Genomic DNA, 57,671 nt, shown 5'->3' with positions numbered 1-57,671 from the left:
AATAAAACTCACGTTTGTAGCTTGTTCCATCTATTAGAAAAATTTCGGCACTGACCCCATTGGCAGGAACTTTAATAGAACGGTCCGGGCCCTTATGGTTATTATTTAGTTCAAATATTTTTAAAGCTGCGTCATTATTGGCTACGAGTATGTACATACCACCATCAACAGTTGTTAATTTTGATAATGCACTGGCATCCCAATCATTCAAAAAACCACTTTTCTCTATCGGTATGGACGAGAATTGGCCATTACCACCTCCTTTAAGAACTATACCCTTTATAGCATCATACCTCCCAATAGAAACTTCCGTTGTATATGAATTACCTGTTAATAGTGCATCCAAGTTCCCATCACCATCAAAATCTTCCACAAGAACACCTTCAATTGGACCCATCTGACAGATTTTAGGTAGCGCACCAATTGAAAATTCCCCGTTTCCTAAATTTTCCAAAAATGAACTTTCAAAAAGTTGGCTACGTAATATGTAACTACCTTCTATCTCTTCAGGCAGAAAGGCCTTTTGGAAGGTAACATCCGAATAGGATTCATACGATTGAAAGCGGGCTCTCATGGCACTGATTTGACCAATTATCTCATCTCGAGTGTGTACTATATATTCATCTCCTTCCGTATAATAGCTCATTACGGGATCGATTTTCCCATTTTTATCAAAATCCTTGGCATAAATAGAAACAGGTGTGTCTTTTGAGACATTATAACGATTATTTAGACCGAGATTACCCACGAGATAATCGATATCGCCATCATTGTCAAAATCAGCACCTGCCAAGCTGTTCCACCATCCACTTGTATTCAATAAGCCGGCCGTTTCTGGGGCCTTATAGACTAATTTCCCTTGATAGTTATGAAAAAGGGTGATGGGCATAAACTCACCAACTACCATAAGATCTTTCCAGCCATCATTGTCATAATCCGTCCATAAGGCCGATGTAACCATTGTAAGTTTATCCCAATTATCTATGGAAGCACTAATATCCTTAAATCCTATTTTTCCTGTTATCGGGTCCAAGACATTTTCGAGAAGATAACTTTTTACGGGCGTTGGATAGGCACCTGGGTTAACCCTTCCTCCTATAAATAGATCTAGATCGCCATCCTGATCATAATCCGAAGCTGTAACCACCGAACCACTGGAGTTTACCTCGGGGAAATCCATTAAACGCGTAAAATTGCCCGTGCCATCATTAACGTATAATCGATCTTGGTAAAGTGTACTGTCAATCTCCAATGAAACACCTCCACTTACCACGTACAAATCCAAGTCTTGATCCCCATCCGCATCAAAGAAAAGAGCACCCATATCCTCAAAATTAGGCTCAGGGAAAAAAGCACCTTCGCTAAATTGCCCCATTGGACTTTGTAAGAATAACCTACCTGAAAATCCTGCCGCACCTCCAATATAGAAATCATCCATGCCGTCATTGTTGACATCGCCTACAGCGATTCCAGGGCCATTTCGAGAGTGCATATGGGGTAATATAGATTGTATCTTAAAATCTACCATGGGGTCTTCCTGATGGATATAGGATATCTTCAAGGAATCGGTAACATTCGTGAACAAGGGTTCATTAATACGACCAACCATTGAAGACCCCATACTCTTTGCCAATGACTGGTTTAAAGTCAACAACTGATTGGCCTTTATATTGGTAAGTATCTGTACCCTTTCGTCTGGCCAGGTAATTTTGAGAGAATCAATGGAGGTGAATTTTCCAAGACCAAAATGTACAGTGCGGTCAACGGCAGATTCGTATCCTCTACTAAGATATTGTTCATAGTATTGGGTGATGCTATCGGTGGTAATTTGAATAGTGGCGCCCAAACCATCCAGATTGCCTTTCTGACCCTTAAGCTGTATACGCAAATAATTTCCACTGCCGGTTTCATTATTCGTATTCTCAAATAAAAAGGCCGGCTGATTGACATTGTTCACAATTAAATCCAGATCTCCGTCATTATCCAAATCGGCATAAGCGGCTCCATTAGAGCAGCTGGGCGTATCAATGCCCCAAGCTTGCGTTACATTTTCAAAAGTAACATCACCCCTATTTCTATAGGCATAATTATTTAATTTGGCGGCTGGCAAATTGCGTATGGATTCAAGTTTTTTTCGAAGCTTGGTATTGTAATCACCCAATGGATTGTCATAGATATTTTGATAATTGATATAATCCAAGTTTCCAAGATCCCTTAGAAACCCATTAGTTACATAAAGGTCCTTGAATCCATCGTTGTCATAATCCGCAAAAAGTGGGCTCCAACTCCAATCTGTACTACTGACCCCCGACATGAAACCGATTTCACTGAACTCACCCAGTCCCCTATTGAGTTGCAAGGTATTGCGACTATACTGTGGATCATACCCGGCATTCAGCATCAATTGGAACCTATCATATCCAGTGGATGATATAATCAATTTTTGCCTTTTATTGTCTTCAGGCCTCATATCCAACACCATGATATCGGTCTTCCCATCATTGTTAATATCGGCCATATCATTGCCCATACCCGCATAGGAGGTGTGGTTAATGTATTCGCTGAGTTTATTTTTAAAAGTCCCGTCTTTCTGATTAATATATAGAATATCACTACCAATAAAGTCATTGGATATGTAAATGTCCGGCCAACTATCATTATTGATATCCGAAATCGCAATTCCAAGGCCATAACCTTCCGTAAGGATTCCGGCATCTATGGTCACATCTTTGAAGGTGCCATTTCCCTCGTTACGGTACAGCCGATCATTACTGATTGACTCCCCGTTCAACTTTCTTGGCTGACTTACGTTAACGCTATGTTCGTAGGCCGCAGGATTGACCAATAGATACATATCCAGATCTTGGTCCTTATCGTAATCAAAGAATGCAGCGTGCATGGATTGTCTGGTATCCGCAAGTCCATATTCCGCTGCCTTTTCCTCAAAAGTTAAATCCCCTTTATTGATATACAACAAATTTGCCCGTTCCGATTTTTTAGCCCCTCCCGATACACATACGTAGATATCCAACCATCCATCTTGATTGATGTCAACCATGGTAACCCCGGTACCCCAACTGGAATTCAAAATTCCTGCGGTATCGCTGATATCCTCAAACTTTAGCCCCCCTTTGTTCAAAAAGAGCCGCCCGGATACCATATTGCCGCTAAAATAAATATCAGGTAGTCCATCATTGTTAATATCGCCTACCGTTACCCCGGCTCCAGTATATATGTTCATGAATTGAAACACATTGACGCTGTCATTCTCAACGATCGTATTTTCAAATTCCAAACCGGTATCTTTTGGGGATAAAAGTCTAAACAGTGTAGGTTCTCTGGGAGCACAGGAAAAAACAATGGAAAAAATTCCTATTAGTAGAACAAGCGATGCATAACTCCTTTTCATTGAACTGGTCCTATTTCTTGTTCGTTACCCTGATTATCAATTATAATTACCGAAGTTGCGGTCCTTGGGATTGAAAAAGCCCTGCTGGGCTGCGACAAATATCCAGTGGAACGCTGGAATTCGAATCTTTGAACCGAACCATCCGGATATTTTATTTTGGCGGCAACCTCATTGTTTTTGGGGTGATAGATGTTAGTTGACAGGCCCTCAAATTCCAAAACAGTAACAGGACCGTTATTGATCCCTGCGACTATAAGCTCCTTGTCGCCGTTTCGGAGATTTATCAATGACTTGGCATCTCCTTTTACTAAAAAACCACTTTCTTTAGATTCAATTGGCATAAAATTTCCCGTACCATCCCCCGATAAAAACCATCCAATGGAAGCATCATATTGTCCAGAAAATACCTCGCCACTATAAAAATTACCAACAGCGAGTACATCCAAATGCCCATCATTGTTGTAGTCTCCCACTAGGGTACCATACATGGGAGCAGTTTGCGCCATTTTGGGTAATGGGAATAACCTAAATGAACCATTCCCCAAATTCTCTAGATAACTATTAGCAAATGTTTCACTCTTTACAATATAAGCGCCCTCCAGTTCCTCTTCCAGAAAAGATTCCCTGAAAGTTGCTTCGGCATAATTAGAGTAGGTCCTAAACCTCGCTCTCATTGCACTAATTTGCTTGATTAGGTCGTTCCTTGTGTGGGAAACATATTGTTCTCCCTTAATATAATGGCTCATGATTGGGTCTATCTGTCCATTTTTATCAAAATCCTTGGCATAAATACGAAGCGGTTCCTTTGGATTTACCACGTAGCGATTATTCAGTCCGAAGTTTCCAAGAATATAGTCCATATCGCCATCCGCATCAAAATCCCCAGAACTTATACTGTTCCACCAACCATGACTATTTTTAAGACTCGCAACGTCATGTATTTCGTTTAAAACCCCTTTTGTATTCTCAAAGATACGTATGGGCATAAATTCCCCCACAACAATCAGATCAGGCCAATTGTCGTTATTAAAATCGGTCCAAAGTGCGGCCGTTACCATTCCCAAATTTGCCAGTTGGGTGTTACGTACATCTTCCACAAATGCTATTTTCCCATTTTTGCTATTGTTTTTGAGAAGCATACTTCTTGGAACAAGGGGATATTCCCCTGGAATGATTCTCCCCCCCACAAAAAGATCCATCAACCCGTCCCGATCATAATCTATAGAGGATACCACAGCCCCACTTGTTGTAAATTTGGGTAATAAATCCTTTCTTATAAAAGTACCTTTTCCGTCATTTTCATAGAAACGATCTTGATAAAGTTCATTGTCCTTGGCAAAACTGGTGCCTCCACTGACCACATATAAATCCTGATCTCCATCGTTATCTGCATCAAAGAACAAGGCACCCATATCCTCGAATTCGGGGTCCTGAAAATCCATTTTGGCAAATTTCCTATCTTCCTGTTGTATCATTAAGGCACCAGATTGTCCTGCAGCACCGCCCACATATAAATCTTCCAATCCGTCTCCATTAATATCCGCTACGGCAAGTCCTGGACCGTTTCTGGAATGCATGTGGGGTAATAAAGCCTGAACCTTATAGTCCACGAAATTATCTTCTTGATGATTAAATTGAATCAGTGTAGTGTCTTTAGAATGGAACACAAGAGAAGCCTTGCGATTCGTTCCCAACTTACTTGGATTCCATTCTGATGCGTTATTGTAATCCAGCACATAATCTTGGTTGGTAACAATACCCTCTATTAATTGTTTCCTGCCATCGGGCCAGGTAACAAGTACGGTATCTATCTGGCTAACATCACCTAGCCCGAAATGAATTCCGGACTCCACAGAGGAAAGATAGCCCCTGTAGGGCGTATTATACCCAATTTGCTTTTTTTCATCGTACCTAATTTCAACTTGGGCTCCAAGGCCATCCTTATTTTTAGAGGTTCCACTGAAATTAAACTTAATATACTTTCTTGCTGGGTTTTGGTCACTCTGATTTTCATATAATCCTGCGGGATCATCAATATTGTTAATTACCAAATCTAAATCCCCGTCATTATCCAAGTCAGCATATGCCGAACCATTGGAATACGTGAGTTGGTTAAAACCAGCCTTTTCCGTTCTATTTTCAAATCCTAATTCACCGGTATTTCTATAAAAATAGTTTTTGAGCTTTACCTCCGGAAGCTTATTCAATTCCTCTATTCTTGCTTTTCTATTAGCTTCTTCCGTACCCATGGTAAGTATGGTGTTACCATAGTCCATAAAGTCTAAATTGGTAACATCTTGCCTATAACCATTGGTAATATAAAGGTCCCTGAAGCCATCCTGATCAAAATCCGCAATTAGTGGACTCCAGCTCCATTCTGTAGCAGATATACCCAACATTTGCCCTACTTCACTGAATGTTCCGTTTCCATTATTCAACTGTAATGTATTTCTAATATATTGGGGTTCGTATCCATAGGATAGTCCCATATAAAACTGATCAAACTTATTCCCCACCATGGTAAGTTTGAAGCGATTATTCTCCTCTGGCAACATATCGAGTACAACGACGTCCATGAGACCATCATTATTGATATCCGCTATATCATTGCCCATACCGTTAAAGGTTAAATGTTCAAAATATTGGCTTATTTCATTTTCAAAGGTTCCATCTTTTTGGTTGATATAAAGAATATCAGGAGTAAGAAAATCATTGGAGATATAAATATCGGGCCATCCATCCGAATTAAAATCGAATATTTCCACACCAAGACCAAATCCTTCAATTAATATATTGGACTCTTTGGACACATCCGTGAAAGTATTATTTCCGTTATTCCTGAAAAGCTTGTCCATTGAAGGGGCCTTACCCGTTTTTTCCAATGGCCGTGCCGTGTTCCTGTTAAAATCCACCAATGCATTATTTAACAAGTACATATCCAAATCACCATCCAAATCATAGTCAAAAAAAGCTGCTTGTACGGAATATGCATCATCGTTCAAACCCCACTCTTCAGCAGATTCCGTAAAAGTCAAACCATGGTCCTTAACCCCATTATTTATAAACAGTAAATTTGCCTTCTCTTCTTCCGTGGCTCCACGCGGTCCTCCCCTGCTAACGTAGATATCTGGGTAGGAGTCTTGGTTTATATCTACTATAGCTACTCCATTTGACCAATTTTTTGTTCCCGTATTTGAGGAAACCGTAATATCCTCAAATTTCCAATTGCCCAAATTTCTATATAAGGTATTACTGGACATGTTGGCGGTAAAGTAAATATCCTGTAAGCCATCCAAATCAAAATCAGCAATCGCAACTCCCGCACCATTATACATGTACTCAAAATCCAGAACTGTCAACTCATCCGATAAAACCAGTTGATTTGAGAAATGAACACCTGTTTCTTGAGGTGTCCTCACCTTGAATAAAGTTGTGGTTTTATCACATCCTAAACATATGAGTAACAATAACAGGGATAAGCTATTTTTTTTTATGCTTCTATACAAATTTCTTGGGAGGCTGATCATAGATACAATTGGTTGTTCCTATACAAAACAATCCAATCTAAATAGTCTAGATTGGATTGCCAAATTAAAATAACTAACACAACTTATATTTAGAACATAAAATAGAATTCTATTCAAGGATTAGTACCCTGGATTTTGTTGCAATAAACCGTTTGAACGCTCTATTTCAGTCAATGGGAAAGGAAACACGTTTAAACGATCATTCCAATCCGCTCCAAATATGTCAGATCCAATTCCCCATCTTGTAATATCAAACCATCTATGGGGTTCCATAGCCAATTCTACTCGCTTTTCCTGTATCATGGCCGTTAATGGATCGGATGTTCTATCTACCGGACCTAAACCTGCCCTATCCCTAATATCGTCTATCTGATCGAATGCGACACCAACATCGCCTCCTCCTCTAATCAATGCTTCCGCATAAAGTAGCTTAAGCTCAGCAAACCTGAACCAACGCTCGTTATTAAATTCAGACTGACCATTGGGAGAACGGTTTCCAGGAACCGTGTTGTGCGCTCCTTGATATTTACTAGAAGTCAATCCTGTTGAGGACCATGTTGGGTCATAGGGTAACTCAATTTGGCCACCACCATCATAACTATAGTACATATCACCATCTTGATATAAAACAAAAGGCAGACGCAAATCACCTGGTTCGTAAGAATTTAATAGGTCTTGTGTTGGAGCAAACCATCCATTTTTACCACCTGGCACACCATTACCACCAGCATCCCAATAATAAGATCTTGCTATACCCTGGGATGCCTTAAAATCTTCTGAGTGGGTATCATCAAACACCCAGATATTATCATCGGAGAATGGACCGCCAAACTGGATTTCAAAGATGGACTCCGCATTATTTTCCGTATCAAAATTGAAATTGTCCTCATAATTGGGCATCAACATGTAAGGCCCATTATTAACCACGTTGCCCAGTGCGGTAATTGCTGCAGGCCAATCTTCTTTCCAAACATTTACCTTACCAATATAAGAAGTGGCCGCCCAAGAGGTTGCCCTACCTGTATTACCACTGTCCCAGACATCTGGTAAACCGGCCTCCGCTGCTGCGAAATCGGCTAAAATGGCCGTAAATAATTCATCTCTTGAGGCATTTGGCAAAGCCTGATCATTTATACCGGGTATAATTTCCATAGCCAGTGGTGGAGTGCCAAACAATTTCATTGCTTGGAAATGGAACCAAGCCCGTAGAAATCTTGCTTCAGCTGCCAATACGGTCTTATCTTCATCCGTAAGGTCATTTTCAGCATCCAAACGTTCCAATACTAGATTCGCTCGGTAAATACCCTCATAAATTTGCGTGTATACCGCAGCATATGGACGATCTGAAGCTCTAATTAGAAGCTGGTCCACATCCCTCGTTATTTGGTCCGCTGTGGCTTCATTAGCAGAAATATCATCCGTAATTGCCACACTTATTTTCCAAAACTCACCTCTTTCCGATAATGTTTCTGTACTCGTTCCCCAAAAATCCTGTATGGAAGAATAAGAAGCAAAGATAGCTCCATCAAAGTCGGCCCTAGATTTGTAAAAGGTATCAGTAGTCAACCTATCCAAGGGCTGCAAATCTAATTGGTCGCTACATGAGAACAGAATTCCCAAAGAGCAAACGGCCACTATAAATTGATTTATTTTTTTCATAATAGTTATATTATAATAATTTTTTAATTAAAGTTAACGGTCCAACCCAATTGAATAATCCTAGGTAGCGGTGACTGTCCACCATCTTGACCGGTAGCCAAGGTAAAATCACCCTTTTGAAAACTTTGGGCACGGCCAACTTCAGGGTCATACCCTGAGTAGTTGGTGAAAGTAGCCAAATTTTGAGCTCCAATATAAAAGCGCATATTGGTAATGAAGTTGTCTGTCCAACTTTTTAATTTATCCTGAGAAAGCGTGTAACCTAAGGATATATTTTGAATACGCAGGTAACCTGCATCTTCTACCCATCTATCCGAAAAACGGTTATTACCATTTGGATCATTAACGGCCAACCTTGGATTAGAACTTGAATTGGTGCTTCCTTCACTTGTCCATCTATCCAGTATCTGGGTGCTAAAGTTCCCTGTGCTCGTCATTCCTTCCAAACCTACTCTCGCAGAATTGTAAATCTGCCTGTCACCAACTCCCCTTAAGTTCATGGAGAAGTCAAATCCTTTATATTCTGCATTGAAGACCATACCATAAAAGAAACCTGGAAAAGGACTTCCCAAAAATGTTCTGTCATTTGCATCGACCACACCATCATTGTTGACATCAACAAAACGAATATCACCTGGAGAAGGCGTTCCGTTAACATCTGGAACAGCGGCCGCTACTTCGGCAGCATTCTGATAGAGTCCATCGGTTTTGTAACCATAGAAATGCCCTAGACTTTGACCTACGACCGTTCTGTGGGTAGATGCGCCTCCAATACCGCTAATTATATTGGGTATTGGTCCAAGATCCGTCACCTCATTTTTAACGGTAGTAAGGTTTCCTCCAAAGCTATAATTGAAATCCCCAATGGAATTTGCGTAATTGAACGAAAGTTCTATACCGGAGTTTTTAATCTGTCCGATATTGGCATCCGCAGGTAGAAAAAATCCGGAAACAAAAGGCAGGGGAAACCCTAACAAAACATCGTCCGTAGTTTTGTTGTAGTAATCGAAGGTTGCCGTCAATTTTCTATCAAAGAAACTGGCATCCACACCTATATCAAATTGTGTACTCGTCTCCCACTTTAAATCCGCATTTGCAAAGGTTGTTGGTGCAGGGGCAACCACGGTTCCCTGATCATCACCTATAACATAACGGACATTATTGTCAATTGCAGCCAAGTATGCAAAATTCAGACCTGTAAACTGGTTTCCTGATTGCCCCCAACCACCTCTCAACTTAATCTCGTTTATTGCGGTATTTTTTGGGAAAAAATCCTCGTCTGTTATTCTCCAGCCCAATGAAACGGATGGGAATACCTGATCCCTATTGCCAGGAGCAAATCTTGAAGTTGCATCCCTACGAACGTTGGCGGTTGCCAAGTATTTCCCCTTGTAGTTGTAGGTCAAACGACCCAACCAACCCTGCAAGGTCCAAAGATCACCCTCATTGGCACCGGCAACCGTAGTACCCGTTGCTGCAAAATTTTCATTGAAAAGATTCCTACCTTGAAGCCGCTGTTTATCATATCTGAATTTGGTCTGCTCAAATCCGAATATTGCCCCAATATTATGATCGCCATCACCAAAAGTCTTATCATATTGTAAGGTTGCCGCACTGGTCAATGTTAGCTCTATAGGTCTTTCGGACACCAATAGCGATGAGCCGGATGCTCCATTCAACAGGTCAATTCCGCTTGTAAAATAATCACCTACACCAACATTATAGTCTATACCCAGTGATGTCCTGGCCTTCAATCCTTCAATAATATTTAGTTCACCATAGAAGTTGGCAAGGACTTTTCTTGTTTGTATTGTAGTTTTCGTAAACCTATCATCGGTATTGAAAAGATAGTTTGTTGCAGAACCTTGGCCTACAGTTTCTTGATTTATAAGATTATAACCTAAGGGACCGTCACCAAATGGTTGATAATAGGGCGCATTTGTTGCGGAACGAAAGCCAGCAAAGATACCTGGTTCACTCTGAACTTGTCTATCCACTTGACTTATCAAAATAGATTCACCAAATTTTAATCGCTCACCCACCTGAATATCTGAATTTGCCTTGAAGGAATATCGTACAAAGCCCTGCGCCCGCTCAACTCCTTCTTGGTCCATATAACCACCAGATATGAAATAAGTCGCTTTTTCATTTCCTCCACTTATGGACACGTTATGATTTTGGACGAAACCGGTCCTGAAAATCAAATCTTGCCAATCCACAAAAGGCTGGCCACTGAATTGCGAAAGATCTCTTCCTAATTGACCTTGAATATCAATATATTGGTCTACATCCAAAACGTCTATGGTCTCTCGGATACTAGCAAACGAGGCGTAACCGTCATAGGTCACTCTAGCATCGCCCCTTTTTCCTCTTTTTGTTGTAACGATAATAACCCCATTTGCGGCACGAGCACCATAGATGGCCGTAGATGCAGCGTCCTTCAATACGTCAATTGATTCTATATCATTGGGGTTCAAACCAGCAAGCGGATTGGAATCAGTTGTAGAAGAGGTATTGACCGTAATATTTGTGGTCTGCACGATGGGCACACCATCTATTACCCATAAGGGGTCATTAACACCAGGAGTACCCACCCCCCGAATATTAATACTGATTGGCGCACCCGGATCACCACTTCGGTTTGTAATGTTCACACCAGAAATAGTTCCTGCAAGTGCCTGATCGGGACTAGTAATTGGCTTGGTAACAATGTCAGCAGCACCAATGGAACCCACTGAACCGGTCAAATCTGCTTTTCGCTGCGTACCATAACCCACTACAACAACCTCGGACAAGGCTTCAGCATCCTCCACCATGGTGACATCAATACTGCTTCGTCCGTTGATGTTTATTTCTTGTCTCTGATATCCCAGATAGGTAAACACTAAAGTACTTCCACCTTGGGGCACATCAATGGAATAATTACCATCAAAGTCTGTTTGCGCACCGGTCGTGGTCCCTTTCACCAATACAGTAGCCCCCGGAAGTGGTCCTTGGCTATCGGAAACGTTACCCGTGATTGTTGTCTGCGCGTATGCCGATGCAGAACCTAAGACCATAAAAGCTAAAAACACCATAAAAAACAGAATATTTTTATGGCATCTACATTGTGGTTTTTTCATAATATGAAGCTGTTTTAGTTAATTGAATTAGTTGAGAGATTGAAAGATTAAATTGCTTTTTGTTACTAAAAGCTAAACTACCGTTAAACTTATGTAAAAATTTACAGAAATAAAAATAATGAAAAATTATAAGTTTCGTTATATTTCTATAATATTATTTTTCCTTTTTTTAAGATTATAATTAATAATTATGGCATTTAATATATCTTAACCCCTTTGACCACCCTGGAAATGGCTCCTGTCTCAGAAGGAGAATCTGGACGAAGCTTAAAATTCAATGAAGTATAAAAGGCCAACAATTGCCCTAGAACGATATACAATACGGCTAAATATTCATCTTCTATGACCCCAGATTTAACATCACCAAGAACAATAAGCTCATCAACTGAAGGGATATCGTACTCAAGCATGGAGATTCCTATTTGTTTTAGCGGCCTTTTTCCTACGCCCATCCCCTGGACCAAGTCCAATTCGTATTGAAGGACTTTTTCATTATTCGAGAAAAAATAAACCAAAAGGGTTTCCTCGTTGACCACGGCTTTGGGGCCGTGTCTAAAACCAAGATAGGAATCATTTTTACAGATGACATGCCCATCCGTCAATTCTTGAAGTTTTAACTGGGATTCCATTGCCGTACCATAAAGTGGCCCAGATCCAAGAAAAACTACTCGTTTAAACCCTAACCCTGATATTTTCTTGATTTGACCCAACTTTTCACTCAAAAGCTTTGTAGCTGAATCTTTGATGGTAGCGACTGTCTTCTTTAGATATTTTAGCTTATCGAAACGCCCCATTAACAGAATAGTCAAAAGCATACCCGAATAACTACCAGTCATCGCAAGACTTCGGTCATTGGATTCCGGGGGAAGCAGAAAAACCAAATAATCATTATCCGATTCATATTTGGCCAACTTCCCATCCTCACTGCAAGTGATGATTAAATGGCTACAATCTCTTATATGATTGTCTGCCAGTTTAACAGCTGCCAAGCTTTCAGGACTATTACCAGATCTTGCGAATGAAATTAACAATGTTGGAACACCAGATTCAAAATAGTCCTGAGGATGGGAAACCAAATGCGTAGTAGCTATCGACAAGGTGGTAATTCCTGTATTTCTTTGAAGGAACCCCTCTACAGACAATCCTATATAGGCACTTGTTCCGGCACCCGTCAATATTATCTTTTCTACTTTATTGAGAGTGGAATCCAAGAAAGAAGTAATTATGTCCCTCTCTTTTTCAAGTTTGTCTAAAATCTTCCCCCAAAGTTCAGGCTGTCCAGAAATCTCCTTTGCGGTATCATAACCCCCAATAGCTTTCAATTGCGAAGTTCCGATATCAAGGTATTTCATATTGTCATCATGTATAACGTTTATATCTTTCATTTCCTTTCTTTGCAAATATATAAAACCTATTTAAAGTTTCTTTAACTATTTTTATTTATTTGAAATCATTTTTTTTTGATGGTTGCTAACATATGTGCCTATATTTGCTTTTTAAAGAAAAATCCTATTCAATGAAGGAAGTAAAATCGAAAAGATCTACGGTTGAGCGACGAAAAAAAATATTGAATCTACTCGATGAAAATGGACAGGTTTTCGTGCACGAGTTAAGTGAAGAATTTGGTGTTAGTGAAGTCACCATTCGTAATGATTTGGAACTATTCGAAACAAAGGGCTTGTTGATACGATCAAGGGGAGGTGCTATGATTAATGAGAATTCTGTTGGAATGGATTTTCAATTATCTGAAAAGGACAAGATGCACTATACCGAAAAGGTTCGGATTGGTAAAAAGGCGGCAGAGCTAGTAAACTCCGGGGAAACAATTATTCTTGATTCGGGAACAACAACGATGGAAATCGCTAAAAACCTTGGTTCTAACAAATCGTTAAATGTAATCTCCAACGCTTTGAACATAGCCAATGAGTTGCTAAAGTACCCAAATATAAATATAATTGTACCTGGAGGGACCTTGCGAAAAAACTCACATTCCCTAGTTGGCCCATTAGCCGAAAAAAGCATGCGAAATTTTTATGTGGACAAGGTCTTTTTGGGGGTCGACGGATTTGACATAAAGGAAGGTGCGTTTACGCCAAACATTGAAGAAGCTTCCTTAAACCAAGTGATGATCGAAATTACAAAAGAGGTTATTCTTGTATCCGATTCCAGTAAGTTTCGACGCAGAAGTCTTGCCTTCATTTGCCCTACCCGTAAAATAGATATTGTCATCACCGACGATAAGATTAGCAAGGAAGACCTAGTTTGGCTTAAGGACCAGAATATTCAAGTTATCGTTGCCTAAAACTAATTTAAGTAATTGGCCAAGCTTCAATTCTTTGCGCCTTAGACGAACTTGAAGTCGACATCATGGAATAATGACTCACGATTTTCTTCACCGCCAACCAACCATACGGTTACATTCCTTTAACCAAAAACCCTTTCCTGAAAATTTGCACTTTAGCCAAGCTTCATAAAAATATTCAATAAGAATTTTTAGGGTTAAATCGTATGGCAATCCCGATAACACTCTTTGAAAAGCAAAGACCTTTGTCCATTTAGGCGAACATGCATTTTACATGGGGCTTACCAAATATATTTACGTACTTCTCACCATGTATGTTCTGTCTTTTTTTTTAATAATCTACTTATATTATAATATCATTTTACCCCACCCATTATTAAGGACCTTGGATATTTAACAACCCTTTTAGTTATCAATAAATATCAATTCAGTAAATCAGACCATTTTAAACCTATTACAATATAAAAACAACTTTAAAAAAGATTTTTTTTGATAATAAAAAGGTAGAATAAGTAAATAATAATTTTATATTTACAAATGAAAAGATTATCATGGGTTTCCATTTATGGGAGTCAATACCTATTTGATATATTTTTTTAAAAAAAGTAAATAGAATTCTTAGGCAATTATAGACCGAACTTTATTGCAGCTTGGGTCAGAAAGAGCGAGCTTCATGATGGGTCAAACAAGGATTACCTAAATCCTCAAAGGACAAAAAATAAATAGATCAAGAACCATGGCGTCTTTCGATGTATTAGTAATTGGCGAGTTAAATGTTGATATAATTTTAAATGATATTCAAGGGTTCCCCGAAATTGGGAAGGAAATCAGGGCTGATCAGCTCAATTTAACCTTAGGCAGCAGTTCGGCCATTTTTGCAAGTAACCTCAGCTCTCTAGGTGTATCCGTTGGCATGGTGGGTTTACTGGGCAATGATAGCTTCGCCGACACTATAAAAAAATCCCTGCTTGACAAAAAAGTGAATATAGATTTTGTCATGTCATCAGACAGATACAGCACCGGACTGACCATTGTAATGAACTATGGAATGGATCGCGCAAATGTTACCTTTCCAGGGGCCATGGAGCGCTTAATGGTCGAGGATATTACAGATCAGATGTTATTGAGCTGTAAGCACATGCACCTAAGTTCAATTTTCCTACAAAAAGGTATAAAGAAACAAGCGGTCCAACTTTTCGAAAGGGCGAAAAAATTAGGTATCACAACATCCATGGACCCGCAATGGGATCCTTCAGAAAATTGGAAGCTGGATTTGAGTAGCTTGCTACCTCACCTAGATGTTTGGATGCCCAACGAAGTGGAATTTAAAAACATAACAAGCGTTCCGGAACTGGCCGAAGGGCTGGAAAAAATTAAGGAGTATGCAAATTATGTTGTTATCAAGGACGGGATACATGGTGCCCATCTTTGGAATCAAGGAAACCTTACATCCAAACCCGCATTCCTTAATAGCGAGGTTGCCGATTGTATCGGTGCGGGTGATAGCTTCGATGCCGGTTTCATAAGTGAATTTATAAAAGGGTCCGAGTTAAATCGGTGCCTGGAGGTAGGAAACGTTATGGGCGCAATCAATACGCTTGAACCTGGCGGCACCACATCCTTTAAAAATAGGGAGTACATTGAAAAAATAGCAATAGAAAAATTCGGGTTTACCCTTTGAATTATGGAGTTAAAAGAAAGACTAAGACACAATAAAAAAAACGGGAGCGCACTGCTTGCAACAAATTTTTACAATTTTGAAACCCTTGCAGCTGTTCTAACGGCAGCCCGTGAGATGAAATCCGGATTAATCCTCCAGCTTTCCGAAAGTTCGATCCACTATATGGGACTGGAGGTAGCCACATCTCTTGCCAGGGCAGCCATTTCCCAGTTTGGTGTAGAAGCATGGCTTCATTTGGACCACGGTCAAAATATAGATTTGGTAAAGCGGTGCATTGATGCCGGCTTTGACTCCGTTATGATAGACGCAAGTGAAAAGTCATTTACCGAAAATATAAAAGTGACGAGACAGATTGTGGACTATGCTTCGGGGTACGAGACCAATGTGGAAGCTGAACTGGGCTACATCTCAAAACTGGGCCAAGAGCAAAAAATGATATATACCAGTCCGGACGAAGCCAAGGCCTTCGTTGAAGCTACCGGTATAAATGCCCTGGCCGTTGCCGTTGGTTCCGCCCACGGATTCTATAAGGAGACACCTAATCTACAATTAGACCTGATTTCAGAAATCAATGCGGTCACGGATGCCGCCCTTGTCCTGCATGGCAGCTCGGGAATTCCTGACGATCAACTACAGCGAGCCATTAAAATGGGTATAACCAAAATAAATTTGGCCACTGAGATAAAGAATGTTTTTATGAAATCCTTACAAGAGACACTAAAGCATACCGATAATATTGATTTAAGGGAAGTGTTCCCCTCCGCAACCACGGCAGCTGTAACCCTTGTCAGTGCAAAATTGAAAACCATAAACTTTAAAGAATCATGAAAAGAATAATTCTGCTCCTGTGTCTGAGTTTTGGATTTTTTTCCTCTAGTGCCCAAGGAGATATCCTGCTCAAGGATTACCGGCCAAAAACCATTCACAATGTTCAAAAAACGGAAATTACCAAGGCCAAATTTACCGCAATAGATGTCCATTCACATCCCTATGCTGCCAATGATGAAGAGATAGGGCAATGGGTCAAAACCATGGATGCACGTGGTATTGAAAAAACAATCATCCTTACCTACCAAACTGGAAAGAAGTTTGATAGCATCTATAAGGCGTATTCAAAATATGGGGATAGATTTGAAATTTGGTGCGGCTTTGATTATAGCGGATATGGAGAGAAAGGATATGTTCAAAAGGCAATCAAAGAACTTGAACGTTGTTTTAAAGTGGGTGCCAAGGGAGTTGGGGAACTCGGGGACAAAGGATTGGGCATGGCGAATTCAGGTCCTACACCTGCACCGGGGATGCACTTTAACGACGAAAGGATGCAACCCTTGCTTAAGCGTTGTGGGGAATTGGGGATGCCAGTAAATATTCATGTCGCAGAACCTATCTGGATGTACGAACCTATAGACGTTCATAACGATGGTCTTATGAATGCGGCCACCTGGAAAATCGATACAGCGAATCCTAACGTTTTATCTCATGCAGAATTACTGAAGACATTGGAAGAGGCCGTGGCCAACAACCCCGGCACCACATTTATAGCGTGTCATTATGCAAATTGTGGCTATGATTTAAGTTTACTAGGCCAGATGTTTGATCAGTATCCAAACCTATACGCTGATATATCCGCCCGCTATGCAGAAGTAGCTCCAGTACCTAGGGCGACCAGTGCGTTCTTTAAAAAATATCAGGACCGATTACTATATGGAACGGATATGGGGATGGACGATTCAATGTACCAGACTACTTTTAGAATTTTAGAAACCGCAGATGAGCATTTTTATGAGCATGAACTTTTTAGCTACCATTGGCCATTAAATGGTTTAAATCTTGACGAGGATACATTACGAAAGGTGTATAGTGAAAATGCAAGAAAAATATTAAAATAGATGAGATATTTCAGTATAAGGATTATAATAATTTTGGCTTTTGTACTTCTTGCCAGCTGCCGTAAGGAATCTGGCAATAGCGTCATACTCCAAATTGAAAACGGAGCATTGATGTATGAGGTTGACACCTACTTAAAAACCAAAATATCCAGTAACCTGCCACAAACAAAGACTCTTGTTTCGTCTTTTCAACCTTCGGAAAACATAGAGATTAACGGCAAGACCATTGAACAGTTCAAACATCAAGAGACAAATGAAACTACCATTGGTGGTGACTTACCCGGAAGACAATGGGTAGTACAAGGAATTTATAAAAACGAAGAAATAGACATTCAAAAAACGGTACGCCTAACTACCTATGACTCATTCCCAGATTTGGTTTCCACCCAAGTTACCTATATAAATATGTCATCAAATAATATTATTATAGATAATTGGTCAAATAATAACTATATTATTGAATCTCAAAATGACGAACCAGCATTTTGGGCCTTTCAAGGAAGCTCCTCATCTTCAAGAAGTGACTGGGTAAAACCACTGGAGGCCGGTTATTATCAAAAAAACTATATGGGCATGAACGATTCCGATTATGGAGGTGGTATTCCCGTGACTTCAGTTTGGCGTAAAGATGTAAATGTTACCGTGGGCCATTTGGCCCTGGTACCCAAGTTGGTAAGTCTGCCTACCGAAGTATTTTCAAATCCTTTGGGTGCGAAGATTGGCGTTCAAGAAGATTTTGATGATCATACAATATGGAAGCCTAAAGACACGATTCAAACCCTTGAAACCTTTGTTTCCCTCAGCACTGGTGATTATTTTGTGAGTCTTGCAAGATATTCAGAACTGATGCAGGCCAAGGGTATTACCATAGCGGAGCCGGAAGAAGCCTCATTTGAACCCATATGGTGTGCATGGGGCTATGAAAGGGATTTTACCTTGAACGAGGTGATAGGTACACTACCAAAAGTAAAGGAACTTGGAATTAAGTGGGCCGTGTTGGATGATGGCTTTCAGATTGCGGAGGGGGATTGGAACGCCAATCCCAAAAAGTTTCCACAAGGAAACCTAGAAATTAAAAGACTGGTCGACAAAATACATGACAGCGGGCTAAAGGCAAAAATATGGTGGACACCCCTAGCAGCAGATCCAGGGAGCAAGGTATTAAGAGAACATCCAGATAGTAAAATCATTCAGGAAGATGGGGCTCCGCAGTACATAACGTGGTGGAACTCATATTACCTTTCCCCGACTAAAGATGCTACTATAGCCCATACCAAGGAAACCATACATTTATTCATGGAAGAATGGGGGTTCGATGGTTTAAAGATGGACGGTCAGCATATGAATGCCGTAGCTCCAGACCATACGCTGGAAAACCCAAACAATTCTGTTGAAGGCTTACCCGATTTCTTTCAGATGATATATGAAGAAGCCCGAAGCATCAAGCCTCATGCGGTGATAGAAAACTGTCCCTGTGGCACCTGTATGTCCTTTTACAACATGGCTTCAATGAATCAAGCGGTATCATCCGACCCTCTTTCCAGTTGGCAGATTCGTCATAAAGGAAAAACTTATAAAGCCTTGGTTCCAAAAACAGCCTACTACGGTGATCATGTGGAGTTAAGCGATGGAGCAGATGATTTCGCCACCTCTTTCGGTATTGGGGCGGTTCTAGGTACAAAGTTCACTTGGCCCAAAGACAATCCCAATGCCTCTGGAAAATATCTTCTTACCCCTGAAAAAGAAATAATCTGGAAGAAATGGTTCGATCTTTACAACAACTTGATGCTCTCCAAAGGAACGTATCTAGGTGACCTTTATGATATTGGATATGACAAACCAGAAGGGCACGTCATTCAGAAAGATGGCGCTCTTTTTTACGCCTTTTATACGGATCGCTGGGATGGTGATATCCAATTGAAAGGTCTCGATAGGAATAAGACCTATCATATTAAGGATTACTACCACAATGAAACTTTGGGAGAGATTTCAGGAGCAAATCCTGTTTATAATGCATCTTTTGAGGACTTTCTTCTTTTGGAAGTTTCACCAAAATAATACGTTAAGTTATAACAAAGAACAGCGATTATGAATTCTAGAAGATATTTTTTAAAGAATACTACTTTGGTAAGCGCAGGCCTTTTTGCAGTACCTAGCTTTGCCACCCGGTACTTTAGCGAAAATGATAAATTGAACGTAGGTTTGATAGGGGTAGGATTGCGAGGTACCAACCATCTCAAAAACCTTCTGCTGCGTAAAGACGTTAATGTGACTGCCATTTGTGATGTTGATGATAATAGGTTGAAAATAGCGCAAAATCATATTAAAGAGGCGGGGTTCAAAGCGCCAAAGGTTTACGGAAGTTCTGAATATGACTATAGGAACTTGTTAGAATTAAAGGAAGTGGATGCAGTTATCATTGCCACACCATGGCTTTGGCACACCCGCATGACCGTTGATGCCATGAAAGCAGAAAAATATGCTGGTGTAGAAGTCTCCGCGGCCAATACTCTGGAAGAAAGTTGGGACTTGGTCAATACCCATGAAAAAACCGGAACACATATGATGATTTTGGAAAATGTGAATTACCGTAGGGATATCTTGGCCGTACTCAATATGGTAAAACAGAACTTATTCGGTGAGTTGGTACACTTTAGATGTGGTTATCAACACGATTTGAGGCATGTAAAATTTAACGATGGTAAGTCTGCTTATGGCAATGGCGCAGAGTTTGGCGAAAAAGCTATTTCAGAAGCCAAATGGCGTACCGAACACTCGGTAAAACGCAATGCTGATGTCTATCCTACACATGGCCTTGGCCCTATTGCCATAATGGCAGACATAAACCGAGGTAATAGATTTGTTTCCTTAACCTCGCATGCAACAAAGGCAATTGGGCTGCATAACTATGTAGTGGCCGTGGGGGGCAAGGAGCACCCCAATGCCGAGGTAAAGTTCAAACTTGGTGATGTCATTACTTCAACTATAGATACTGCAAATGATGAGACTATTATCATCACACATGACTGTAATCTTCCTAGGCCCTACTCACTGGGCTTCCGGGTCCAAGGCGCCAATGGGCTCTGGGAAGTGGATGGTAATAGAATCTATATTGAAGGGAAGTCAAGAGAATCACACGAGTGGGACGAAGCTACTTCATGGTTGGAGCAATATGACCACCCCCTTTGGAAGAAATATGGTGAGTATGCACTAGGTGCAGGTCATGGAGGTATGGATTTCTTTGTACTTAACTCTTTTGTGGAATCGGCTAAGGCCAATACTGCCCCGCCTTTGGACGCATATGATGCGGCAGCATGGAGTGCAGTGACCCCATTATCTGAAGCCTCAATTGCCAATAATGGTGAACCTCAGGATTTTCCAGATTTTACAAGGGGGCTTTGGATCAAGAGAAAACCTTATAATTGGATGAAAGCGACTTATTAAACGATAGTTTTCGAGTATAGCTTTGGAAGCTGGATAATTCTGATTTGACCATTAAAACAGGGACATATATTTGTTGCTAACCCATGCTTTGGCAAGAACATCTTAGGCCTTAAGAAGATTGTTGCTTTCATCTTGATGTATGGGAATAGAAAAACCGAAATGAGCAATTTTAAAAGGCCAATATAAATTTCTGCCTAGATGGCAATGACCAACTAGAAACCCTTTTGACATTTTTAAAATACATCGATATAAATTCAACACGAAATGAAAATAGATGCCCATATCCATTTTAACTCACCTAAAACCGAACTTTTGGAATACGGTGTTAAACAGGATATCGGATTTGTATCCATAGTCACGGATATTCCAGGATTTCCTACTGTTGACGACCAGTTGAAAACCGTAGTGGAATTAAAAAAGGCTTATGGAGATTATTTAAATTTCACCACTACCTTCACCTGCGCTTCATGGGGTTCCCCAAAATGGGTAAATAAAAGTCTAGATTTCATTAAAAAATCATTGGACATGGGCGCCATTGGAGTAAAGGTTTGGAAAAACATTGGCATGACCCTCCAAGATAAATATGGAAGCTACCCCATGATCGACCATCCTTCCTTTGAACCTATTTTTAATTTTCTTGAAGAAAATAATGTAGTTGTTCTGGGCCATAATGGAGAGCCTAAAAATTGTTGGCTACCATTCGATCAAATGACCGTGGAGTCCGATCGCTCTTATTTTATGAAGCATCCAGAATATCATATGCACTTACATCCAGAGGTACCAGATTATAAAGCCCAGCTTTCAGCAAGGGATAGAATGCTCGAAAGACATCCAAAACTACGCTTTGTAGGATTACACTTGGCAAGTCTGGAATGGGATGTTAATGAAATTGCCGCATGGCTGGATCGCTTTCCATTGGCCATGGTCGATTTGGCGGAAAGAATTGTCCATGTGCAACATCAGACTGTTTCGGCATGGCAAAAGGTACATGATTTCTTTATAAAATACCAGGATCGGATAATTTATGGCACCGACTTTATTTGGGCCGATAATCATACGAAACTTGAGCTAATGGAGTATTTGGATGAACGGTATCAATCGGACTGGGATTATTTCTCAGGTCACGGAACTTTTAAAGTCCCTGAGGTGGAAGGCAACTTTAAAGGGCTTGGTCTTCCTTCCATAGTACTCAATAAGATTTTTAATTCAAATGCCAAAAAAACGTATGGAATTTAAGGCCATTATACCAGAGATAACTATGTCAATTAGGAACCAAAAAAAAATCGTCTTGCTTTTCGCCCTTTGGTTGACCCTGCTACCCATAATGGCACAGAAAGGATATCAGGCCAAGTTACCCGATATAAAAGAAAAGGCTTATTATACCCTGGAAGATTTCAATCGTGTGGATAAATTTGATGTCCATATCCATATCAACACGGTACAACCCTATTTCATACATCAAGCAATAAAAGATCGATTCTTTTTTTTGGATATCGTCGATGATCGTCCATTTGGAGTACCCATGGACGAACAACAAGCATTTGCCAAATTTCACCTGACTAATTTTCCAAATCAAATGAACTTTGCCACCACTTTCAAAGTTTCCAATTGGAACCAAAAGGATTGGGTGGCCACTACCATAGCACATCTCAAAAAATCCTTTGCCCAAGGTGCCATCGCCGTAAAGATCTGGAAAAACATAGGTATGGACCTGAGGAGTGAAAATGGAGATTTTGTAATGGTTGACCATCCCAGAATTGATTCCTTATTGACCTTTCTATCTGATAACGATATACCATTGCTTGGTCATAATGGAGAACCAAGGGATTGCTGGCTACCCTTGGAAGAAATGACTTTTAACCAAGGCTATTACGGTGCCCATCCGGAATATCATATGTATTTGCATCCAGAATATCCTTCCTATGAAGATCAGATCAATGCAAGGGACAATATGCTGAAGAAACATCCTAATTTGAATTTTATGGGGGCTCACCTTGGCAGCTTGGAGTGGAGTTTGGAAGAACTGGCAAAACGTTTGGACGCTTATCCTAAAATGCGTGTGGACATAACACGTATGCCAAACCTTAAACTACACACATTTAATGATAGGCAAAAAACACGGGAGTTTTTTATTACCTATCAGGATCGATTGATTTATGGTACGGACACGGCCATTAACCCAATGGATAAACCTGCCGAATTAAAAGACCGTATTCACCAGAAATGGCTTGATGAATGGGCATTCTTAGTAACCGATCGTCCTTTGGAACTTAAAGGTTATGGACAATTAAAAGGCTTAAAACTTCCTCGGGAAGTAATTGATAAGATTTACTTTGAAAATGCCTCAAGGTTTTTGGTTTTTACTAAAAAGGAGTAACCCCTAAAAATAGGAAAAGAAGATGATGTTGATTACCAAAAACGGTTGGGACCCACTATAATTTTTAAAAGTCGAGTATATCGCCCAACAAAAATAACTATTAAAAAAATTATTGTAATTATTTGAATATAAAATAGTTATAATCAACCTTTTTGAGATTTGAACAAACCAAAGAATAGCTTTAACTAAAAATTCGGCTTCAGAATGTTTGTGTTGGAATGGTACTATAAACGCCAAAAACAAGTTAAATGAAACAAATTAAAAGACGGAGATTCATTAAAAACACCCTGTACTCCGGATTGGGCACCTCTCTAGTTCCTACCCACCTCATCGCAAAGGGGGAATCTAGCATTAATGATCATATGATTGAACGAAATTCCTCGGGAAACGCTAAAAAAATCATCGTTGCTGGGGCTGGTATCAGCGGACTTTGCTGTGCCTACGAATTGATGAAAAAGGGACATGAGGTAACCGTACTGGAAGCCTCTGGCCGATTTGGCGGTGCAATACTTTCCGTTCACGATGGACTGGCTGATGGACTTTATGCCGACTTTGGTGCCGAAAATTTTACAAAACCTGGTTACGAAAACTACTGGAAGTATATTGATGAGTTTAAGCTTGCCGTGCTACCCTATCATCATAGGGAGCATAGAATGACAAGAATTGACGGGGTATGGCAGACCGATGAAATGCAAAAAGAAACTCTCGATAAGAGGGTGGAGCAACTGGGGGGATTCAACAAGCATGAATTGAAATTTCTAAAATCAAATCAAGTCAGCAACTTGCAATTGTTATATCTGAAGCCTTATTTTGAAAAATTTACAGATGAATACCAGCCTTTTGGAATTGGCTACGACCATTTGGAAAACATACCGGTCTCCCAAATCTATGAGGAAGCAGGAGCTTCCAAAGCTGCAATGTCAATCTTGGGAGGGAGTCAAACATCAGCCCTTTATAGTATTTGGCAAGCCTTTATAATGTACAAACGTGGATATGACGATACGCTAGATCTATTTCGTCTTAAAGGAGGAAATCAGGAATTAACAAATGAATTTGGACGACACTTGGGAACACGTATAAAGCTGGGGTGTCAGATCTTGGAAATAGAAAATAACAATACAGGGGTGAAAGTTATATATCGGGAACTGGGGGAAGTAAAGGAAATGTCGGCAGATTACCTGGCCTGCTGCCTAAGAACGACGGCACTAAAAAATATTCTTTTTACACCGCCACTTCCACCAGAAAAACAATATGTCGTGGAGCATCTCAAATATGATCAGACCACACGAATCGTCTTTCAAGCTCGATCTAAATTCTGGTTGAAGGACAATGTAAGCATCAATCTATCATTCAACCATCCAGCACTTTGCCACATTTGGCAAGTTGCCAACGAAGTAGATACAGATCGTGTTTGCTTAATGGCCAAAGCACCAGGGGGAACGAATCCACTCCGTACCTTGGATGCCTTTATGGAACTTTACCCCGGCAAACGGTCGAATATAGATATTGAGCAAACCTTGGTTAAGGATTGGTCAAAAGATACATACGTACACGGATGCGAGCGCCATGGATTTTCGGGTTTAGGCAAGCTATCCAAGTTTTGGCCCCATACCATGACCTCCCATGGTAGAATTCATTTTGGAGGTGCCCATACAGACAACAGAAGCTGGGGAATGGAGGCGGCTACAAACGCTGCCAATAGGGTTGCCCAGGAAATCGATGGGGCTTAAGTAGAGAATAGTTCAATACAAGATTATGCGAAATATCCTATTTGTTATATTGATTTTCCCCGTCTTCCTTTATTGGATAGGTCCGATAAAAAAATTTGGATACCGAAGTATGTCGGAAGCCATTTCCATGTTGCCGATAACCTCAGGTACCGCAAGAAACGAGGGACAGGAAAAATCCGTGCCCCATGTAAAATTGGACCTTGGTCAGACCAATGGAAACCTTACCTGGGGTGATTTTGTCCGATATTCCATCGAAGTTTCAGACTCTATTGACGGAGATTCCAAATATGGTGAAATACCGAACAACAGAGTACTTCTGGAAATTGAATTTCTGCCTGCCAAAAAAGAGAACGGACCAAATGAAAAAATAGAAGCGACCAAAAAAGAGGCCGACCATGACGGGTTATCACTAATGATGGGTTCCACTTGTTTTTCCTGCCATGGAGACAAAAAGGTTATGACGGGTCCATCGTTTTCTGAAATTGCCGAAAGGTATGGGAAAAGCCCTAAAAGCATCAAGTTCTTGGCAGGTAGTATCTTGGCGGGCTCAGAAGGCAAATGGAGCGATATAAAAATGCCCGCAAATCCAGGACTAACGGTTGAAGAATCCGAGAAAATTGCAGCGTTCATCCTCGCTCAAGGCAGTAGAAAGTACCAATGGATCCTAACTGGGTTGGAGGGTACCTTTCAAATCATGGAAAAACCGGCACATATCTCAGAGGGAACATATGTGCTCACAGCAAGCTATACTTCATCCGCCTCTATGAAAGGGCAGAATAGCATACCATTACAAATTCGATAATATGGTAATGCAGGTTCGTTTACAAAAATTATCAATGACAAAATTCACCTATTTCATACTATTATTCTTACTAATCATATCTTGCGGTCATAATCAGCTTCCCGTACCCTTGTACTATCTCTCAGTAACTGATTGGAAAGTAGAAGGACATGACGAAAGATTTAATCTGTACGAATATAATACGGGAACTTCTACCGACCGTTTCGGTAACTCTAATGGAGCCTTCTACTTTGACGGAACCTCGGCCAGCCTAGGCCTGTCGCTAAACAAAAAACCCCATCTAAATAGCCCTATTACCATCTCATGGTGGTACAGTATTATTGACGACCCATTGTTCAAGGACTCCATGGATGCCGGAAACATGATCGCCTTGGTGGACACGGTTCAAGCCATTGGACTTCAATTTGGTTTTAGAGCTCCGGGCTACCGAACCAAGGGTCTCGATGTCTGGAATTGGGGAGGGGCTACAATCCTTGAAAACCAAATATCTAAATTGAACCAGTGGCATCATTGTGTCTATGTCTATGATGGTCACGAACACCAATTCTATTTAAATGGAGAGCCCATGGAGATGTCGGACATCAAACCTCAAAAGGGCAACCCAGATTTTTTGCTGCTTGGCAACTATCCTGGGGGCACCCAATTCTTTAAAGGTAGTTTGGACGAGTTACGGATTTATGAGCGGGCACTGTCTAGAAATCAAATCCTGGCCCTTTTGAATATGAAAAAATTTTGAACCTGAAAGGGGTTCAGGAGTTGAGGTGGTGTATCTTGTTAACAAAATAAAATTAAAGGACTTTTCGTTGCGAAATATTTATATGAATTAATATTTATGCTAAAATATATTTCAATAACTTTCTATATATGTAAATATTCTTTCTTAACATTTCGTAATTAAAATTTAGAAAGTATATGAAATATTAATATATTTGATTTAAAGGCACCGCATATTGTTTTTCAAAATAGCCTTTGGTCCGCTACATCCAATAAATTATGAAACGCAGGTCATTTATGGTAACCGGAGGGCTTACAGCGCTCTTTGCAGGGATTAACTTAGGACGTGCTTCCTCCAATAATGTTCCCAAACATGGTGTCCCGCATAATGATTTCGGTCCTCCCCCTCCGATTAAAGATCGTCTATACCAAGGTCCATTTATTAATTATGGCCCAGCAGCCAATGTTCCAGGAAGCGATGTTGTAATGACTACCACGCCATCAACCGCACCTGTAAGGAATTTTGGGATGGGACTGGTTACCTATATTTGCGACGAGGTAGGGCCTCCCAAGCCTAAAAATGGAAGTCTTCGAAGTGCTATAGAAAAACTGGCGAAATGGGAACTTGGAGACGTTTTGTACCTAAGAGTAGACTGGAGGGACATTCAGAAGGAGCCAGGTAAATTGGAATTTCCCGAACATTGGAACCTTACTTTTGAAATGGCAAAAAAGTATGGGAAGCGAGTTGCTTTTCGGATCCAATTGATGAGTCCTGTTATTGAGCCACAATCCCTGCCAGATTTCCTAAACGATAAAGTGCCCATGGTGAAATTGGGAACTACCGACGAAATAGGAATTAACGGAAAGGTACACTATGCCCCAAGGTACGACCACCCGGAATTTATGAAGGCCTTTAAGGAAATGGATACGCTTCTTGCCGAAAGATATAACGGACATGAGCTTGTGGAATACGTAGATACTTGTATGTACGGTTTTTGGGGAGAAGGACATACTTGGCCCTTTGAAGGCTCGCCACTTCCAGATTACTACAAGGCACGCGATACCTTTGTTGAAATTTTTGAACATCAGGCCGCTAATTGGTCCAAAACTCCCTTGACCACCAATACCCAACCCGATTATAATCATGTAGGCAATGCCGAAGTCTTGGAGAAGACCATTAGGTCATACAACTGGCTTAGAACAGATACTATTTTCATAGAGAACGAACAGATCGACGTTTTGAGCAATAGGCCCCCATGGATCGGTGCCACAATTGAGCAGGGCATCACAAAGGGCAATATAGGGGATCTTAGGGTCGTGGACGGCTTAATGAGAAATGAAAATATCATCGCCCATGTAAAGGATGTAGGACCCAATTACTTTTCACTTTGGAATTGGCATGACATTGCATTGGAAAATCTCATGAGTTATCATGATAAATACCCAAAGGCACTTAACACTTTATCTCGAAGTATTGGTTACCGAGTGCGCCCTTCCTGGATCTGGTCCTTTGAAAAAGAGGGATATCCGGGTCTGGTCTTGGGATTGGTCAACGACGGTATTTCGGGTGTACCAGGTGCGCTGCGAATCCAGGTGCGGGATGCCGCAAACACATTTGAAGTCTCAGGTAGTTTAGATCCTGGATATCCTTTACCAGGAAAAGTAAGGCAAGCCGTCATTATGCTTCCAAAGGATACCCAATGGGAAGGCCTTAGGCTTTCTGCCGTTATAGAAATCAAAGGAGTAAGACGTCCCGTTACTTGGGCATGCGCACAAAAGCTTGAAGATGATGGCGCGTTAATTTTAAAGAGAAATCTGTAATTCCAGACATATGAAATCAAAACTATGGTTGATTTTTGCAATAATAACAACAGTTTTTTGGGGCATTTGGGGCGCTTTTACGGGGCTGCCCACCGAAAATGGTTTTCCGGAAACCCTGGTGTATTGCGTGTGGGCAATCACGATGATTCCACCGGCAATAATTGCCTTGAAACTGATTGACTGGAAATTGAACCGAGATAAAAATTCAATACTTTATGGATGCCTAATAGGACTATTGGGCGCAGGCGGTCAAATGGTGCTATTTCATGCCGTTTCCGAAGGACCCTCTTATCTAATCTTTCCCATTATCTCACTATCGCCAATGGTAACCATCGTACTTTCCTATACCTTTCTTAAGGAACGTACCGGTATTCTAGGTACAATAGGAATTATATTAGCCTTATTGGCACTTCCCCTATTTGATTATTCAGACGGCAATGAAACGACAGACTACGGGTTCCTTTGGTTTGTTCTTGCTGTAATTGTTCTATTGGCCTGGGGGCTTCAGGCCTACTTTATGAAATTTGCCAACGAATCCATGAACGCGGAGAGTATTTTCTTCTATATGACCCTTACCGGATTGGCCTTAATTCCCATCGCACTTATTATGACCGATTTTTCCCAAGAAATCAATTATGGGATCGAGGGTCCATGGCTGGCCGCTGCCATACAAATCTTAAATTCCATTGGAGCCCTTTGTCTGGTCTATGCCTTCCGCTATGGTAAAGCAATGGTGGTCTCACCGATGACGAATGCCGGGGCACCCCTGATAACCTCGGTAATATCCATGATCGTATTAGGATTTATACCTGGTACTTTTAAAATAATCGGAATCGTTTTAGCAGTGTTGGCCGCCTTTTTTCTAGCTTTTGATTCCGGTGACCCAGAAACACAACAAAAGAATATTTCCAAATAAGCTTACCACTATAGCGCTTTTCCCTAATCTGGCAGTACATCAATGGTTGTTAGGCTTACTCTTCTGAACTCCACTTCAGCACCTTCTGCCTGCAAGGCAATTTGTCCTATACTGGCCGTGGCATTATACCCATAATTTACCAAATCACCATTTACCCATACCTTTATCTCGTCTCCCACACAGGCTACAACCATGGTGTTCCATTCCCCAAGCGGTTTTTCTGAACTATCCGTAAGGTTTAGGATTCTTCTTTGCTTATCTTCAGTACTACCCCATTCGGCCTTTGGACCTCTACGTTCTTCCATACGGTCAACCTGTATATCTTCGGCAATAACCCAAAAATCACCGGCATCCCCGTGCTGCATTTGTACTTCTATCGATTTGGGAAACATTTGATACAACGCCCTCGGTTTTGAAGCATGGACCAAAACTCCACAGTTACCAGGCCTGCCGGGGAATCGATATTCTATCAAAAGCTTGTAATCACTGTAGCTTTTATCGGTGATAAGATGACCTCTTGGCTCACCCAGACTAACCAACATTCCGTCCCGAATTACAAATGGGTTCGTGCTATCAGGAATGGTATCCATTTGAGGCACATCGATATGCCAACCACTTAAATCCTCCCCATTAAAAAGGTCTATTTCCTTTTCTTTTTTCTGACAAGAAGTTATCAGTGTAATACCAAATACGAACCCTAGTAGAAATTTCATAATATTCTTTTATTTAATTAATGATTTTCTTTCAGAACTACAACCTTAATTATTTACAATTCGAATCTTGTATTGCTTCCTTGAAAAAGGAATTATCCACCATAAACTGATGTAATACTAATACCGAGTTAACTTATAAAGAACTTTCATTATTACAATTATCAAATCAGACCGTGTCATTTAAATCGGCAAACTATCAATTCTTTTTAATCTCAACCCTTGGCAACAAAGTCTGTACGTCGTTTAGATGCAACATTCCTAAGTCCCCATTCATGCAATTAGCCGCTCCGCATGCGACTCCGTAAGCGGCAACTTTATTTATCGGCATATTATTAAATGTAGCAAAGGCTATTCCCGCCGTGAGGCAATCACCACTACCTACAGTACTTTTAACCTCTTCAACTTTTACATTGGCGTGAACATATTGATCATGTAAATAAAGAAATAGACCTTCTTTCCCTTTGGTAAAGGCGAGCATCGGAACATTCTTTTTTAAGTATTTCCTAATCTCGGAGTGCTTCTCAACGCCAAAGTTACTTACAGCTTCATGCTCATTAATATGTAAGCCGTAAAATTTAACCTTTAAGGCGTTCTCCAGTTGCACCCCTGAGCAATCTAAAATGGCCTTTTTGTTTTCTTTGTTACAAATTTTAAGTAACTGGGCATATGCGTCGTCCGGGGCTCCGGAGGGCCATGAGCCAGAGAGGCAAACCAAAGAACAATGGCTTAATGCTTTCCGAAACTGGACCTGAAATAAATCCCAATCTAAAGTGGACATTTTTGGACCAGGTTCCAACAATTCCGTATTGTTTAATTCATTATCCAATTCAGAACGAAAGGTGAAACATTTTCGGGTGCTACCATTAAGTTGCGGCCCTCCGATTTCTATTCCTCTAAGGGGATGGGCCTTCATAATCCAATGTCCATTTGGACCGGCCCAATTCCCCAATAAAGAAACTGGAACGCTCAACTCTTTTAAAGCCATTGCTACATGGATTCCTTTTCCGCCAGGGAACTCCTTGAGCTCAATGATTCGATTTACCTGACCTATCCTAAAAGAATCCAGCCATGCATATGTATCTATTGAGGGATTTGGGCATACAGAAAGAACCATTTTTTGCAGAATTAAATGTGTTAAATAAATATTTAGAAATAAATATAAAAATAATATGAAAGTTTAATTATTAAATAAATATTTCAAAACCTTTTTATTTTATTGTATCGTAGTTTTATTCTAATCAATTGAACTTTTTAAACAAAGTTTTAAAGGTATGTTGCCTTAAGTTGTATTGGAATAGCAAATTTAAATGTTAAAGACTGATTGTAAATCCAATCTTTAATATTCAGGGTTATCGATTACAAAGCATTTCTACAGTTGGAATTAATCTTTTCAATTAAAAATCTTTATATCTCTGCTAATTAAACTTGAAGTATAAAAATTGGAACGTGAAAAAGTAATGTTGTTCAACATTTAAAACTACCATTCTAGTTTTACTAGCGCTTCTGTATTCTATCGATGAACTCTAACGGTAATCAAAACGGTTCCGTTTTTCAAATTCAATGTAAGTTTCCCGTTAAACCGAAAAGTTTGGTAGTATAAATCAACACTGAAATAAATTCTGTATTTTCGTATAACGAAAGTTAAAGTTCACAATTCGTCAACACGTGAAGTGCAAAATAGCAAGTATTTGATTCTCATTGGCCTGAGCAAAGTAAGTTCAGACCTCAGCCAGGTCACGAATTAATTAACAATAAGTTGAAAACGAAGCAAGCTAAAAAACATAGCTTGCTTTGTTGTTTTAGTGAGGTTTTGATTTTAAAAGCGGAGCTTTGTCAGGAAAACCAAAGGTAATCCTGCCGAGGTCACGAATAAATAGTTAAAAAAAACGCCAAACTTGCTTGAGCGTTTTTTTTGTTTGAACTATTTTCACCGCGTAGCGTTGAGGGAAGAGCGCAGCCAATCCCAGCCAGATTACCAAAAAACCTTGACTGAAAAGTCGAGGTTTTTTTTTAAAGGAGTACAGACTTATATAACCTACCATTGCAAAAAAGCAACAGTGTTTTCACAATAGTGTTGAAAGCTACTTCTCACCAACACTATTTATCACTTCCAAATTCACCTTACGAACTGCCGGAAAATCCATTTTATCCACCTTACGGTCATAGGTCATAAAACCGTTCACTTCCCCTTCAACATCCGTTGTCTGGGTATAAATCGCACCGGAGAAACCTGCCTTTACCAATTTCTTCAATTCTTCGGCATATTCAATATATTGATTCGTGGTTTCCTTGGAGTTTTTAAACTTTACATACCCCCAGTTATTCTCAGGCTTCCAAAGATGATTTTCAACTGCCAATCCAATACCTCCGTATTCCCCTAGTACATTTACCCGTTGTGCATCGTACAGATACATGGCAGGCCCTGGATAATTATGAAGATCGACAATATCGCCGGTCCTGTAAAAATTACCACCACTGGCAGCGTTGACCAACCTACTAGGGTCATAGCTTTTCGTCCATTCCGCAATTTCCTCGGTTTTAAATTGCCCCCAGGCCTCGTTAAATGGGACCCAGACCACGATGCTTGGAAAGGAATATAAGTAGTCCATTATTTCCTTCCATTCGGTTCTGTATATTTTTTCCGATTCCGAACTTCTTTTAAATTCGGTTCCATTGAAATAGTCATGGTTCTGCCATTGAGGCCCTTTGTCTCCATTGGGCATATCCTGCCACACCAATATACCAAGCCTATCACAGTGGGCATACCACCGGGCAGGTTCCACCTTGACATGTTTACGGATCATATTAAAGCCAAGTTCCTTGGTTTTGACAATATCATATTCAAGTGCTTCATCCGTAGGGGCCGTGTAGAGTCCGTCTGGCCACCATCCTTGATCCAAGGGACCATACTGAAAATAATTCTTATTGTTCAGTTGCATCCTTACAATACCAAACGCATCCTTCTTCATACTGATCTTTCGCATCCCAAAATAACTTTCTACCTTATCCGTTTCCTTGGAGTCGGTCATAAGTTTTACTTCCAAGTCATATAAAAATGGCGTCTCTGGTGACCAAAGTTTTGGGTTTTTTACCGGCAGCTCAATTTCCATACCAACCCTGGCCTTCGCCTTTGAAACCAAACTTCCAGCATCCAGAACGGATACTTCCACAATATCGCCATAGACGGCACCTTCGATTTCAGTATATACAGAAACGGTACCCCTATCCAAATTTGGGACTGTCTTGATGTTGCGAATCCTCTTTTTTGGAACGGGTTCCAACCAGACTGTCTGCCAAATTCCAGTTACCGGGGTGTACCAAATTCCCTCCGGATTCTTTACCTGTTTTCCTCTGGGCTGCGGGCCATCGTTCGTGGGATCCCAAACCTTAACGGTTAATTTTTGATGGCCTTCCCCCAAAAAAGGTGTAATGTCAAATTGAAAAGGGGTATATCCACCAGTATGGGAACCCACAAGGATATCATTTATCCAGACATCCGCTTTCCAGTCTACCGCCCCAAAATGAAGCAGCATATTGTTTTCCTTCCAGTCCAAAGGAACCTCAAAGGTGGTTTGGTACCATAATTCCCTTTCACTGCCCACTTCCTTCATAACTCCGGACAGGCTCGACTCCACAGCAAATGGAACCAAAATCGCACCTTCAAAATTAGTTGGGCACGACTCCCCTTTTCTTGTAATTGCATATTCCCAAAGACCATTCAGGTTTTTCCATTGCTCACGAACCATCAACGGCCTAGGGTATTCATTCAATATATTTTTGGTGTCTATTTGTTCGGTCCATTTGGTTTTTATTTTATCACCAGCGGGTTTCCATTGACCGTAGGTGAAGCTCAAAAAACAAAGGCAAAGGGAGATTAAAGCATGAATACTACTATTTTTAGGAATCATTGGACATAAAATTGGTTTATAACAACAATTTAAAAATAATTCCTTGAGCTTGTCCAAATTGGCACTTTTGTCCAATCACAATTCATGAATTATTTGAAGCGAACTGAAATACGATACTTATTTAGTAGCCGTACTCTAAAACTCATCTTAGATTTGCTTTGAAATACACAATACCTTTTTATCTTTACGCCCAATTCTGAATCGCCCACGTGGTGAAATTGGTAGACACGCTACCTTGAGGGGGTAGTGTTCGTAAGGACGTGCTAGTTCGAATCTAGTCGTGGGCACGAAAGCCAGGTACTTTCTACCTGGCTTTTTTTTATTTAGCGAGGTTTTAACATCTTTTCCAACCAACTTTAGATGCAATTCATTAAATTTGTTTAACGTTTTTCTTCAAACTATGAACAACGTAAAGAAAATATTCAGCATTAGGGACCTTGAGAACTTATCAGGCATCAAGGCGCATACCATTAGAATCTGGGAGAAAAGGTATAATCTGCTATCCCCCGAAAGGACAGATACGAATATACGTACCTATAGCTTGTCCAGCTTACAAAAGCTTCTGAACATCACGCTTTTATACGATAATGGTTATAAAATTTCCAAGATTGCAAAGATTCCCGAATCGGAAATACCAAATACCGTTAAGGAGGTAGTTTCAAAAAAAACCAGTAAATCACAAAATCTGAATGCCTTTAAGTTGGCAATGATGAATTTTGACCAAACCATTTTTTTTGAAACGTATGACAAACTTCTAAGTACAAAGTCTTTTAGGGAAGTCTTTAAGGATGCATTTATTCCCCTGTTGAACGAAATCGGGCTTCTCTGGCAAACGGATACCATTAGCCCTGCTCATGAGCATTTCATAACAAGTCTCATCAAACAAAAAATTTTGGTGAATACGGAGAGGTTACAACATCAAAAGCCAACTAAAACGGATAAGGTTTTTGTGTCCTTTTTACCCGAAAACGAGATACATGACATTGGTATATTGTACCTAAACTATGAGATTCTTCTAAAAGGTTATAAAGTGGTTTATTTGGGCCAGACGATACCCATTGAAAATTTAACCGATCTCCTAAAGTATTTTGACAATATTTATTTCCTATCTTACTTCACGGTAAAGCCGGACAAAACCGAGATAGCCACCTATCTTGAGGAATTTGAATTATATCTAAGAGATACTTCAAACCCACACCTATGGATACTTGGTCGTCAAATCCAACATTTGGAACGCACCAAACTTCCAAGTTTTGTAAAAACCTTTACTTCAATTGAAGAGGTGGTCCATCATTTATAACCTATGGAAAAAAATATAGCTATCATTGGATCTGGTTTTTCATCCCTTTCGGCAGCTTGCTATCTTGCCAAGGCCGGTCATCAGGTATCCATCTACGAAAAAAACGAATCCATTGGAGGAAGGGCCGCACAATTGATAAAGGATGGTTTCACCTTTGATATGGGCCCTAGCTGGTATTGGATGCCCGATATTTTCGAGAAGTTTTTCAGCGATTTTGGTAAAAAGACCTCAGACTATTACCAACTGGACAAATTAAGTCCCGCATATAAAATTTTTTTTGCCGATGACGTAATTACCATAGGGGACTGCATGGATAAGATATGTACTGAATTTGAACGTATCGAATCCGGAAGTTCCGTACATCTAAGAAAATTTATCGCCCTGGCACAGGAAAACTATGAAATTGCCATAAACAAAATCGTTTTAAGGCCTGGATTGTCACCTTTCGAATTGGTCACCAAGGAAACGGTTTTAAAGGTTGATCAATTTTTTAAGACAATTAGTTCAGAAGTTAGAAAAAAGTTCAAAAACCCAAAACTTATTGCGACCTTGGAGTTCCCCGTGCTGTTTTTGGGGGCAAAGCCTAGTGATACGCCATCCTTTTACAGCTTTATGAATTTCGCCGATTTCGGTTTGGGCACTTGGCACCCCCAAGGTGGTATGTACCGTATCATTGAAGCCATGGGAAGTCTTGCGGAAGAATTGGGAGTTAAGATTCATACCGATGCCAACGTAGAAAAGATTTTGGTCACAAACGACACCTGTAATGGCATTATTTGTAACGGTTCCACTATTTTGGCCGATATCGTGGTCAGCGGGGCAGATTACCATCACTCCGAAAGTTTATTGGATGCGGAGTACAGGCAATACAGCGAAGCATATTGGAACAAAAAAACCTTTGCGCCTTCTTCCCTCTTATTTTATATCGCTTTTGACGGGAAGCTCAAGAATGTGGACCATCACAATTTGTTTTTTGATACAGATTTTGAACGCCATGCTGAGGAAATCTATGATAACCCGCAATGGCCAACAAGCCCCCTATTCTATGCCAATTTTCCTTCCATAACGGACGAAAGTATGGCACCCGAAGGATGTGAGACCGGATTCTTTTTGGTTCCCATCGCACCCGGGCTTGAGGATACTAAAGCGCTTCGGGAGCAATATTTTGACTTGATTATGGATAGGTTTGAGGAAAAAACAGGTCAAAAAGTCTTGGATAAAATTCGCTTTAAGGAAACCTTTTGTGTAAATGACTTTGTGGAGCGGTACAATTCCTATAAAGGCAATGCCTATGGAATGGCGAATACGCTATCCCAAACCGCATTTCTCAGACCAAAATTAAAGAGCGGTAAGGTTAAAAACCTTTATTTCACAGGGCAACTTACAGTTCCTGGACCTGGCGTTCCTCCATCTTTAATTTCAGGAAAATTGGTTTCTGAACTTTTAACCAAAAATAACTAACTTAAGGCTATGAAAGTACAGATCTTAATCGGCAAAAGGATTATTTGGGTGTACCATTCCACAGCTTTAACCATATAAATGAACACATGAAAATCACTTTTGACAAGGTATCCTACCAGTGTAGTAAAATCGTTACCGAAAAATACAGTACATCGTTTGCCTTGGCAACAAAAATGCTTCATGGTTCCATACGTGGGGACATATACAACATTTATGGTTTTGTAAGGTTTGCCGATGAAATTGTAGATACCTTCCACGAGTATGATAAAAAGACCTTATTCGATAAATTTGAGGAAGAACTTGCCGCCGCACTGGAAAACAAAATAAGTTTGAACCCCATTCTAAACTCGTTCCAATACACGTTCCATAAATACAACATCCCCATTCATTTAGTGGATTCCTTTATGAAAAGTATGCGGGCGGATTTGACCAAGAACGTTTACAAAACCGAGGCCGAGTATAAAGAATATATTTATGGTTCCGCGGATGTAGTTGGTCTTATGTGCCTTAAAGTATTTGTCAAGGGCTGTGATGAATCCTACGAAAATCTGAAGGAATCTGCCATGGCCCTAGGTTCTGCCTTTCAAAAGGTGAATTTCCTAAGGGATGTAAAGGCCGATTTTGAGGAGTTAAACCGCACTTATTTTCCAAACGCCAATCTCGCTGCTCTGGACGAAGATTCAAAAATGGAAATCGTTCAAGAGATACAACGAGATTTTCAAGAGGGGTACAAAGGTATCGTAAAACTGCCCATTGAGGCAAAATTCGGGGTATATACGGCCTATAGATATTACACTAGGCTTCTTAAAAAGCTACAAAACACCCCGTCCATGGAAATTAAAAGCACCCGTATAAGGGTTCCTGATTATGAAAAATTCGGTCTTCTGGCAAGGTCTTATGTTAAATATAAAATGAACTTAGTTTAGATGAATACGTTTCTTTGGATTATTATTTTTTTGGGTACATTCTCTTTCATGGAATTTATGGCCTGGTTTACCCATAAATACATCATGCATGGATTCCTATGGTCCTTGCATAAGGACCATCACCATAAAGAACATGATTCCTGGTTTGAAAGAAACGATGCCTTCTTTATTTTTTACGCCATTGTAAGTATGTCGCTGTTTTACACTGGGGCAAACGGATTTTGGTATGGATACCCTCTTGGTTTTGGAATTTTGGCCTATGGTATCGCATATTTTTTTGTACACGACATCTTCATACACCAAAGATTCAAAATTTTCCGTAACGCAAACAATTGGTATGCACGTGGTGTACGACGCGCCCACAAAATCCATCACAAACACTTGGGAAAAGAGGACGGGGAATGTTTTGGAATGTTGGTAGTGCCCTTCAAATATTTTAAAAAATAGCCAATGCCCCATGCTTTGGTAATCGGTGCCGGCATTGGTGGTTTAGCCACTTCCTTAAGACTTCGCAAAAAAGGTTACCGAGTAACGGTTCTGGAAGTCAACGATTACCCTGGAGGTAAACTTCACGCTATCGAGCAGGATGGCTACCGTTTTGATCTGGGACCCTCCTTGTTCACGATGCCCCATTTGGTCACCGAACTTTTTGCACTGTATCAAGAGGATTTCCCAACTTATTTTCAATACAGTAAAAAACAAATTGTCTGTAATTATTTTTGGGAAGATGGACACCGATTTTCAGTGGCATCGGATATAGAAAAGTTTATAAAAGACGCATCCGAGAGCTTCAATGAACCTCCACAAAAAATAAAATCCTATTTAAACAGAAACCGTGAAAAATATGACTTGACCGCGGCCCTATTTTTGGAAAAGTCCCTTCATAAGCTCTCCACGTACCTATCAAAACAAACCATAAAGTCTATCCTTCAAATTGGGAAACTACATTTAAATGTGACGCTAGACTCTGTAAACAAACAGTATTTTAGAAACCAAAAGTTGGTACAACTCTTTAATCGGTATGCCACGTATAATGGCTCATCGCCCTATAAAACCCCAGGCATCATGTCCATGATTCCCCATTTGGAAATGCATTATGGCACCTATTTTCCCAAGGGAGGAATGCACAGCATTAGTCTTTCGTTATATGAATTTGCCAAACAAAAAGGGGTCAGCTTCAAGTTTGGACATCCGGTAGAAAATATCATTGTTAAAAATAAAAAGGCTATTGGCGTACTATCCAAGGGAGTCGCGCATAAGGCCGATATTGTGGTTTCCAACATGGATGTGTATCCTACCTATAAAAAATTGCTGAAGGACCAACCCTATCCAAAAAAAACCCTGGAACAAGAACGCTCAAGTTCCGCACTCATATTCTATTGGGGGATTTCAAAGGAATTTCCACAACTGGATTTGCACAATATTCTGTTTACTGATTCCTACCCTGATGAATTCCAAGCTTTGTTTGACCAAAAGACCCTTTACACGGACCCTACCATCTACATCAATATTACCTCTAAAGAAGAGGTCAGGGATGCGCCCGAGGGCCATGAGAATTGGTTCGTGATGATAAACGCTCCAGGAAACTATGGGCAGGATTGGCGCGAGCTAAAACAAGTGGCGAGAAAGAACATTGTTTCCAAAATAAATAGGATCCTAAAAACAAACATTGAAGAATTCATAACTACGGAGCATATTTTGGACCCAGTTGGGATTGAAAGCAGTACAAGTTCATTCCGGGGAGCCCTCTATGGCGCGGCAAGTAATGATAAATTTGCCGCCTTTGTAAGGCATGCGAATTTTTCAAAATCGATTGAAAATTTATATTTCTGTGGAGGATCCGTACATCCAGGGGGGGGGATTCCCCTTTGTCTTTTATCCGCGAAAATTGTTTCCGACTTGGTTCCAAACCCCATTCCAAATGCTTGAAGCCCTATCCAAACATAAGGTCCTCATCGCTATTGGTATAGTATGGTTATTTCATATTTCGGCCATTATTGGAATCGCTTCGGGGAATTTGGAATGGTTTATTCAAAAAACCCCTTTGAACCTAATAATCAGTTTAACGCTCTTTTTATTTATTTATCCCATCAATACTCCAATAAAGTCCTTTGCCTTTGTATTGTTTTTTTGTGGTGGCATGTTTGCCGAATGGCTTGGGGTACACTATGGAATTTTGTTTGGGGAGTATGCATATGGGAATAACCTAGGCCCAAAACTTGACGGGGTTCCTTATTTGATTGGTACATACTGGGCCCTTCTTACCTTTATCACGGCAAGTATGCTTGATTATACCAAATTAAAATCCATCCCCAAGATTATATTGGCCGCGGGCCTTATGGTTTTACTTGATTATTTTATGGAGCACAATGCCCCAGTATTCGATTTTTGGACTTTTGAAGGTGGTATGGCACCGCTTGAAAATTATACGACATGGTTCGCCTTGGCGATTTTGTTCCAGATACTACTAAGAGTCCTAATAATAGAGGGAAATAAACAATTTTCAATCCATCTGTATTTGGCCCAACTTGTTTTCTTTGGGTTTTTCCTTTTCTAATTTTTTAAGTCATATAGTGGGTTTTTGCCCATCCAAGTACCTATGGACCTGTAAGGCTGAAACCTGGAAAAAAGTTCTTCCTTGTACCAATTCAACTGCCTTGTTTTTTGAATCGCTTTTTGGTGTTCTTTGCTCGCGTAGGCAAATTGCATAAGGGATTCCTTATCACTCCAAATACTGAATGTTGCCATTTGTAAAAAAGGGACCTCACCTATCCCCTTTGTAAATAAAAGCCCCCTATTACCAGCTAGGGATTTTTGGGATGTTGGAACATATTTCCAAAATTTAAGGAGCATTCTTGTTTTGATTGTCGCCCTGGTGATTACGGCAATGTACGGATTCGCTTCTTCCAAAGATTCACTTTTGATAAAAGGATTATTACCATCCCAATCCCCCTTTGCCGTAGTGTTTTTCATGTAAACCGTCCATCTTTCTTCACTTTTCCCCAAATAACGTTGCATAATAGTCGAGGTATTGAAAAACTCGTTAGCACAAGTTTCATTTTTCCATATCTGAAGCAAGCCATAAACAGACCAATCCGGTAAGGGATTAAAGCCTTCTCTACCGCTTCCCATAAGTTTGTACATTTGAAGACCTTCTACTTTGGAAAGCCCTGCATGTGCAAAATGCATTTCGCCAAAGGCCCATAACTTACTGCTAAAATTGGTATATCTAAAAAAAGTGAGTGTTGTGATTTGGGACATACAATATTCCTGAAAATTGCCATTTAGGAATATCTAAGATACAAAATGAATATTGTTGCTGTTTTTTTATGGAAACCCGTTTCGTTTTATTCCGATATTAGCTCCTCCAACAATGCATCCACAGCGGAATTGTCCCAATCGGCAATCGCATTTTGATGAACGGCTATGAAACCGTTTTTATCGATTATATAGGATCCGGGCGGTTTTAATATAGTAACCGGACTGTCTTCACCCACAATCCTGTACGTAACAGGAAACGTATACCCATGCTCTTCCATAAACAGTTCCACAGGGGCCCGCTCCTCATTGGTAATGATATAGAAATTAACCCTACCCTTATACTTTTCGTATAGACTTTGGATATCCTTTAACTGAGCTTGTGATGGCATATGCCAAGAGGTCCAAAAAGAAATAAACACCACATTGCCTTTAGCCTCCTCAAAACTGAAGAGCTTCCAATCTTCATCCTTTAGTGTCCAATCGTAGCTGGATATTTTACCCCTCTTTTCCGGAGTTATTATGGTAGGTGCCATGGCCAACCATCTATTTAAAAGAATCTTGCTATAATCACCAAGGGGGGTTACAAAGAAGGACAACACAAATGCGATGATCAAAAGTGTGAAAAATGTTTGTTTCTTCATCTTCAGTTTATGGAATACCCAAAACTAAAAAACTCCCGAATAGTTTCGGGAGTTTTCCTAATTTATTTTATTGGCACCGCCAAGGGGTTCAATACTTCAAGGCTTGCCCGCCTGAACACCTGTCGGGCAGGCCTCGAAAAAAAAGTGCATCTACCGCGAATGCCTCATGGGATCGCCCAGTGGTAGATTACTACTAGATTATGCTGCATTCTGCTTCTTGATAACATTCAAAGCGGAACCTTCCCTAAACCATCCAATTTGTGCATCGTTATAGGTATGGTTTGCCTTTATGGTGTCCTTGGAACCATCGGCATGAACAATCTCAATCGTCAACGGAGTGTCCGGAGCAAAATCGGCTATATCAACAAAATTGAAGATATCGTCCTCCTGAATCAACTCATAGTCATTCTCATTGGCGAAAGTCAAAGCCAACATCCCTTGCTTCTTCAAGTTTGTTTCATGGATACGAGCAAAGGATTTTACCAAAACCGCCGCTACACCAAGATGTCTTGGCTGCATGGCAGCGTGCTCCCTGGACGAGCCTTCCCCATAGTTGTGATCACCAACAACCATGGATTTTATTCCCTTCGCCTTGTAGGCCCTTTGGGTATCGGGCACACCTTCGTATTCACCGGTCAACTGATTCTTTACCAAATTCGTCTTTTGGTTAAAAGCGTTTACCGCACCGATCAAGGTATTATTGGCGATATTGTCCAAATGGCCCCTAAAGCGCAACCAAGGTCCGGCCATGGAAATATGGTCCGTGGTACACTTTCCAAAAGCTTTTATCAACAATTTGACGTTTTGTAACGACTCATTCTGGATGGGCTCGAAAGGATCCAAAAGCTGTAACCTTTCCGAGGTTGGGTCCACAACTACCTTTACACTGGAGCCATCCTCTTTGGGCGCTAGATAACCGGCATCTTCCACTTCAAAACCTTTGGGTGGCAATTCCCATCCTGTTGGTTCCTCAAATCGTACTTCCTCGCCATCCTCATTGATCAAGGTATCCGTCATTGGATTGAAATCCAACCTGCCAGCTATCGCTATGGCAGCGGTAATTTCTGGGGAAGCCACAAATGCATGGGTATTTGGGTTTCCATCCGCACGTTTTGCAAAGTTTCTGTTGAAGGAATGAACGATGCTGTTCTTGGGTGCATTCTTTGGATCACTGTAACGCGCCCACTGTCCGATACACGGTCCGCAGGCGTTCGTAAATATCTTGGCATCCAATTTCTCGAATATGCCAAGGATACCATCCCGTTCCGCCGTGAAACGTACTTGTTCAGAACCTGGGTTAATTCCAAATTCCGCCTTTGTCTTTAGTTTCTTATCCAAAGCCTGTTGCGCAATAGAGGAAGCTCTTGACAAATCTTCATAGGATGAGTTGGTACACGAACCTATAAGTCCCCATTCTACCTGCATTGGCCAATCGTTTTCCGTGGCTTTCTTGGTCATTTCCTTGCCAACGGGAGTGGACAAATCCGGCGTAAAAGGCCCGTTCAACAATGGATTCAGTTTTGAAAGGTCGATGTCAATGACTTGATCAAAATACTGTTCCGGATTGGCATATACCTCTTCATCGGCAGTAAGATACTCCCGTACTTTATTGGCGGCATCGGCAACATCAGACCTATCCGTGGCCCTCAAATATCTTTCCATGGAGTCGTCATAACCAAAGGTTGATGTTGTAGCCCCAATTTCAGCACCCATGTTACATATGGTTCCTTTCCCCGTACAGGAAAGCGCCTTGGCACCGGGACCGAAATATTCAACAATAGCTCCGGTTCCTCCCTTCACGGTAAGAATTTCGGCAACTTTAAGAATTACATCCTTTGGAGCGGTCCAACCTGAAATTTTCCCGGTCAAACGCACCCCTATCAACTTTGGAAACTTTAGCTCCCAAGCCATTCCGGCCATGACGTCGACGGCATCGGCACCACCTACACCAATTGCCACCATTCCCAAACCACCTGCATTCACGGTGTGGGAATCGGTTCCTATCATCATGCCACCTGGAAATGCATAATTCTCCAATACCACTTGGTGAATGATTCCGGCACCAGGTTTCCAAAACCCGATACCGTATTTATTGGAAACGGATTCCAAAAAATCAAATACTTCCGCACTCGTGGAATTGGCCGTCTTCAAATCTGCAGCAGCACCACTTTTCGCCTGGATCAAGTGATCACAATGCACGGTGGTAGGCACCGCCACCTTTGGTTTTCCGGCTTGCATGAACTGTAATAAGGCCATTTGAGCCGTTGCATCCTGACAAGCAATACGATCCGGAGCGAAATCAACATAATCCTTGCCTCTAACAAAGGCCTTAGTGGGAGTACCGTCCCACAAGTGAGCGTACAAAATCTTCTCCGAAAGGGTCAGTGGTTTTCCCACAATTTCACGGGCCTTATCCACCCGCTCAGCCATATTGGCGTACACCCCTTTAATCATATCAATATCAAATGCCATATTTCTCTATTTAATGTTAAAGCAATTCCGTAAAATTAAGAAAATCTAAGGCGCAATTAAAATTTTAAACAAAGGAATAAACCCTTTTTTGCCATTCCCAGAAAATTAGATTTACGGAATACCGAATTTAACGCTCAAAGACGCTTAAATCTTGCGGAAAACAGATTTTCGGGTTTTGGAAATTATAGTAGCTGCTTGATAATTGCCTCTTCGGAAATACCCTCGGCCTCTGCCTTGTAGTTTTTTATGATCCTGTGTTTTAGGATACCATAGGCAACTTTCTGTACGTCCTCGAAATCCGGTGAAAATTTTCCGCTGATGGCGGCATTCGCCTTCGCTGCCAGGATCAAGTTTTGGGAGGCGCGCGGGCCCGCTCCCCAATCAACGTATTGTTTTACATAATCCGAGGCGGATTCCAAATTTGGTCGGGTCTTGTTGACCAATTTTACCGCATACTCCACAACATTGTCAGGAACGGGAATTTTACGGACCAATTCCTGTACTTCCAATATTTGCTGGGCGTTGAACTGCGGCTCCACATGGTATTTGGTTGTTGAAGTCGTATTTTTTACGACCATGACCTCTTCCTCAATACTTGGATACTTCAATTCTATCGCGAACATAAAACGGTCCAACTGCGCTTCGGGCAAGGGATAAGTTCCCTCCTGCTCTATGGGGTTTTGGGTAGCCAAAACAAAATAGGGCAAATCCAATTTATATTGATGGCCCGCAATGGTAACCGCCCTTTCCTGCATGGCCTCCAAAAGGGCCGCCTGGGTTTTGGGTGGGGTTCTATTGATCTCATCGGCCAAAATAATATTGGAAAAAACAGGGCCCTTGATGAACTTAAAATTTCTGTTCTGGTCCAAAACCTCACTACCCAAGATATCGCTGGGCATGAGATCTGGTGTAAACTGGATGCGCTTGAAATCCAATCCTAGGGCTTGGGCAATGGTATTCACCATCAAGGTCTTGGCCAACCCCGGAACACCGATTAAAAGGGAATGTCCTCCTGTATAGATGGAGAGCAATATTTGGTCTATAACGGCTTCCTGGCCAACGATTACCCTGGCTATTTCCTTCTTTAAGGCATTGTGTTTTTCGACCAATAATTTAACGGCAGCAACATCTGACATATTTATTCCTTTACCCAGTTATTGGCAAAATCACAATCCCTGTTGGCATCGCTTACGCTAATATACGTATCTTCAATATGATCTTCCATCCATTCCTTGATGGCATTATATTGCTTTTCCGTTAGGGCAAGTTGTTGAATTTTGGTGTAGTCCTTTGCAAAATCCGCAACGTGTTCGTCATATCGATTGGTCACCTTAAGAATTTTGTACTTGGATGGACCTCCCCTTGGGTCAGCTTCCAAAATGGGATAGGATATTTGGTCGTCCTGCAAATCACGTACCTGATTGTACAAGGTAGGATCCATTTTAGTAAGTTCAAAACGGGAACTGAAATCCTGCGGGTTTCTTAGCAAGCCACCATCGAATTTAGTCTCCTTTTCGTCCGAAAAGTTCAGGGCCGCCTCAGCGAAGGTAAATTTCCCCTCTATAATTTTCTGACGGATGCTGTCCAATTCCGATTTAGCCTCGGCCAAGGCCTTATCCGAAATTTCGGGCTGAATCAAAATATGTCTTAGATCGAGCTCCTGGCCCCTTATTTTTTCAATGTAAATAATATGAAACCCAAACATGGTCTCAAAAGGCTCCGAAACCTCCCCTTCCCTTAGGCTGAAAGCTACATCCTTAAATGTCTTATCAAATCCTGTGTCCTTGGTTATACTATAAAATCCACCTTTGGATTTAGAGCCAGGATCTTGCGAATATAAAATGGCCTTTACGCTAAAACTGGCATCGTTGTCCTCAACATCGGCCTTTATTTCATTGAGCTTGTCTATCACCTTCTGCTTTTCTTCCTGTGAAGGCTCCGGAGCCTTCACAATCTGGGCGATTTCCAATTCGGCACCAAAAACAGGCCGTTCGTTTTCAGGAATCTTGTTAAAGAATTGACGTACTTCCTCTGGGGTTATCTCTATTTCTGAAACAATATCCTGCTGCATTTTTTCGGACAGCATTCGTAGCTTGTTGATCTTGAACAACTCCTCCCTAAAACTTTGCTCGTCCTCCTTTTTGTAGTACTTCAAGACCTTCTCCATAGAACCGATCTGCTGCACCAGGGACTGTAATTGACGCTCGCCCGTGGCATTCACCTCATCATCGGAAACCAAAATACTGTCCTGTACGGCCTGATGTGCGTATAATCGATCTTCCATCAGCTTGCCCAAAAGGCTACAGTGCGTAATATCTTCCGTGGATGCACCCTGACTTTTTAAATCGATGAGGGTTTTTTCGATATCGGAATCCAAGATTACATAATCACCCACTACGGCGGCGATTCCGTCCAATTTGATCCGCTTAAAGTTTGTGGAGTCTTTCTTAGAGGGAGTTTCAACACTTGCCGATGCCTCCGCGCCTTCTTCCGTATTCTCCTGGGCCGTCAAAATTGCACAAAAGATACTTGCCAAAAAGGTCAACAGTCTCCTACTTGTTGTCATTGTAAACCTCAAATTCTTTTTCTCTGATTGCTTCATCTATGATTTCGGTTTCTAGTTTTCGCAGGTAGTCGATTTTTCTGCGACTTAATAAAACTTGCTTTATGGTAGGTGCAATGTATGAAAGTGGTGCGATATCATTGACATCCTTTACTTCCTCTATTTTGCCCAAATATACCCCGATTGAATCCTGTAATTCAAAAAATTGTGAATTTTTTAAGTATCTATCCTGATTATCAAAGGTTATGGGTGGAATTTCCTCAAATATCCTGGAAGAACTCACCCAAATGGAATCGTTAAAATTCAGCTTCTTAAACTGTACCCCAATGGAATCCAGATACGTCAAATCCTCCTCGTCAAAACTTCGTAAGCGCTGCTTAACTTCGTCCTGATTCAAAAAATTCAGGGGCAATTGTACAAAACGAATGCGCACGATGCGCTCCTTTAATTTGAAATTTTCCTTTTGTTTGTCATAGAATTCCTGTAATTGGGTTTCGGAAATTAATGTGTCCGTCCCCTGTGATACCAAAGCTTCTTGATAGGCCCTGGTGTACAGGTCTGTTCTATACGCATCGACCAAAGCATCGAATTCCCGTAGCTTTTCCTCCGGTAGGTTGATCTTGGACTTGGAAAGCAGTAGTTGTTTGGAGGCCCAGTTATTGATATAATTGGTTACGAAAGAAGCACTGTCCCCTTTGGACATTCCCTCTTTAAGAAGGGGCTTCACGTCCTCTTTGTAAAGATACGACTCGCCCACCCTGGCCAACGGCTCCTTTTCCTCTTTTTTGTTGAAATACCCCTCGCATGAAACGAGGATACAAACAGTTCCTACCGCCATCAACAAATAAAGGACTCCCCGTTGTATCATTTGAGAACTACACATCCTGCAAAAATAGCAAATACAATATCCCGAACAAACGCTATGGGTTTTCCTTAACAGAATAAGGCGATAATCCTAGAAAAATTGCATTCAAAAAGTTGGACAAACGCAACAAAATTTTTGAAATCCATGGAAAAATAAGGTCCAAATGTTAATTTTGATACCTATTAGTTTATTATTTTGGAAAGACAGATCAAATTGATTTGGGACTTTAGGGGTCCCGCCGCGCACAAGACCGCAGAGCACCATGAAATTCATCTCAAGGAATTCATTACCTTGGAAAAAGTAGCGGCGATCACAACGGGTTTCACGGAATTGAACGATATGCACAGTATAGCCTTCCTGGTCGTTCATGAACGGGATATGATTGCCATGCGGGATCGATTAAAACCACATAGAGGGGAAGTTTATGTTGAAAATTAATCACACGTTGTATATATCATTAAGGCTCTTGGGCCTTTTGATCATTGGGTTATTTTTTTCCTGTTCGAACGAACCGGTGAACGATAACCTTTTGGAAGTTGCACTAAGTTCCAACAACCCGAAAATAAAGAGGGTCATGGATAGCCTTGATCGGTACGAAGTCCAAATCAGGTATACCAAAATCGATAGGAAAAACGACAGTATTTTTTTTACCGATTATGATTTTCAGGTGGATAAGGACGCTTACTTCTATCCCGCCAGCACGGTCAAATTTCCCATAGCAGTACTGGGCTTGGAACGATTGAACGAGACGGATACCCTGAACAGGGAGGTACGTTATTATGTGGAAGGCGACACCCTAGAATCGACATTCTCCAAGGATGTTGTAGAAATTTTCAGCGTTAGCGACAATTTGGCCAACAACCGATTGGTGGAACTGTTGGGACAGGATGCCATAAACGCTTCTTTATGGGAAAAGGGCGTAGAACCCGTCCGTATCTCACATAGACTGGGCTATCACTCGGAAGACCTGGAAACCAAACCTTTGATCATCTATTTGAACGATAGTACCACTGGCATAACGAAACCTAGTATAAATTTGGCTCCAATACGGTTATCCCTGAAAAACATTCGTAAAGGAATAGGCTACTATGAAGACGATACTTTGATGGAGGATCCATTTGATTTTTCATTGAAAAACTACTACCCCATTGAGGCCCAACACGGTGTCCTAAAGCGGGTGATATTCCCTGAACAATTCCGTCCAGAACAGCGATTCAACCTGTCCCCAGATCAACATGCGTTTTTACTGGAAGCGATGAAGATACTCCCAAGAAATTCGGGCTATGACCCTACGGAATATTTTGATGGTTATTGTAAATTTTTCATATACGGAGACACCAAGGATACCATACCTTCCCATATGGAAATCTACAATAAGGTGGGGTTTGCCTATGGTACGCTGACCGATTGCGCCTACATCAAGGACACTAAAAACAAGGTGGATTTTATGCTCACGGCGACCATTTTGGTAAACAAGGATGGAATCTTCAATGACGATGCCTATGAATACAATGAAATAGGTATTCCCTTTTTAGCCGAACTGGGAAGGGAAATCCACAGATTGGAACTAGAAAGAAAGAGATAGATGCCAGAAGCACCCAAACAAACCCGTATCAACAAATATCTGAGCGAAGTCGGTTATTGTTCCCGTAGGGAGGCCGATAAGCTCATAGAACAGGGGCGGGTGACCATCAATGGAAAAGTTCCTGAAATGGGCACCAAGATATCCGAAGGGGATTTGGTACAGGTGGATGGCGAATCGATTTCCGAACCTAAAGAAAAACCGGTATACCTCGCGTTTAATAAACCCGTTGGAATTGTTTGTACAACGGACACAGGCGTGGAAAAGGACAATATCATCGATTTCATCAATTATCCAAAAAGGATTTTTCCCATCGGTAGGTTGGACAAACCGAGCGAAGGTTTGATTTTCCTCACGAACGACGGCGATATCGTAAACAAGATTTTACGGGCCCGAAACAATCATGAAAAGGAATACTTGGTTACCGTGGATAAGCCCATATCTCCCGAATTTTTAAAGAAAATGAGAAACGGGGTGCCTATTTTGGATACCGTCACACGAAAATGCGAAGTACATCAGGTCAGTAAATATCAATTTAGGATTATCCTTACCCAAGGCTTGAACCGACAGATTAGGCGCATGTGCGAATACTTGGACTATCGGGTAAAAAAATTGAAGCGAATTCGGATTATGAACGTTACCTTGGATGTACCCGTGGGAAAATGGCGCGATCTTACCGCCTCTGAATTAAAGGAAATTCAAAGATTGGTCAGTCATTCTTCCAAGACCCACAAAGGATAATACCCAACTTATTCCGACTTTGGCATTGTTTCAAAACCATTTATTTTAACTAAAATTTATTTTATATCACTCTTAAAATCACTATTTTAGGTAGGAAAAAGGGAGTTGTTCCCAAGATTGCTAAAAATCAAATTGATATGAACAAGAAAGTAAACCACTTCGGGGCTAGCCAACTAGGAATTATTCAAAAACGAGCTTTTTATTTCAAGTCAAACCTCGGGATATTAAACCCTTTGGCGTTGCCAATAAATCTCCAAAAAATGAAAGGCCTTTTCAATCCAAGGATTGTATGGCTTTTTACCTGCATGTTGCTAAGTGTTGGACTGTTTGCCCAAGAAGAAGGCTTCAAGGAATATCTAGGGGAAGTGTATGACAGCGAAACGAAGAAACCCTTGATTTTTGCGACCCTCACGTTGGAAAATACCAATATCAGTACAATTACGAACACGGAAGGTGAATTTTCGCTAAAGGTGCCGGATTCCAACACCAGTGAAAATGTCATCGTATCGTTTTTAGGTTACAGGACCAAACGAATCCCTATGTTGCAATTTAAATCCGAAGGTAATGAAATTGGTATGACGGAACTCGTCACGCAACTTTCGGAAGTAAGTCTGAGTATTCCAAAGGATGCCAGGGCCCTGGTTAGGGAAACCTTGAAAAAACGGGGGGAAAACTATATCGATAATCCCACTGTGATGACGGCCTTTTACCGGGAAACGATTAAAAGAAGGAGGCAGAACGTGAGTCTTTCCGAAGCTGTGGTGAACATTTACAAGGCCCCCTACTCCAGTAATAAAAACGATGCACTGAAACTTTTTAAAGCGCGTAAAAGCACGGACTATAGTAAATTGGACACGCTTGCTTTGAAGCTTCAAGGTGGTCCTTTCAACGCTTTGTTCGTGGATATGGTAAAATATCCCGATTATATTTTTGCGGCCGATATGTTCGAGTACTATGATTTTTCATTCTCAAATTCTACGAGGGTAGACGACAAATTGATCTATGTGATAGATTTCACCCAAAAACCAGGGATAATAGATCCCCTCTACACGGGAAAACTATACATAGATGTGGACAATAAAATATTGACCAGTGCCATTTATTCCCTGAATATTACCGATCGAGATCTTGCCGCTCAAATGTTCGTGAGAAAGAAACCCAGAAATGCGGATGTTTGGCCCACGGAGGTCGCCTACAGGGTAGACTACCGCGAGAAAGATGGAAAATGGTACTATGGCTATAGCAACGTGTTGATGGAGTTTAAAATCAATTGGGACAAAAGGCTTTTTAATTCCGTTTATAGCATGAGCTGTGAAATGGCCATAACGGATTGGGAAGAGAACTTGAGTAACGAGATTCCAAAGTATAAGGACCGAATTAAATCTGATATCATTCTGACCGATGAGGCCATAGGTTTTGCCGACCCGGATTTTTGGGGAGAATACAATATTATCGAACCTGAAAAATCCATTGAATCCGCGATTCGGAAAATTCAACGGCAATTGAAAAGGGGGAAAGTTGACGGCGGTACCTCGGCCGCATCGCAATAAACCAGATGAATGTTAAGAAAAAAGCCGTTGCAAAAATTTGCAACGGCTTTTTTGTAAGGCAAAATAACCTTATTTAGGCATTACCACGCCATCAATGGCATGTACTACACCGTTTGAGGCATCAACATCGGCCATTACAACTTTGGCCATGCCACCTTTGGCATCTTTCAACATCACATTTCCGTCTGACAAAGATAGGGTAATATCACCTCCCGCAACCGTCTTAACATTGAATTCGCCATTGTTATCGTTTATCGCCTTGATTACGTCCTTGGCCATATACTCACCGGATACTACGTGATAGGTCAATATTCCTTGTAACGTAGACTTGTTTTCCGGCTTCAAAAGACTTTCAACTGTACCATCGGGCAAGGCACTAAAGGCACTGTTCACTGGCGCAAACACTGTAAAAGGACCTTCACTACTTAAGGTTCCTACCAAATCGGCAGATTTAACAGCGGTTACCAACGTGGTAAAATTCTCGTTTCCTGCGGCGACCCCTACGATATTGTCCGATTGGGAAAAACCCGCGGTCAAACAAAGAAGGAAAGCGCATACTGTGGTAATTTTTAAAATTTTCATAGTTCTTTTTTTTAGATTTATCCAAATGTATGCGATTGATTCATAGCATAATCTTAATTTTTGTTTAATTAATTTTTAAAATAGTTAAACATTATTAAATTGTTTTAATACCTAGCCAATGTTACCTAGAAGAAAGTTCCTAACCGCCGCCCTAAGCCTATCCGTCTATCAACTTGTATACGGAAAAGAATTCCCCAAAACTGGGAAATCGGTCAAACTAACAGGTAAATTGTATCCGAAGCCCTTAAAAAAAGGGGGCACCATTGGATTGATAGCCCCCGGATACCGATTTTCCGAAGAAACCTTGACCAAGGCCAAGTCGGTCCTACGAAAAATGGGATATATTGTCTATTGTACGGAAAGGCTATCCAAACCATATGGTTATTTCAGTAATACCGATGAAGAACGGGCAACCGATCTCAACCATATGTTCGAAAATAAAGTTGTGGACGGCATACTTTGTATACGAGGCGGATACGGATGCACCAGAATCATGCATTTGATAGATTATGGGGTGATAGCCTCCAATCCCAAGGCCCTAATTGGCTTTAGCGATGTTACCGCTCTTTTGAACGGTATTCATCAAATGACCGGTCTTATCACTTTTCATGGCCCGGTAGGAAGTACCCTTGATGATGGTTATTCCCAAAAGGCCCTTATCGATATCGTTAAAAAGCCCAAAGAAAATAGGGTGATACGAAATGCCAAGCTTACGAAGGAACAGCTTATAGATGCGGAATATGAACGCTATACCATAAACCCGGGCGAGGCAAAAGGTGAACTTTGCGGCGGAAGCCTTACTTTGATCAATGCCCTCATAGGTACGCCCCATGAAATTGACTTTACGGATAAGATCGTATGTATAGAGGATGTGGAGGAGTCACCGTATCGAATCGATAGGATGTTAACCCAATTAATTGAAGGTAAAACGTTTAAAAAGGCTTCGGGCATCCTTTTTGGAGTATGCAAAGGATGCAATACAAGTAACAATCCCAATTCTTTTACCTTAAAGGAAGTAATACTGGATAGGATAAAACCACTGGAAATTCCCGCAGCTTATGGCTTTAGCTTTGGACATGTGGAACAGAACTTTACCTTTCCCATAGGAATGGAAGCATATTTTGATGCAGACCGTTTAAAATTGAAAATAATTCAAAAACCAGTTACAAAATAACAATCCTAATTCGCCACTTCACTGATAAATTTCAACCTGTAGAGTCGTAATTCCTCATCCTCATATTCACCATCAAATTCCTTCATGGCCTCTTCCAGGTTGTCAGTTTCCGCTTCTAGAAAATATTCGTGGATTTCCTCCTGTTGGTCTTCGTCCAAGACCTCATCTATCCAATAATCCAAATTCAGCTTGGTGCCGCTGTAGACAATTTGTTCCATTTCCTTGATGAGTTCAGGTATTTCCAAACCTTTGGCCGAAGCGATGTCATCCAGCGGTAGTTTCCTATCCACATTTTGGATAATGTACAATTTCAACCCTGAATTGGCCCCGGTACTTTTTACCACAAGGTCATCTGGACGGATGATATCATTTTCTTCTACATACGATGCGATAAAGGACACGAAAGGGGTACCGTACTTTTTGGCCTTGCCCTCGCCCACACCATGGACATTGAGTAGTTCTTCCAAGGAAATCGGATATTTAAGTGCCATGTCCTCCAATGAGGGGTCTTGGAAAACTACAAATGGGGGCACCCCTAGTTTATTGGCCTGGGACTTTCTCAGGTCCTTCAATTGCTTGAGCAATTTTTCATCGGCAACACCACCGCCTTTGGAGGCCCCAACAATCGCGTTGTCATTTTCGGCATTATAAACGTGGTCTTTTGTCATCAAGAAGGAGTGCGGATTCTTCAAAAACTCCTGGCCTTTTTCGGTTAGGTGCAGTACTCCGTATTGTTCGATGTCCTTGCGTATATAACCTGCAACCAAAAACTGCCTGATCAAGGCCATCCAATGGCTCTTATCCTTGTCGGACCCAATCCCAAAAAACTCTTTTTCATTGGTTTTGTGGGAACTTATCAATGCGTTGTTTTTTCCTCTAAGGGTATTGACTATTTCCTTTGATTTGAATTTTTCACTGGTTCCCTGGACCACCCTAAGCAATTTAAGGGCATCGTCCTTGGCCTCCACCTTTTCCTTGGGATTTCGGGTGTTGTCATCCATATCGGCACCATCGCCGTTTATCTCATCGAACTCCTCCCCAAAATAATGGAGCATGAATTTTCGGCGGGACATGGAAGTTTCGGCGTAGGCAACTACCTCCTGCAACAAGGCATTGCCTATTTCCTGTTCCGCAACCGGTTTTCCGGACATGAATTTTTCCAATTTTTCAATATCCTTATATGAATAAAAGGCCAAACAGTGGCCTTCGCCCCCGTCCCTACCGGCCCTACCGGTTTCCTGATAATAGCTTTCGATACTTTTGGGGATATCGTGATGGATGACATACCTTACATCTGGTTTGTCTATTCCCATCCCAAAGGCGATTGTGGCTACTACTACATTTACATCTTCCATCAGGAACATGTCCTGGTATTTGGATCGTGTCTTGGCATCAAAACCCGCGTGATACGGAACGGCACTGATTCCATTTACCTGAAGCACTTGGGCGAGCTCCTCAACTTTCTTACGGCTCAAACAATATACAATGCCGGATTTGCCTTCGTTCTGCTTTATGAATCGGATGATATCCGCATCCACATTGTCCGTCTTGGTCCGCACTTCGTAGAACAGATTGGGACGGTTAAAGGATGCTTTAAAAACGGTGGCATCGGTAATACCAAGGTTTTTGATGATATCCTCCTGCACTTTTGGGGTTGCGGTGGCCGTGAGACCGATCATAGGTATATCCTCTCCCAATCTGGCAACGATGGCTTTTAAGTTTCGATATTCCGGTCTAAAGTCATGGCCCCATTCTGAAATGCAATGGGCTTCGTCCACGGCTACAAAGGATATTTTAACCGAACGCAGAAACTCTACGTTCTCGTCCTTTGTAAGCGATTCCGGTGCCACGTAGAGCAATTTAGTGGTACCGTCCGTAATATCCTTTTTAACCTGTTTGATTTCGGTTTTGTTCAAGGAAGAATTAAGTACGTGGGCAATTCCCATTTCGGCCGAAACGCCCCGCATGGCATCCACTTGATTTTTCATCAAAGCTATCAAAGGGGAGACCACTATGGCCGTTCCTTCCTGCATAAGCGCAGGCAATTGATAGCACAAGGACTTTCCTCCGCCCGTAGGCATAATTACAAAGGTGTTCCGTCCCTCCAAAATATTTTTTACAACGCCTTCTTGAAGTCCTTTAAACTGAGAAAAACCAAAATATTTTTTTAGCGCGGCATGTATATCAATCTCATTCAAACTTATACAGTATTTCAAATTTACAGCGTCGGATTATGGCGAATGGGCCCCGACCCCGAAAGAAATTAAATAATTATTTCAAACAATCTGATAGAACTAAAATATTGATGGATAGATACCCAATCAAATTAAGTTTACGTAATTTTGTATTCTTAAAGATAACACATCTTCACAAGAATACCATTGATAAAATTAAATAATACATTGACATCCAAGAGCACAATTCTTGAGTTGGCGAAAAGGACTATTGAGAAGGAACGGGATGCTATTGGGCACTTGGCAACCTTATTGGACACGAATTTTTCCAATGCCGTCGATTGTATCTTGAATTCCAAGGGACGCGTGATTATTTCTGGTATTGGAAAAAGCGCCATAATTGCCTCAAAAATTGTCGCAACGCTCAACTCCACGGGCACTCCTGCCATTTTTATGCATGCGGCCGATGCCATTCACGGAGATTTGGGAACCATCCAGGATGACGATGTAGTGATTTGCATTTCCAAAAGTGGCAGTACTCCAGAAATTAAGATGTTGGTACCTCTCATCAAAAGGGGCAAAAATACCCTGATCGGGATGACAGGAAACCTGGAATCCTTCTTGGCGAAACAGGCGGATTTTGTCCTGAACACCTTTGTGGAAAAGGAGGCGTGCCCCAACGATCTGGCACCCACAACAAGTACTACTGCGCAATTGGTGATGGGCGATGCCTTGGCCATCGTTCTTTTGGAACTGAGAGGTTTTAGTAGTGCCGACTTTGCCAAGTACCATCCAGGAGGGGCTTTGGGCAAAAGAATGTATTTAAGGGTAGCCGATATTGCCCGCAACAACCAAATACCAGCGGTTCAGGTTTCCGCCGATGTCAAGCAGGTTATCGTGGAAATTTCCGAAAAAATGTTGGGGGTTACCGCTGTTCTGGATGATAAAAAAGTAGTAGGCATCGTAACCGATGGTGATATCCGTAGAATGCTGAACAATCATGATAATATCAAGGGGCTAACTGCAGCCGATATCATGACCACACAACCAAAAACAATTGAGATGGACACCCTCGCCATTAAGGCATTGGAAGTGATGCAGCAAAAAGGCATCTCCCAATTATTGGCCATGGAAAAAGGCGAATATAGCGGCGTGATCCATTTACATAACCTTATAAACGAAGGTATCATATAATGGCAAAAAGTACGACTTCCCCAGATGAGATGTCCTTCCTGGACCATCTGGAAGAACTAAGATGGCATTTAATACGATCTACCTTGGCGGTAGTAATCATTGGCGTCGTAGCCTTTGTATTTAGTAGGTTCATTTTTGACGTCATCATCTTTGGACCTTCGCAAATGGATTTTCCAACTTATAAATTCTTTTGTAGGGCGGCTACATACATTGGGATTGAATCCGACTTCTGTAAGGATCAATTACCTTTCACTATTCAAAGTAGGACCATGTCCGGTCAATTTTCAGCGGATATTTGGACGGCTATTTGGGCAGGAATTATAATTGGGTTTCCCTATATCCTCTATGAACTTTGGAAGTTCATTAGTCCTGGGCTCTATGAAAAGGAACGCAAACACTCCAAAGGCTTTATTTTAATCGCCTCTGTTCTATTCTTTCTTGGAGTTTTGTTCGGTTATTATGTCGTAGCTCCATTATCAATAAACTTTTTGGGAACCTATCAGGTAAGTGAACGCGTTTTAAACGAATTTGATTTGGATTCTTATATTGGTACCGTAAGGTCCGCAGTACTTGCTTGTGGTGTGCTGTTTGAACTACCCATTATTATTTATTTCCTCACCAAGGTAGGGTTGGTAACACCTGAAATCATGAGGAAATACCGAAAAATAGCATTGGTAATAGTATTGATCCTGTCCGCAGTGATTACACCTCCCGATGTTGCCAGTCAAATCATAGTGGCAATTCCGGTACTTATATTGTATCAAGTGAGTATTTATATTTCCGCCAGAGTACTGAAAAGCGAAGCTAAAAGGGAAGCAAAAAGAGCCAAAAGAAATGTCAAATCCAGTTGAGGAATTTAATGCCTATCGTTCCAAAATGAACGAGAAGCTATTAGCGGACAATAATAAGGTAATCAAACGTATCTTTAATTTGGACACCAACGCCTATGCTCCCGGCGCTTTGGACGTAAAGACCAAGGAACTATTGGGATTGGTTGCTTCCGCAGTGCTACGATGCGATGATTGCGTAAAATACCATTTGGAAAGTTCCTTTAAGGAAGGGGCTACCAAAGAAGAGGTCATGGAAACTTTGGGTATTGCCACCTTGGTAGGCGGAACCATTGTAATTCCCCACTTACGAAGAGCCTACGAATATTGGGAAGCGTTGGAGG

43 protein-coding genes and 1 tRNA gene (2 of these 44 cut by a window edge) are annotated in these 57,671 nt (G+C 41.1%); 28 read left to right on the top strand and 16 right to left on the bottom strand.

Annotation, left to right across the window (positions count from 1 at the left end):
* From FEK29_RS06895 to FEK29_RS06875, 5 genes are all read right to left on the bottom strand, one after another.
* Positions 1-3,295 carry the 5' portion of a VCBS repeat-containing protein gene (locus tag FEK29_RS06895; protein WP_161595327.1) on the bottom strand. Its footprint begins 125 nt before the window's first position, so only the first 3,295 of its 3,420 coding nucleotides appear in the window; the start codon lies at positions 3,293-3,295; the stop codon falls past the left edge of the window.
* Between the two features lie 110 nt (positions 3,296-3,405).
* Positions 3,406-6,828, bottom strand: coding sequence for a VCBS repeat-containing protein (locus FEK29_RS06890; RefSeq protein WP_161595326.1), 3,423 nt, complete (start codon positions 6,826-6,828; stop codon positions 3,406-3,408).
* Between the two features lie 228 nt (positions 6,829-7,056).
* Positions 7,057-8,595 carry a RagB/SusD family nutrient uptake outer membrane protein gene (locus FEK29_RS06885; RefSeq protein ID WP_138257680.1) on the bottom strand — a complete coding sequence of 513 codons (1,539 nt, stop codon included), beginning with the start codon at positions 8,593-8,595 and terminating at the stop codon, positions 7,057-7,059.
* A gap of 23 nt (positions 8,596-8,618) precedes the next feature.
* Entirely contained in the window at positions 8,619-11,717 is a 3,099-nt protein-coding gene (locus tag FEK29_RS06880) for a SusC/RagA family TonB-linked outer membrane protein (protein WP_138257679.1), read from the bottom strand.
* 197 nt (positions 11,718-11,914) lie between these two features.
* Positions 11,915-13,102, bottom strand: a complete 1,188-nt coding sequence (locus FEK29_RS06875) for an SIS domain-containing protein (RefSeq protein ID WP_205123396.1) — start codon at positions 13,100-13,102, stop codon at positions 11,915-11,917.
* A 131-nt stretch (positions 13,103-13,233) separates the two neighbouring features.
* Between FEK29_RS06875 and agaR the strand changes: the two genes are divergently transcribed.
* From agaR to FEK29_RS06810, 13 genes are all read left to right on the top strand, one after another.
* Complete coding sequence (gene agaR / locus FEK29_RS06870) at positions 13,234-14,019, top strand: transcriptional repressor AgaR (RefSeq protein ID WP_138257678.1); 786 nt, start codon at positions 13,234-13,236, stop codon at positions 14,017-14,019.
* A 736-nt stretch (positions 14,020-14,755) separates the two neighbouring features.
* Positions 14,756-15,700, top strand: coding sequence for a carbohydrate kinase family protein (locus FEK29_RS06865; RefSeq protein ID WP_138257677.1), 945 nt, complete (start codon positions 14,756-14,758; stop codon positions 15,698-15,700).
* Between the two features lie 3 nt (positions 15,701-15,703).
* Entirely contained in the window at positions 15,704-16,528 is an 825-nt protein-coding gene (locus tag FEK29_RS06860; RefSeq protein ID WP_138257676.1) for a class II fructose-bisphosphate aldolase, read from the top strand.
* Entirely contained in the window at positions 16,525-17,589 is a 1,065-nt protein-coding gene (locus tag FEK29_RS06855) for an amidohydrolase family protein (RefSeq protein ID WP_138257675.1), read from the top strand. The genes FEK29_RS06860 and FEK29_RS06855 overlap by 4 nt, the downstream gene beginning before the upstream one ends.
* A complete protein-coding gene (locus FEK29_RS06850; RefSeq protein ID WP_138257674.1) occupies positions 17,590-19,647 on the top strand; it encodes a glycoside hydrolase family 36 protein in 2,058 nt (685 codons plus the stop codon).
* Positions 19,648-19,677: 30 nt separating this feature from the next.
* Positions 19,678-21,033: a Gfo/Idh/MocA family protein gene (locus FEK29_RS06845; RefSeq protein WP_138257673.1), complete on the top strand. Its 1,356-nt coding sequence runs from the start codon at positions 19,678-19,680 to the stop codon at positions 21,031-21,033.
* A 264-nt stretch (positions 21,034-21,297) separates the two neighbouring features.
* The gene (locus FEK29_RS06840) at positions 21,298-22,269 is read left to right on the top strand and encodes an amidohydrolase family protein (RefSeq protein ID WP_138257672.1); all 972 of its coding nucleotides are present in this window, start codon (positions 21,298-21,300) and stop codon (positions 22,267-22,269) included.
* Positions 22,259-23,410 carry an amidohydrolase family protein gene (locus tag FEK29_RS06835; protein WP_161595325.1) on the top strand — a complete coding sequence of 384 codons (1,152 nt, stop codon included), beginning with the start codon at positions 22,259-22,261 and terminating at the stop codon, positions 23,408-23,410. Before FEK29_RS06840 ends, FEK29_RS06835 begins: the two co-directional genes overlap by 11 nt.
* Positions 23,411-23,658: 248 nt before the next feature.
* Complete coding sequence (locus tag FEK29_RS06830) at positions 23,659-25,140, top strand: flavin monoamine oxidase family protein (RefSeq protein WP_138257670.1); 1,482 nt, start codon at positions 23,659-23,661, stop codon at positions 25,138-25,140.
* Between the two features lie 109 nt (positions 25,141-25,249).
* A complete protein-coding gene (locus FEK29_RS06825) occupies positions 25,250-25,942 on the top strand; it encodes a c-type cytochrome (RefSeq protein WP_138257669.1) in 693 nt (230 codons plus the stop codon).
* A gap of 34 nt (positions 25,943-25,976) precedes the next feature.
* Positions 25,977-26,678 (top strand): LamG domain-containing protein, encoded by a 702-nt coding sequence (locus FEK29_RS06820; protein WP_161595324.1) that lies wholly within the window; start codon positions 25,977-25,979, stop codon positions 26,676-26,678.
* Positions 26,679-26,935: 257 nt separating this feature from the next.
* On the top strand, positions 26,936-28,477 hold the full coding sequence (locus FEK29_RS06815) for a hypothetical protein (protein ID WP_205123395.1): 1,542 nt from the start codon (positions 26,936-26,938) through the stop codon (positions 28,475-28,477).
* Positions 28,478-28,487: 10 nt separating this feature from the next.
* Positions 28,488-29,393: an EamA family transporter gene (locus FEK29_RS06810; RefSeq protein WP_138257667.1), complete on the top strand. Its 906-nt coding sequence runs from the start codon at positions 28,488-28,490 to the stop codon at positions 29,391-29,393.
* A gap of 23 nt (positions 29,394-29,416) precedes the next feature.
* On the opposite strand, the gene FEK29_RS06805 is transcribed toward FEK29_RS06810, so the two are convergent.
* The 3 genes from FEK29_RS06805 to FEK29_RS06795 form a co-directional block, all read right to left on the bottom strand.
* Positions 29,417-30,106, bottom strand: coding sequence for a 3-keto-disaccharide hydrolase (locus FEK29_RS06805; protein WP_138257666.1), 690 nt, complete (start codon positions 30,104-30,106; stop codon positions 29,417-29,419).
* A 196-nt stretch (positions 30,107-30,302) separates the two neighbouring features.
* The gene (locus FEK29_RS06800) at positions 30,303-31,220 is read right to left on the bottom strand and encodes a 1-phosphofructokinase family hexose kinase (RefSeq protein ID WP_138257665.1); all 918 of its coding nucleotides are present in this window, start codon (positions 31,218-31,220) and stop codon (positions 30,303-30,305) included.
* 967 nt (positions 31,221-32,187) lie between these two features.
* Positions 32,188-34,014, bottom strand: a complete 1,827-nt coding sequence (locus FEK29_RS06795; RefSeq protein ID WP_138257664.1) for a glycoside hydrolase family 2 protein — start codon at positions 34,012-34,014, stop codon at positions 32,188-32,190.
* 203 nt (positions 34,015-34,217) lie between these two features.
* Between FEK29_RS06795 and FEK29_RS06790 the strand changes: the two genes are divergently transcribed.
* The 7 genes from FEK29_RS06790 to FEK29_RS06760 all read left to right on the top strand — a co-directional run bounded on the left by FEK29_RS06790 (position 34,218) and on the right by FEK29_RS06760 (position 40,258).
* Positions 34,218-34,301: transfer RNA gene (locus FEK29_RS06790), tRNA-Leu, on the top strand.
* Positions 34,302-34,414: 113 nt separating this feature from the next.
* On the top strand, positions 34,415-35,314 hold the full coding sequence (locus tag FEK29_RS06785) for a MerR family transcriptional regulator (protein ID WP_138257663.1): 900 nt from the start codon (positions 34,415-34,417) through the stop codon (positions 35,312-35,314).
* Positions 35,315-35,317: 3 nt separating this feature from the next.
* The gene (locus tag FEK29_RS06780; protein WP_138257662.1) at positions 35,318-36,775 is read left to right on the top strand and encodes a phytoene desaturase family protein; all 1,458 of its coding nucleotides are present in this window, start codon (positions 35,318-35,320) and stop codon (positions 36,773-36,775) included.
* A gap of 86 nt (positions 36,776-36,861) precedes the next feature.
* The gene (locus tag FEK29_RS06775; protein ID WP_138257661.1) at positions 36,862-37,701 is read left to right on the top strand and encodes a phytoene/squalene synthase family protein; all 840 of its coding nucleotides are present in this window, start codon (positions 36,862-36,864) and stop codon (positions 37,699-37,701) included.
* Complete coding sequence (locus FEK29_RS06770) at positions 37,702-38,148, top strand: sterol desaturase family protein (protein WP_138257660.1); 447 nt, start codon at positions 37,702-37,704, stop codon at positions 38,146-38,148.
* Between the two features lie 3 nt (positions 38,149-38,151).
* Positions 38,152-39,630: a 1-hydroxycarotenoid 3,4-desaturase CrtD gene (gene crtD / locus FEK29_RS06765; protein WP_138257659.1), complete on the top strand. Its 1,479-nt coding sequence runs from the start codon at positions 38,152-38,154 to the stop codon at positions 39,628-39,630.
* Positions 39,623-40,258: a carotenoid biosynthesis protein gene (locus FEK29_RS06760; RefSeq protein WP_138257658.1), complete on the top strand. Its 636-nt coding sequence runs from the start codon at positions 39,623-39,625 to the stop codon at positions 40,256-40,258. Before crtD ends, FEK29_RS06760 begins: the two co-directional genes overlap by 8 nt.
* On the opposite strand, the gene FEK29_RS06755 is transcribed toward FEK29_RS06760, so the two are convergent.
* The 6 genes from FEK29_RS06755 to FEK29_RS06730 form a co-directional block, all read right to left on the bottom strand.
* Complete coding sequence (locus tag FEK29_RS06755) at positions 40,255-40,962, bottom strand: DUF3291 domain-containing protein (protein WP_138257657.1); 708 nt, start codon at positions 40,960-40,962, stop codon at positions 40,255-40,257. The two genes, FEK29_RS06760 and FEK29_RS06755, sit on opposite strands and share 4 nt — an antisense overlap.
* An 86-nt stretch (positions 40,963-41,048) precedes the next feature.
* Positions 41,049-41,603, bottom strand: coding sequence for a TlpA family protein disulfide reductase (locus FEK29_RS06750; protein WP_317129169.1), 555 nt, complete (start codon positions 41,601-41,603; stop codon positions 41,049-41,051).
* A gap of 198 nt (positions 41,604-41,801) precedes the next feature.
* On the bottom strand, positions 41,802-44,075 hold the full coding sequence (locus FEK29_RS06745) for an aconitate hydratase (protein WP_138257655.1): 2,274 nt from the start codon (positions 44,073-44,075) through the stop codon (positions 41,802-41,804).
* 182 nt (positions 44,076-44,257) lie between these two features.
* Positions 44,258-45,211 carry an AAA family ATPase gene (locus tag FEK29_RS06740; protein WP_138257654.1) on the bottom strand — a complete coding sequence of 318 codons (954 nt, stop codon included), beginning with the start codon at positions 45,209-45,211 and terminating at the stop codon, positions 44,258-44,260.
* Between the two features lie 2 nt (positions 45,212-45,213).
* The gene (locus FEK29_RS06735; protein ID WP_138257653.1) at positions 45,214-46,641 is read right to left on the bottom strand and encodes a peptidylprolyl isomerase; all 1,428 of its coding nucleotides are present in this window, start codon (positions 46,639-46,641) and stop codon (positions 45,214-45,216) included.
* Positions 46,628-47,506 (bottom strand): peptidyl-prolyl cis-trans isomerase, encoded by an 879-nt coding sequence (locus tag FEK29_RS06730; protein WP_138257652.1) that lies wholly within the window; start codon positions 47,504-47,506, stop codon positions 46,628-46,630. Before FEK29_RS06730 ends, FEK29_RS06735 begins: the two co-directional genes overlap by 14 nt.
* Positions 47,507-47,698: 192 nt before the next feature.
* On the opposite strand from FEK29_RS06730, the gene FEK29_RS06725 reads away from it, so the two are divergent.
* The 4 genes from FEK29_RS06725 to FEK29_RS06710 all read left to right on the top strand — a co-directional run bounded on the left by FEK29_RS06725 (position 47,699) and on the right by FEK29_RS06710 (position 51,376).
* Positions 47,699-47,941, top strand: coding sequence for a hypothetical protein (locus tag FEK29_RS06725; RefSeq protein WP_138257651.1), 243 nt, complete (start codon positions 47,699-47,701; stop codon positions 47,939-47,941).
* Positions 47,928-49,088, top strand: coding sequence for a serine hydrolase (locus FEK29_RS06720; protein ID WP_138257650.1), 1,161 nt, complete (start codon positions 47,928-47,930; stop codon positions 49,086-49,088). The genes FEK29_RS06725 and FEK29_RS06720 overlap by 14 nt, the downstream gene beginning before the upstream one ends.
* On the top strand, positions 49,089-49,826 hold the full coding sequence (gene rluF / locus FEK29_RS06715) for a 23S rRNA pseudouridine(2604) synthase RluF (RefSeq protein WP_138257649.1): 738 nt from the start codon (positions 49,089-49,091) through the stop codon (positions 49,824-49,826). It begins immediately after the preceding gene.
* Positions 49,827-50,086: 260 nt separating this feature from the next.
* Positions 50,087-51,376 (top strand): carboxypeptidase-like regulatory domain-containing protein, encoded by a 1,290-nt coding sequence (locus FEK29_RS06710; RefSeq protein WP_138257648.1) that lies wholly within the window; start codon positions 50,087-50,089, stop codon positions 51,374-51,376.
* A 69-nt stretch (positions 51,377-51,445) separates the two neighbouring features.
* On the opposite strand, the gene FEK29_RS06705 is transcribed toward FEK29_RS06710, so the two are convergent.
* Positions 51,446-51,958, bottom strand: a complete 513-nt coding sequence (locus tag FEK29_RS06705) for a fasciclin domain-containing protein (RefSeq protein ID WP_138257647.1) — start codon at positions 51,956-51,958, stop codon at positions 51,446-51,448.
* 118 nt (positions 51,959-52,076) lie between these two features.
* Between FEK29_RS06705 and FEK29_RS06700 the strand changes: the two genes are divergently transcribed.
* Positions 52,077-53,132: a S66 peptidase family protein gene (locus tag FEK29_RS06700; protein WP_138257646.1), complete on the top strand. Its 1,056-nt coding sequence runs from the start codon at positions 52,077-52,079 to the stop codon at positions 53,130-53,132.
* Positions 53,133-53,137: 5 nt separating this feature from the next.
* On the opposite strand, the gene recQ is transcribed toward FEK29_RS06700, so the two are convergent.
* On the bottom strand, positions 53,138-55,336 hold the full coding sequence (gene recQ, locus FEK29_RS06695; protein ID WP_138257721.1) for a DNA helicase RecQ: 2,199 nt from the start codon (positions 55,334-55,336) through the stop codon (positions 53,138-53,140).
* Positions 55,337-55,534: 198 nt separating this feature from the next.
* Here recQ and FEK29_RS06690 point away from each other — a divergent pair, with 198 nt between their 5' ends.
* The 3 genes in view from FEK29_RS06690 to FEK29_RS06680 are tightly spaced (each overlapping or abutting the next) and all read left to right on the top strand, a layout consistent with a single transcriptional unit that may run on beyond the window.
* Positions 55,535-56,500, top strand: a complete 966-nt coding sequence (locus tag FEK29_RS06690) for a KpsF/GutQ family sugar-phosphate isomerase (RefSeq protein ID WP_138257645.1) — start codon at positions 55,535-55,537, stop codon at positions 56,498-56,500.
* Positions 56,500-57,351, top strand: coding sequence for a twin-arginine translocase subunit TatC (gene tatC, locus FEK29_RS06685; RefSeq protein ID WP_138257644.1), 852 nt, complete (start codon positions 56,500-56,502; stop codon positions 57,349-57,351). Before FEK29_RS06690 ends, tatC begins: the two co-directional genes overlap by 1 nt.
* Positions 57,335-57,671: the 5' portion of a carboxymuconolactone decarboxylase family protein gene (locus tag FEK29_RS06680; RefSeq protein WP_138257643.1), read on the top strand. The gene runs 14 nt beyond the window's last position; the window shows 337 of its 351 coding nt (coding positions 1-337); it begins with the start codon at positions 57,335-57,337; its stop codon lies beyond the right edge, outside the window. The genes tatC and FEK29_RS06680 overlap by 17 nt, the downstream gene beginning before the upstream one ends.

Source organism: Maribacter aurantiacus (genome assembly GCF_005780245.1).
Classification (GTDB): Bacteria; Bacteroidota; Bacteroidia; order Flavobacteriales; family Flavobacteriaceae; genus Maribacter; species Maribacter flavus.
Note: the sequence above shows the minus strand (reverse complement) of the source record. Positions and strands in the feature narration are given on the sequence as shown.

Coding starts and splice junctions, on each gene's coding strand:
- FEK29_RS06745 (WP_138257655.1), bottom strand. CDS start 44,075: ATGGCATTTGATATTGATATGATTAAAGGGGTGTACGCCAATATGGCT.
- crtD (WP_138257659.1), top strand. CDS start 38,152: ATGCCCCATGCTTTGGTAATCGGTGCCGGCATTGGTGGTTTAGCCACT.
- FEK29_RS06825 (WP_138257669.1), top strand. CDS start 25,250: ATGTCGGAAGCCATTTCCATGTTGCCGATAACCTCAGGTACCGCAAGA.
- FEK29_RS06845 (WP_138257673.1), top strand. CDS start 19,678: ATGAATTCTAGAAGATATTTTTTAAAGAATACTACTTTGGTAAGCGCA.
- FEK29_RS06720 (WP_138257650.1), top strand. CDS start 47,928: ATGTTGAAAATTAATCACACGTTGTATATATCATTAAGGCTCTTGGGC.
- FEK29_RS06855 (WP_138257675.1), top strand. CDS start 16,525: ATGAAAAGAATAATTCTGCTCCTGTGTCTGAGTTTTGGATTTTTTTCC.
- FEK29_RS06735 (WP_138257653.1), bottom strand. CDS start 46,641: ATGACAACAAGTAGGAGACTGTTGACCTTTTTGGCAAGTATCTTTTGT.
- FEK29_RS06840 (WP_138257672.1), top strand. CDS start 21,298: ATGAAAATAGATGCCCATATCCATTTTAACTCACCTAAAACCGAACTT.
- FEK29_RS06865 (WP_138257677.1), top strand. CDS start 14,756: ATGGCGTCTTTCGATGTATTAGTAATTGGCGAGTTAAATGTTGATATA.
- FEK29_RS06785 (WP_138257663.1), top strand. CDS start 34,415: ATGAACAACGTAAAGAAAATATTCAGCATTAGGGACCTTGAGAACTTA.
- FEK29_RS06860 (WP_138257676.1), top strand. CDS start 15,704: ATGGAGTTAAAAGAAAGACTAAGACACAATAAAAAAAACGGGAGCGCA.
- FEK29_RS06820 (WP_161595324.1), top strand. CDS start 25,977: ATGACAAAATTCACCTATTTCATACTATTATTCTTACTAATCATATCT.
- FEK29_RS06770 (WP_138257660.1), top strand. CDS start 37,702: ATGAATACGTTTCTTTGGATTATTATTTTTTTGGGTACATTCTCTTTC.
- FEK29_RS06810 (WP_138257667.1), top strand. CDS start 28,488: ATGAAATCAAAACTATGGTTGATTTTTGCAATAATAACAACAGTTTTT.
- FEK29_RS06880 (WP_138257679.1), bottom strand. CDS start 11,717: ATGAAAAAACCACAATGTAGATGCCATAAAAATATTCTGTTTTTTATG.
- FEK29_RS06795 (WP_138257664.1), bottom strand. CDS start 34,014: ATGATTCCTAAAAATAGTAGTATTCATGCTTTAATCTCCCTTTGCCTT.
- FEK29_RS06760 (WP_138257658.1), top strand. CDS start 39,623: ATGCTTGAAGCCCTATCCAAACATAAGGTCCTCATCGCTATTGGTATA.
- FEK29_RS06755 (WP_138257657.1), bottom strand. CDS start 40,962: ATGTCCCAAATCACAACACTCACTTTTTTTAGATATACCAATTTTAGC.
- tatC (WP_138257644.1), top strand. CDS start 56,500: ATGGCAAAAAGTACGACTTCCCCAGATGAGATGTCCTTCCTGGACCAT.
- FEK29_RS06705 (WP_138257647.1), bottom strand. CDS start 51,958: ATGAAAATTTTAAAAATTACCACAGTATGCGCTTTCCTTCTTTGTTTG.
- FEK29_RS06780 (WP_138257662.1), top strand. CDS start 35,318: ATGGAAAAAAATATAGCTATCATTGGATCTGGTTTTTCATCCCTTTCG.
- FEK29_RS06815 (WP_205123395.1), top strand. CDS start 26,936: ATGAAACGCAGGTCATTTATGGTAACCGGAGGGCTTACAGCGCTCTTT.
- FEK29_RS06710 (WP_138257648.1), top strand. CDS start 50,087: ATGAAAGGCCTTTTCAATCCAAGGATTGTATGGCTTTTTACCTGCATG.
- FEK29_RS06830 (WP_138257670.1), top strand. CDS start 23,659: ATGAAACAAATTAAAAGACGGAGATTCATTAAAAACACCCTGTACTCC.
- FEK29_RS06740 (WP_138257654.1), bottom strand. CDS start 45,211: ATGTCAGATGTTGCTGCCGTTAAATTATTGGTCGAAAAACACAATGCC.
- FEK29_RS06885 (WP_138257680.1), bottom strand. CDS start 8,595: ATGAAAAAAATAAATCAATTTATAGTGGCCGTTTGCTCTTTGGGAATT.
- agaR (WP_138257678.1), top strand. CDS start 13,234: ATGAAGGAAGTAAAATCGAAAAGATCTACGGTTGAGCGACGAAAAAAA.
- FEK29_RS06850 (WP_138257674.1), top strand. CDS start 17,590: ATGAGATATTTCAGTATAAGGATTATAATAATTTTGGCTTTTGTACTT.
- FEK29_RS06750 (WP_317129169.1), bottom strand. CDS start 41,603: ATGAAGAAACAAACATTTTTCACACTTTTGATCATCGCATTTGTGTTG.
- FEK29_RS06700 (WP_138257646.1), top strand. CDS start 52,077: ATGTTACCTAGAAGAAAGTTCCTAACCGCCGCCCTAAGCCTATCCGTC.
- rluF (WP_138257649.1), top strand. CDS start 49,089: ATGCCAGAAGCACCCAAACAAACCCGTATCAACAAATATCTGAGCGAA.
- FEK29_RS06800 (WP_138257665.1), bottom strand. CDS start 31,220: ATGGTTCTTTCTGTATGCCCAAATCCCTCAATAGATACATATGCATGG.
- FEK29_RS06875 (WP_205123396.1), bottom strand. CDS start 13,102: ATGAAAGATATAAACGTTATACATGATGACAATATGAAATACCTTGAT.
- FEK29_RS06835 (WP_161595325.1), top strand. CDS start 22,259: ATGGAATTTAAGGCCATTATACCAGAGATAACTATGTCAATTAGGAAC.
- FEK29_RS06775 (WP_138257661.1), top strand. CDS start 36,862: ATGAAAATCACTTTTGACAAGGTATCCTACCAGTGTAGTAAAATCGTT.
- FEK29_RS06730 (WP_138257652.1), bottom strand. CDS start 47,506: ATGATACAACGGGGAGTCCTTTATTTGTTGATGGCGGTAGGAACTGTT.
- FEK29_RS06805 (WP_138257666.1), bottom strand. CDS start 30,106: ATGAAATTTCTACTAGGGTTCGTATTTGGTATTACACTGATAACTTCT.